Here is a 57,671-nt window from a genome sequence, read left to right as displayed (position 1 = left end):
CTTTCGATTGGTAAACAGCCATGACTCAGTGCCTTTACTGCTCCAATGTTTTACTCCGGCACATTCGGGGTGGGCACGCCTATTGGTTCTGCTCTCGTTGCCATGAAGAGATGCCTTCAGTAGGTTTACAGTCAGATCGCAGGCACTCACTTGAGCAACTGCTGCAACGACCTAACGGCATTCCTGCTCACTAGTTTAAGTGGCTCTGGCGGGAGTATCTAATCCCCTTGGGGATACTCCTGCCACAGCAAGGTATTACTGCGCAAACTGCAATAGTCGCCATTCCCCAAAATTAGATGGTCCAACAACGGGAGCCCCAGAAACTGAGCCCCGACTAGTAGCTGTCGAGTCAGAGCTAAATCCTCTTCACTGGGGTCAAGATTGCCTGAGGGATGGTTATGCGCAACGATGGCACGAGTTGCCCCTTGACGAATGACCTCTCGAAAAATATCGCGTGGATGAGCCAGCGTTTCTGTGGCCGTACCGATCGTAATCACCTGCGTTCCCAACAGCCGGTGTTTGACATCTAGCAGCAAAACGGCGAAGCGCTCTTGTTCCTGCCACATCAACTCGGCCCCTAGCGCCGCAGCGGCTACCGCTGGGTCGTCAACGACGGTTCGCTCCAAGGGTTTAGTTTGAAAAGCTCTTTTGCCCAGTTCTACAGCTGCCAGGATCGTTGTAGCTTTAGCGGGGCCGATACCTGGAATCTGCATTAGTTCTTGTGGAGAAACGTTGCGCAGAACAGCTAGAGGGTCGCGCTGATGTTGACCTAGCTCTTGCAGAATGTATTGCCCCAGCCCTACCGCCGAGAGTTTGCCCGGCCCTTGCCCCGTTCCCAAAAGTAGAGCTAGCAACTCTGCACTAGTTAGACTGGCAGTTCCCTGCGCTAACAAGCGTTCGCGGGGGCGTTCGCTTTCAGGCAAGTCGGTAATCCGCAGAGAGTAACTCATAGAAGCTAGGGAAAGACGGTAGCACAGGTAGACCAGTTACTAGTGTTCCCGTTGTTCTCCAGTTCGTTTGCCTCAATGCATTTGCTTCAAATCATTTTCCTCAATACTGTTACCCCAACTCGCTGGCTCGAAATCGGTTGCTCGAAATTAGCTGTCTGAAGTTGGTCGATCGTAATTAGTTTTCAGAGTTACACCGCCGTTGACCCTCTAGGCTTAATCTCCAGGGGCACTACAGTAGCCACGGAGCCGTACACAAGTGCAGAGTGGCAAGGGCAGCTTCCTGAGGACAAACAAAATTGGCACGAAACTGGCAGAAGGCAAGATGACAGGTATCCAGGGGTCCGAACTTCAAGCTCTTCGAGGCAGACGGCTACGCCGGGGATTGTTACTGATGCTGGCAACAGTTCTACTGGCAGGTTTAGGCATTCTAGTTTGGTTGGAAAGTATCCGTGAGATGCCCCAGGTGATGAATGGCCTGGGTGCGATGCTGGAGTCTAAACCTTGGTGGCTACAGAGCCTAGAACGCATTCTTTGGGCTCTGAGCTTACCTGCAGTTGTATTGCCCTTGCTGGTGTTCATCGTGATCAAGACCATGTACCAACCAAGGGTATGGTCACGCTGGCTCGTAGTGGGTGTGTTGCTGGTGCTCTTAGTTCGCTACGTAGGCTGGCGCTTCACTACGCTCAATCTCAGTAATTCTCTGAATGCCACTGTCAGCCTCAGCCTGCTGATCCTAGAGTTACTGGTGATTGCCAATGGCGGTTTGCAGTGGTTACTACTGCTGAGTACACGCGATCGTCGTCGCGAGGCTGACACCTGTGCTCTAGCTGTAGAAGAAGGGCTCTTCACACCCAGCGTTGATATTCTGATTCCCACCTATAACGAGCCGGAATTTATTCTGCGACGCACCATTATTGGTTGCCAGGCGCTTGACTACTCAAACCACCAGATTTATCTACTGGACGACACCAATCGCTCAGAGATACAAGCCTTGGCTAAGGAATTAGGCTGCGAGTACATGGCCCGTCTGGACCATCAACACGCTAAAGCAGGCAATCTCAACCATGCAATTGCCCAGACTGAGGGCGAGCTGATTGTCTGCTTTGATGCTGATTTCGTCCCGACCCGCAACTTCTTGACCCGGACTGTCGGTTTCTTTCAAGATCCAAAAGTGGCGTTGGTTCAGACACCTCAGAGCTTCTATTCAGCTGACCCCGTGGCGCGCAACTTGGGCTTAGAGGATATTCTGACTCCGGAGCAAGAGGTGTTCTACCGGCAAATTGAACCGGTACGCGATGGGACTGACAGTGTCGTGTGTGCAGGCACGTCTTTCGTCATGCGGCGGAGCGCCTTGGAGGCAGCTGGCGGTCAATTTGCCACTGAGTCGCTCAGCGAAGATTACTTCACAGCAGTCCGTCTGTCTTCTAAGGGCTATCGACTGGTCTACCTCGATGAAAAGCTGAGCGCGGGGGCTGCACCCGACGACATGGCTGCTTACGCCACCCAACGCCTCCGCTGGGCACAGGGAACACTTCAGGCATTCTTTATCCAAGACAATCCGCTGACAATGCCAGGTTTACGGCCTCTGCAACGGCTGGCTCATTTCTCAGGCATTTTTCACTGGTTCACCAGTCTGTCACGGATAGGCTTCTTGCTAGCTCCTCTGCTGTACTCGTTTCTGGGGGTAATTCCAGTGCGGGCCAGCTTTGAGGGCGTGCTGGATTATCTAGTGCCCTACTATTTGGTGAATCTCATGGCTTTCGGCTGGCTGAATGGACGTAGCCGTTCGCTAGTACTCTCAGATGTTTACGACCTAGTGCTGTCCTTTCCGCTATGCCTGACCATTTTTCAGACCCTGCTGAACCCGTTTGGCAAAGGCTTTAAGGTGACACCCAAGGGCACCCAGAGCGAACGGTTGAATTTTAACTTCAAGCTAGCCTCGCCTCTGTTGGTCCTCTTTGGCTTAACGGCAGTTAGCCTATGGGTTAATTTAGGCCAGTGCATGTTGCAGTGGCAGCTGTATGACACGGGTGATATCAAAGGGCTGGGATTAGGCTGGATTTGGAGCAGTTACAACCTACTTGCGCTAGGCGTGGCTCTGCTGGTAATGCTGGATGTTCCTAAACGCGATCGCTATGAGCGCTTCAACTTGCGCCGCACCGTGAAGTTCAGCTTGGGAAGCGAGGTTTTTTGGGGACACACCGAGAACCTATCGGAATCGGGGGCGCAAATCGTGCTTTCGCAAGCGGGATCTCGACCGGCAATCAAACAATGGATGCAACAGCAGCCAGAGCAACCAGTGACGCTGGAAATCATGGAAGAAGCCTTAACGCTGCAAGCTGTAGTTACGCGTTTAGATGCGATTCGGGAGGACTGGATGGACGACAGCGAATCGGACACCTACCCGATTATTTCGGTCCATTTTCTGCCACTGTCTGTCGTGCAACACCGCAAGCTAGTTGAATTCCTCTTCTGCCGTCCAGGGCAATGGCAACATCGCCACACTCCTGGTGAACTTCAGTCTCTATTTTTGCTATTGCGTAGCTTGCTCTTGCCCTATACACTGACCGGCCAACATCGCTGGCGACTCTCGGTGATGTCAGTGGCGAAAACCTAGGTCAATTTCTCAAGGAACACCCTTCCAAAAAACACCCTAAAAACAAAAAAGGGTGGGGGCTTTTTGAATACGCCCCCATCCCCTAGTGATTGAGTAAGCTTGCTTAAGCGAGTCTTAGCTGACCATTAGCTGGCGCTACTGACTGGTTACTACTTCTCAATCGGAGGAACTTGTGCCTTAGTCGTACCATGCAGACGCGGGTCGCCCAGGGGAGGATGGGGCTCCGGTCCCAGGGGTTCGGGCTTAGCGAGATACTCGAATTCGCCCTTGCCGTCCATAGACTTGCCTTTAGCCCAACGTCCCTCTGCGCTTTCCTCACCTTCAGAGAGGTTCCAGAACTGGTAGGCGGCCTCAGACTTCTCGAGTTCTTGTGGGAAGGAGCTGGGTACAGGGGTCGTTTCCAGACCGGAAGATTCCAAATCTTCAATAGCGGCTAGCCACTGGTTCTGGTGCATTGTGTCCCGAGCAATCATGTAGCTGAGCGTATCTTTCACGCCTGGGTCGTCTGACATTTCGTACATACGTACGGCTTGCAAACGGCCCTGCGATTCCGCGTGTAAGTTTGAGCGGAAATCGGCTAGCAAGTTACCACTAGCGATAATGTAACGACCGTTCCAGGGGTAGCCCACGCTATCGTTAGGAGTTGCGCCTAGGCCGGAAACAATCGCGTGCTGAGGATTCATGCTAGCAGCGATCACATCACGGGGATTGATGCCCCCCATAACGGCCCCCACAATTGGGTCCTTAGAACCATCTTCTTGCATTTTGATCGGAGCATTGTCCAGTAGGTGCGCGATCATAGTCGCCAACATCTCAACGTGGCCAATCTCTTCGGTACCAATGTCGAGCAGCATGTCTCGATACTTCGCAGGTCCTCGACAGTTCCATCCCTGGAATAGATACTGCATCATCACAGTCATTTCACCGAACGGGCCACCGATCAGTTCTTGAATTTTCTTGGCGTAGATGGGATCTGGCTGGTCTGGCTTAGTGAAATACTGTAAGCGCTTGTTGTGATAAAACATTTTGTTTCTTCGAGTTGACAGCTCTTCCCCTTTGGTAACAATCGAAATTCTGCCTTGAATCAGCCACAAGTACCACATGTCAACTACACCCAACGAGGGGTTAATCCATTAAGAAACGGAGTAACCTAGCCACACCGGTTGGCAGTATAAGAAAAGACCTGTAGACACTTAGGTTCGAGCTGCAAGAATGCGTGCACGGTAAGCAGATATACTGGGTTGCTCTCGTTTGAGTTTGAAGAAGATTCAGTTAAGGGAACAGGGTAATTTCTTGGCCTTAATTTCTTTGTCAAAAGAGCGATGCTGTGAGCACAAACTCTATGACCTGAAGGAGTGTATTCGTTTATATTTAAGCGAAAGCAAATTTAGCCGAGCATTAGAAGATCTCAAAATAAATGAAACAGATAAAAAAGCTGCAGTGACTCAATTAACGAGTCCCAACCAAACAGATCCAGCAGACCAACATACTCCCCGAAGCACAACTCGTGGCAGTGGTAACGAGGCTCCCACATGAGCACGCGAAGCTACAGTCCATCAGGCCAAGGATGCGCCGACTATGGACTAGGTTTCAATATGCACGTGGATGAACCTGGCCAAGCTGACCCCCCAGTTGATGCCCAGAGTCAAGAGTAGACGGTCGAGAATAGGAAATATCAACTCAGCCAGCTAGCCAAGTTGAAAGAACTATCGAAACATTTCACAGCGCCTATCTCAGTCTGTTAGAGGCAGGCGCTGTGTCATTTATGAGGATATGTCACCTATGAGAACCAACCCAGGACCGTTTGCAAGAGCAACCAAATATTGAGCAATGCAATGACAAGCGCAACGAGCCAAGCTAGAGCTTTTAGCCAAATTGGATTGACAAACTCACCCATCAATTCTTGGTCACTGGTAAACATAACCAGAGGAATGACCGCGAACGACAGTTGTAAACTCAGGATCACCTGACTAAAAACTAAGAGGCTACCAGTACTCTTTTCACCCCAGATTAAAATCACTACTAAAGCAGGAATAATAGCGACCAAGCGTGTAGTCAGACGCCGCAACCAGGCCGGCAGACGCAAATTGACAAAGCCTTCCATCACGATTTGACCCGCTAGAGTTGCGGTCAAGGTTGAGCTTTGTCCAGAGGCGAGCAAGGCTAAACCGAACAGTGTGCTAGCAACTCCCACACCGAGTAGGGGTGAGAGCAACTGGTAAGCCTCCTGAATATCTGCCACATCGCGATAGCCAGAGAAGTGAAAGGCTGCGGCAGAAACAATTAAAATCGCTGAGTTAATAAATAGAGCTAAAGAGAGCGCGACAGTTGAGTCTAGGGTGCCAAAATGAATTGCTTCCCAACGTTTTTGTTGAGTGGGCTGCCAAGCACGAGTTTGTACAATCGAAGAGTGCAAGTAGAGATTGTGAGGCATAACTGTTGCGCCCAGAATCCCCATTGCGATGTACAGCATTTCTGGATTCTGCAAAATCTCTTGCCTGGGAATATAGCCCGCTAAGACTGCTCCTAAATTGGGCCGCGAAAAAAACAATTGGGCTGCAAAGCAAACACCTATAGTCACGACCAACATCACAATTAGTGCTTCCACATAGCGGAAGCCCTTATTTTGTAGAAATAATAAAGCAATAACATCTAGGGCCGTAATACAAACACCTAGGACAAGCGGTAGACCAAACAGTAATTGCAGTGCAATCGCACTGCCTAATAGTTCTGCTAAATCACAGGCGGCAATTGCAATTTCACAGATTACCCATAGGAAAAAGCTAACCCGGGGGCTAAAGGCATCTCGGCAAGCTTGCGCGAGGTCACGCCCCGTTGCCACACCTAGCCGCACGCAGAGGGATTGCAATAAGACTGCCATCAAGTTCGACAGCAGAATGACCGACAGCAGGGTGTAGCCAAAACGGGAGCCTCCAGCGATATCTGTAGCCCAGTTGCCCGGATCCATATAGCCCACTGACACTAGATAGCCCGGTCCAGCGTAGGCCAGGAGCTTTCGCCAGAAGTTGTTGCCTGTAGGAACTGTGATGCTGCGGTAGACCTCAGGCAGGCTGGGCTCATAGGGCGGACGGGACATTTAAAGCTCCAAAACACGCTTTCATATTTCTTTCATAATTTAATCACGAGTAGTTATTTGCCACCTGCTGTTAGAGAGAATTTAAGTTTTGCTTATTTGTGGTTTTGACTGCGATGATTCGGCTGATTCGTTAGTAGCTGAGATTGGCTTTCAGTTGATAGCCCTTTGGAAAAATTGCGGCTCTGCGCATCACTGGCAAGTCAAGCAACTAACTCGCAGTCACTGAAGAGCCAAGCCTGAGAAGCGAGCAGCGTTGTCTTGTCAGCACTGAATGAAAGCGCTCTTGACTTTGGTTGGAGAGATATTTCGAGCAGCCTCAAACGGCCTGGCTCCGTTGTAGAGGCAGCACCTTACACCTCAGAGGGTGAGTTATGATAGCCAGTTGCGATCCTTAAAAAATTTTAGAGCGTAGGTCGGTTGTAATTATGGGCAAGCAACGGTGGCTGATCGCCCTGATCCTGGCCATTTTGATTGGGTCAGTGGCAATCATTGCACGGCTACCGATTCGGTTAGGGCTAGACCTTCAGGGTGGTTCTCAAATCACGCTTCAGGCCAGGACCACGCCGCAGGTGCCAAAACTCACCCCAGAAGTGATGGAGGGGGTGAAGTCGGTAATGGAGCAACGGGTTAACGGGCTTGGGGTCACTGAAGCGTCGATCCAGCTCAGTGGCAACGATCAATTGCTCGTCCAATTGCCGGGCGTCAAGGACCCAGATGAGGCTGAGCGGGTTTTGGGCGGTACAGCCCAGCTAGAATTCCGTCGCCAGAAACCTGGTACTGAAGCCGAGTTTCGAGCCTTAGCTCAAATTCGTGCCGAGCTTCAAGCTCAGCAGGAGAGCCTACGGGCCAGCAAGAACGAGACGGCAATTCAAGAGAACCGAGAAGCCCTTCAGAAGAACGGTGAGTCTTTCCTGAACCTATTCGAGTCGATTGGCCTGAGTGGTAAGAATTTGACCGGAGCTAGAGCAGTAGCACCGAGCCAAGGTCAGACTTGGAGCGTTGCGATTGAGTTCGACGCAGAAGGCGGTCAAAAATTTGCCCAACTCACCAAAGAGATTGCAGGCACAGGCCGCTCCATTGGCATTTTTCTAGACAACCAGCCGATCAGCTACCCCATCGTTGACGCTCAGTATGCCACTACTGGCATTAGCGGAGGACGAGCTGAGATCAACGGTCGCTTTACCACTGAAGAAGCCGCCGCTTTGTCGATTCAACTCCGGGCGGGGTCGCTGCCGGTGCCAGTTCAAGTAGTAGAAAACCGCACAGTCGGAGCAACGCTGGGAGCAGACAGTATTCGGGCCAGCCTCTGGGCAGGCATTGGCGGCCTGACCTTGGTGTTGATCTTTATGGTGGCCTATTACAAGCTGCCCGGCCTGATTGCCGACTTGGCTCTAGTGATTTACGCCCTGATGACCTTTGCCATCTTTGTGCTGCTGGGAGTCACACTCACACTACCGGGCATTGCTGGATTTATTCTCAGCATTGGTATGGCGGTAGACGCTAACGTGCTGATTTTTGAGCGCATGAAAGAGGAGCTACGAGCTGGCAAAACGCTCTATCGCTCAGTCGAAGCAGGATTTTCCCGCGCCTTTTCCAGCATTCTGGACGGTAACGTCACTACCTTGATTGCCTGTGCAGCCTTGTTCTGGCTCGGCGCAGGCTTAGTTAAAGGTTTCGCCCTGACGCTGGGTTTGGGCATCGGTGTGAGCATGTTCACAGCGCTCACCTGTAGCCGCACATTTCTGCTGACTGCACTGACCCTACCAGAACTACGCAAGCCTGAACTATTTGGAGTCCCTAAGGGCAAGCCAGCTAGCAGCACCGGAGGAGGAGCCGCATGAGCATTCAGGTCATCAAGAATCGAAATATTTGGTGGACTGTGTCTGCCATCCTGACCGTGCTGGGTTTGATTGCCAACATTGTCAGTTGGACCCAATTCGGTGCACCCCTACGTCCCGGTATTGACTTCACAGGCGGTACGCGCCTGCAACTAGAGCTTAAATGTGCTCAACCGGGTAACTGTGGTGACCCTATTGATATCACCAAAGTGCGTGAGGTCATGGAAGCTGAAGGCTATGGCAGCAGCATCATTCAGCTCACTGGTAGCGATAACCGAGGCGTATTGGTGCGTACCCCACCGCTTAGCTTAGAGAAGCGTCAGGAGGTTCAACAAAAGTTACAGCAAGCCGTTGGCGAATTTGACCCTGCTCAATCTCAGATTGAAGTAGTGGGTCCTTTGTTAGGCAGCCAATTGTTGACACAGGGATTGCTGGCTTTGATCCTGTCGTTTGCGGGCATCATCGTTTACCTGAGTCTGCGCTTTCAGTTTGACTACGCCTTTTTTGCCATCGTTGCGCTTTTGCACGATGTACTGATTACCACTGGCCTGTTTGCATTCCTGGGGCTCGTGTTCAGTAAGGAGGTCGATAGCTTATTTATCGTGGCGTTGCTCACGATTGTCGGTTTCTCCGTGAATGACACGGTCGTGATCTACGATCGCATCCGCGAGAACTTAACGCTGCCTAGTAGTACCAACAAGTCCTTTGGGCAAATTACAGATGAATCGGTGAACCAAACCCTGGCTCGCTCGATTAACACCTCGCTGGCTGCGACCTTACCCCTGATTGCCATCTATTTCCTGGGGGGGCCAACGCTCAAAGATTTTGCGCTGGCTTTGATCCTTGGCTTTCTATGTGGGGCTTACTCCAGCATCTTCATTGCCAGTACCCTGGTAGCTTGGTGGCGTGAACGACAAGATGGTACGCCCACAGCTTCGGTAGGCTCAGAGCCCAGTGACCAACCCGCTAGCTAGGCTTGGCCCCGGCTACCCTAGCAAGGGCAAATTGGGCAGGTAGAGTTATGGGCACTAAGTCCTGCCTGCCCCTAGTTGGCTTGTGATGGGAGCAGTACTGTTTCTGCTTCTGGAACCGTGATCAACAAGGGCGAATACCCCAAAGCTTGCAGCCGACTGGCGAGCGTATTAGCTCCAGCCGCCTCACGGAACTGGCCAGCCACAATTACAGACTGCTCCTGGAAAGTGTCGAGGTAGGCATCGGGTACTAGACCTTGGACCCGACGCAGATTAGCTCGTAATTCGCCTACCGTTTGGGTATCGGGTACCAGCACGGCTACTCGAAAACTAGCCGGTTGGCGACGAATGACCAGGGGGCTCAGACCGGACCGTGCTAAGCGAGAGGTCTGTTGCGAAGCGTTGCTCAAGTCTCGGTAAACGCCTGCGAAAATTACTGGTTGGCCTTGATAACTGCCCCGGTAGGCAGAACTATCCAGCCCCTGAGCTGTACGCAGAGCAGTATCGGAAGTCTGGGTGACAATCACCTGATAAACCGCACCGGCTGGAGTAGCGGGGGATAGCGTTGCAGGGGATTGGACCGGAGTAGGACTAGGCGATGGCGTAGGCCTAGCCTGAGGCTGGGCTAACGCAGACTGAATTGTTATCAACAAGACTAACCCTGGGGTTAAATTCAGCACCCTTTGGCGCAGCCAGTAGCCCCAGTGAGACCAGCGATTCATCATTGCACAGAGAAAAGTTGCACTAAATTGCACTAACTAAACTGCACTAAAAGCAGCAGGGAACGTATGTCTCAGCCTCTACGTCGGGAGTAACCAGTTCTGGGGGATTTCCTCAGTTCAGACTGACAGTATAGTCAAGAGCATACGCCTTTCAGGTCAGATCGCAGGAGAGTTTGCTGTGTCCCGAACATTCATTCGGTCCGGTACCGTCGTAGGACTGGTAGGAGGTTTGATCCTCGGCCTGTCAGGGGTGGGAGAAGCTCAGGCGCAGAATTCACAGCCTGCGCAAGCTCCCCGTCCGGCCCAAAACAATCAGCAGCGCCCAGCGCCGAACAACTCTCAGCAGCGCCCGGCACAGACGCCTCAACAGGCCGGACAACCTCTAAGCGAGACCCAGGTATTGCAGCGCTTTGAAGTGGTGCCGGTGTTTACCGTGACCGACAATAACGGCGCACCGATCACCGCATCCTCCCCGCAGGTCGCCAATGGCGCTCAGATTGCCACTTTCTTCTTGAGCTATCAGGATGCTCAGACGGCGCTGACCCAGATTCGTAGCAACAATCCGACCATCGGCAACCAGGCCAAGATTCAGCCGATTTCGATGAGTCGGGCATTGCAAATCATCCGTCAGCAAAATCAGCAAAATCCGCCCCAGCAGGGTCAGGCTAATGCTCAGCGCCCCGGCAACGCAGGTCAAGCCAATGCTCAGCGTCCTGCACGTAACCAAGGCAACGCTCAAGGAAATGCCCAACGGCCTGGTAACCAGGCTCAAGCAGGGCAACCCGATCTGGTCTTCCAGTTCTGGCCCCGTGAAGAAAACGTGCAATCGGCACTGACAATTCTGCGCACTGACGGTCAGCAAGTCGAACAGTTTCCTGGCGTGCCGCTGTTTTATCTAGTTGGAGGCCGCCAGAACAATCAGGGCTTGCTCACCCTTCAGCAAGACGGACGGGAAGTCATTCCCTTCTTCTTCGACCGGCAAGATGCGCAGGCCCTACTGGAGCGCCTGCGCCAGCAACAACCAGACCTGGCAACCGCTGCGGAAATAGAGGTCACCAGCTTGAGCCGCGTGATCGGTTCGATGCTAGACCGCAATGCTGCGGCAGAATCAAGCCGGATTTCCTTTGTGCCCTCCCGCCAGGCATTGGAATCAGTTCGTTCGCTGCAAGGGACGCCAGGGCAGGGCCAGGGACAATCGGGCCAGCGTCCGGCTCAACCTGCCCAAGGGGCAGGACAAGCTCGTCCTAACCAGGCTCAACCGGCCCGTCCTAACCAGGCCCAACCAGCTCGGCCTTCAGGTCAGCAGCCTGCTCAACAACCCACTCAGCCCCGTCCTGCTACGCCTTGAGCAGCCAAGCGCAGCCTCAGACTCAGGACTTCTGGCAATGGTATGACCAAGCCCAGCAGCAAGCTAGGGCATTGGGTATCCCCACTGCCGAGCTGGACTGGTTGCTTCGGGAACTAGCTGGCTTGGATCGGTTGAGCCTGAGGTTGCGACCCTCGCTCCAGCATCTGTCGTCGTCAGAGTTCGACCACCTCTGGCAGCGGCGTCTACAGGAGCGGATTCCTGTTCAGTATTTAGTTGGACGCGTGTCTTGGCGGGATTTTGAGCTACGAGTAACTCCAGCGGTGCTGATTCCACGACCAGAGACGGAGCTGCTTGTCGATTTAGCTGCCGCTCGCGCCCACAGCGGCGAAACCTGGGCTGATTTAGGCACCGGCAGTGGGGCGATTGCGCTCGGTCTCGCCCGCTTACAACTGGGGCTAAAGCTGGTTGCCACAGATATTAGTGAGGTTGCTCTCGCTATAGCCCAAGAGAACGCCAAACGACTAGGCTCTACGGTGGAACAGCAGGTGCAGTTCTACCAGGGCAATTGGTTTGAGCCTTTGAGCAGGTTGAACAAGCCTTTAGACGGCATGATGTCGAATCCTCCCTACATTCCCGCTGCCGAAGTTCTGCAACTGGAACCGGAAGTACGTCAGCACGAACCTCATCTAGCGCTTGACGGCGGACCCGATGGCTTATCTGCCTTCAGGCAGCTCGTACAGGAGGCACCGTCATATTTGCGACCGGGTGGGCATTGGCTAGTGGAAGTGATGGCAGATCAAGCGGCCAGTGTTGCCCAGCAGTTAGCGGCCAGTAGGTGTTACACAGACATTCAGACTTACCCGGACTTGGCAGGCATTGAGCGTTTTGTGGGGGCTGTGTGCTGTCATTCGCGGTGGGAGGCTCATTGATGCGACGAGAGATTGCCTGTACTGCTGGCTGGATCTGGATCCTGTTGGCAAGTTGCACGCCTAGAGGGGAACTCACCAGCACAACCACTTGTGACGCAGCAACGGCTTTGGCGACCTATACCTGGCGAGTGGAGTACTACACCGACCGTAACAGCGGTAAACAGAACGCCTCTCGAACAGAAGATTTCGCCCGTATCAGCCTGTTGAACCGCAATGCGGAACGACCGCAGGGTGCTGTTACAGGCCCTGATGACGAGGGAGTTTGGTGGCCCGAACTACCACCCCGCCCTTCTGCCGAGGTTATGGATCAGGAGCTCCGAGCTCAGGAGCAACATGAGCCTCCCAGCTTACAGCGCAGTGTAGATTACCGGCTGAGCTGTACCGATGGAGAACTCAGCACTGATGCTCGGACTTATCGTCAAGCTGCCAAATCCCTGCGAGCCGCAGAAACCGTTCAAGCTCGTTATAGTCTGGATCGGATTCTAGCTTTAGAGTCACCTGCAGCTGGAGATATCGCTGGAACGAGCCCTGATGACACCAATCAAGGCAACGATGACGGCAACAATACTGGGCCAGATAATTCTGGGCCCAATAACGATAACAGCCGCACGAATTCATCCCGAAGCCGTGCCGATGCCCCAAATGCTCAGCCAAGCACTCTCTATGTTGATATCTCGAACGGCAGCGATCAGGGAGATGGCACAGAGCAACAGCCTTTAAAAACAATTACTCAGGCGCTCGGTCAGGCCAAGGCAGGAACGACGATCCAGCTTGCACCAGGTACCTACAGCCCCGACACCGGTGAGATGTTTCCCCTACAGCTCAAATCCGGCGTGACTTTGCGTGGGGATGAGGCGTTTCGAGGCAAGGGCTTTGTGATCACGGGTGGCGGTCGATTCTTAAGTCCCACCTGGGCTAGGCAAAATATCACCGTGCTAGCCGTTGAGGGGTCCAAGCTTCTGGGAGTTACCCTAAGCAACCCTAATACACGAGGTTCAGCAGTCTGGGTGGAAACAGGCTCGCCAGTCTTGGAACGCAATACCTTCACCGGTAGCCACCGCGAAGGGGTGTTTGTCTCTGGCAACGCGACCCCAACCTTGAAGTCCAACACCTTTGAAGACAATGGTGGCAATGGGGTCTCCTTTACCCGTGATAGCGGCGGCTTAATGACAGGTAATCTGGTGCGCAATACAGGTTTTGGGGTTGCGATTGGTGATCAAGCCGCTCCCAAGCTGATCAACAATCAGATTTTGAAAAACCGGGATGGCGTTGTGATTTCTGGGGAAGCTCAGCCGAGCTTGAGTCAGAATACAGTCGCTGACAACGAGCGGGATGGCATTGTTGTCACCAATAGTGCTCAGCCACAGCTGCAACAAAATCGGCTGAGTCAAAACGGTCAGTACGACCTCAACAACAATACCGGCACTGCTCTAAGCATGGACGGTACTGAATTGAGTGGACTCAAGGTGCAAGGTCCCGTCAATTAAAGCTCGTAAACTGAGAGAACGCGATCAGGAAGAAAGGATATGGCCCGCAGTGACAAACGGGATCAACGCAACGCTGCCGGGGAGCGCGTTGTCTACAGCGAATCCAATCACTATCAAAACGAGGCAGCCCAAGCCAGACCGACACCCGAACTACCCCCCAATCAACAAAACCTGCGTATTGAAGCCAGCCGTAAGGGGCGAGGTGGCAAAACAGTGACGCTAGTGACAGGCTTCGTTAGCAAACCAGAAACACTAGAAAAACTGCTCAAACAACTAAAAGCTCAATGTGGAACAGGGGGCACGCTTAAGCAAAGTGAGAAAGGGCCTGAGCTAGAAATCCAGGGCGACCACCGGCCAAAAGTCTTGCAATTTCTAACTGCTCAAGGCTACAAAGCTAAGCTATCAGGCGGTTGAGCCCGTCAAATCAACCTGTTAGATTAACCCGTTCAAGCAAGTTGGGCTTAAATGGGCAAATAAACGGGCAAATAAATAGGTAAAAGCTGGAGACAAATAAACTCAGTCTCTTTGAAGCTTCGGAATGGCAGAACGCCGCAAGACCTTGCTGCCAAAATCCAACTCCAAGATCCTCTTTCAGCTTTGACTTAATTTCTGTCTCTAGTCAGAGGCGTCATCTTAATATTTTCTTTACTATCACCACACTTATTGGTTTTTCACCTCTGAGGGTTGAGTGTTTGAACAGCTGAGTTCATTCGCTAACTTTCAGGATCAGTAAAGGAGATTCAAGTATGCGGATTGCCCAGATTGCGCCTCTATGGGAGCGTGTCCCTCCCCCAGGTTATGGAGGTGTCGAGCTTGTGGTAGGCCTGCTAACTGATGAACTAGTGCGTCGTGGCCATGAAGTTACCCTCTTCGCCTCGGGGGATTCAGCCACCCGTGCCCAACTTTGTTCGGTCCATCCCCGCGCCTTACGCTTGGATCCTGAAGTAAAGGAATACAGCGTTTACGAGATGATGCAGTTGTCGCGGGCCTATGGACAAGCGAGTGAATTCGATGTGATTCACAGCCATGTTGGCTATGCCGCAATGCAGCTCGCGGAGTTTGTAAACACGCCTACTGTGCATACTTTGCACGGTGTTTTTACACCCGATGGCGAACGCTTATTCAAGCAATTCTCACACCAAGCTTTTCTGACTATTAGCGAGGCACAGCGAGAGCCACGCCTAGGTCTGAACTACATTAGTACGGTTTATAACGGCATTGATCCTGATGCTTATCCATTCCGAGCTGCGCCCCAAAACCCACCTTACCTAGCTTTTGTTGGACGCATTTCGCCTGAGAAAGGTCCTCACCTAGCCATTCAGGTAGCTAGAGAAGCAGGCTTACCCTTACTAATGGCAGGCAAGGTGGATGCAGTCGATCGCGATTACTATCACGATGTCATTCACCCCTTAATTGACGGCAAGCAAATTACTTATTTGGGTGAAGTCACGCATCAAGAAAAAGCCGAGTTGCTGGGCGGTGCTTTGGCAACCCTATTCACGATTACCTGGCGCGAACCATTCGGCCTAGTCATGGTGGAATCAATGGCCTGCGGCACACCCGTATTGGCAATGCGTATGGGTTCCGCTCCAGAGGTTATTGCTCATGGCAAAACAGGCTTCTTGGTGAACGACCCGCAGGAAATGGTGGACCTGATTGAGCCGACCAGCCGCCTAAGCCGAAGCACTTGTAGAGAGCATGTCTTGTCTCGCTTCTGTGTTCGCAGCATGGTAGATGGCTACGAGGCGGCCTATCGTCAGGTGATCGCTGAACGGGCAGAGCGGAATGGCAAGCTGAGCAGCCCACCCGTTACGCAGAGCTGACATCAGCGCTTAGCCCCTGTCTTAATTTCCCGCTAAATCCAGGTAGATTGGTGGGGTTGGCTCTACTGCCGTCCCACCCTTGGCTGAAACACTACTCAATGCCTATGCGCCCCTGCTCCTGTGGATGGGGCTAGGGCTTTTGCTGCTTCGCCTGCTGCCAGCTCAACTTCCTCGCCTGCTAGGCCGTGGCCTGTATTGGGTGGGCGTACCTCTGCAAATCTTAGCGTTGGCCCGTCAGACCGACTTCTCAGGCAGCATCTGGTTACCACCATTAATTACGGTTGGAGTGCTGTTGCTGGGTTTGGGCTTGGTGTTACTGGGCTTACAGATGGTTGGCCGTCTGGCCCCCAAATGGTTATCTCCCCCAACTCCAAATCGGTTGGAGCATCAAGACCTGACCTTGAGCCTAAACCCGCTCCAGCTAGACTCCCCTCAAACTGAACCGAGTGCAGCTGCAAGGCGGGGCAGCTTAGTCCTATCTTCAATTCTGGGCAATACCGGCTTTGTTGGCTTGGGCATCGCGCCTTCGCTGGTTGCTGACCCTTATTTAGGCTGGCTGGTGCTCTATAGCGTGACTCACAACGTCATCGGCAGCTATGGTATGGGCGTGTTTATCTCCAGCTACTTTGGTCGGCCTCGGACCGGTGGTCATTGGTGGTGGCAACTACGGGATGTGCTGACTGTCCCTTCGCTGTGGGCGTTTACATTTGGCTGGCTTAGCCGCACCTGGATTTTTCCTGAAATCATTGAGTCTGGTCTGCATGCCTCGGTCGGGCTGATCATCCCCGCTGCTTTTTTGCTGACTGGCATGCGCTTGAGCCAACTACCTGGACTCAAAGGCTTGCGCATCGCCCTCTTGCCAGCAATGTTTAAGGTGGTTGTGCTACCAGGACTGACCGGTTTAGCTCTACGAGTTTGGGGGTTGCCGATGGAAGTTTGTCTAGCGCTAGTCCTGATGTCGGGGATGCCAACCGCTTTTGCTAGCTTGATTTTGGCTGAAGAATACAACCTGGACCGGGAGCTAACGGCGGGTAGCATTGCCCTGAGCACTGCTGGTGTTTTAGTGATGATTCCCGTCTGGTTAAGCCTATTTCGCTAAATTTCGCTCATCCTAACTCAGTCAAGGATTTCTTATAAGCCAGTTTATAAGTTGGCTTAAGTCAATCCCGTGGATTCAGCTTTTGCAATTCCCCAGTGACATAGGTGCCGATCGGTCCCCAAATCACATAGGGCACCAGGAGTAAAGCCGCTACTCCCGAAATCCGCCAGACCAGCAGGGTCAGCAACCAAACCAGCACGGTCGCGGCTCCGCCGACGATTAAACCGCCCTGCAGACTTTTGAGGCCAACCACAACTGGGTTGAAGCTAATCGTCAGGGCCGCGACCAGGAAGTAAAGCGCCATGAGCAGCATTTTCTCGGTTAAGTTCCGATCCTGCTCCCAAACGAGCATGGCGGAGATCGCGCCGCAGACAAAAATCAGGGTCCAAATAAAGGGAATCAAAGGCTCAAAAACTAGCCAGCGTGGGCGGCGCAGCTGCATAAACCAGCGGAAGTGATCTTTGGGGATTAGCAGGGAACTCACGCCACCACCACCAATCAGAATCGCTGCGGTTATACCGCCAATCACCCATCGGTCAATCACACTGCCTCCTGGCTTCCCTTCTGATGAAAGGCAGTGTAGGAGGTCGTATTCCTGCAAAGCATCAACCTAAAGCGCGAATTAGGCCGGTTTGCTAATATTCACCAGCCTAGGTCTCGCTCAGCTCGTTTTCTGAATGCTGACGCTAAGTTTCTGAAGCGATTCTGCAATCGGCAAGGCAAAACCCAGACCCTCAACACCACGACCTGCGACTTTTTCCGTGACAATACCAATCACAGCACCTTGTTTATTGAGCAAAGGACCGCCACTATTGCCGGGATTAATCGCAACATCGGTTTGAATCAAATCGCGCTGCTCAAGGGTGCGAATGCCACTGACGATACCTCGGGTCACCGTATTAGAAAACGCGAGAGGATGGCCAATGGCAACCACATCTTCTCCCACCTTGACTGACGTTTCAGTGCAGATAGGCAAGCTTCTAAGATTGCTGGCCTCACCCTTTAGCTTGAGCAAAGCAACATCGGTGCGCGGATCGACTGCAACCACTTGGGCACTTTGCGTAGAGCCGTCGTAAAGATCGACCTGAACTGAAAAGGATGAACCAACCACATGGTGATTGGTGAGCAGTAAGCCGGAGGAATCAATAAAAAAGCCGCTGCCTCTGACCTCTGGGGTGCGAATTCCCACAATCGATGGAATTGAACGGCCCGCAATTTGCTCAATAGTCAGTGCTGTATCAGCACAGGTAGAAGGCCTAATATTGTAGGCAACGTTCACTTCTGAACTCACTGTTTGCCACTGTTCTGACGCTTGTTTCAGAGCTGTTTCTAGGGCTGCCTCCGCTAAGAAAGCTTTGAAACTATTGCGAACTGCTTCGTAGGTAGCGGCCGGATTATCAACGCCAGAAACCTTAGCTTTACCGACTGTTTCTCGATTGGCAATTACTCGATTGGTTTCACGGTCGAGCACTTCCCAACGAATGGTTCTCTGGTCTTCCGTATTGCTAGCAAACCAGGAGCTATACGAGTTGAACTGAACGTCAGTGATCGTGCCACCTAATAGAAAACGGGCCGGGATATCATCGGTTGAAACTTGGTCGGCAAACACAGAATGACCGTGGGCGCCGGCCACAGCATAACCGGCTTGAACCAACTCATCTTCTAGCTCACGCCGGAACGCGGCTTCCAACGACTCGTCCAGGCGTCCGGCAGCGGTGTAGCGCTCATTTAAGCCTCGAAATAACCCCTGATAGTGGCCCCCGACCACTATTCCAGGTAATAGCCCAGAGCGAATCCGCGTAACGCTGATTTTGGTACTGGGAGCACGAACCGCAATCGCAGTCGAACTAAACGTCTCCCCATAGGCAGCCAGCGGAGCCAGCAGTAGGAACACTAAGGCAACCAACACACTCCAAATCTTCAGTTTGTTCTCATCAGGCATAGGGGAGTCGCCAAGCTTTCAAGGTTGTCAGAATCTATTCAGAATTCCCCTGGTGCAGAAGTAGCGCACAGCACAAAGACAGCTCACCCAGGGAGATCCCTCCGCAGCAAAATGATTTCATTGCGCAGAACTTGTGCCTGTTCCGAGTCGCCAAGCTGCTCAGCCAAACGCAACGCCTGGGCAAAGGCAGTCAGAGCTGCGGGCAGGTTGTTCAAAGCGCGTTGAGTTGCACCAATGTTAGACAAGATGCCAACCTGGTCAGTCAAATTATTGCGGCTGCGCGCCTGTGCTAGGGCCTGCTGGTAATAATCCAGGGCTTCGGTGTAATTTCCCAGACCCATGTAGGCAAGGCCAATGCAATTGAGGCAGGTGCCGACCTGATCGAGATCGCCCAAGGCCCGCCCAATCGCCAGACCTTGCTGAAAATAGCGCAAGGCTTCATTGAGCTGATTAGTTTCTTTGTAGATGAAGCCCAGGTTGTTTAGCAGCGTTCCTTCCCAGGCCCGGTCTTTTAACTGGCGGGCGAGCTGAAGCGCTTGCTGATATGTATTGATCGCTTGAGCATACTGTCCTAACAGGGCATAAGTCTGCGCAGTACTGGTAAGGATGGCACCGCGTAGCAGGGGGTTGTTCAGATTGGCGGCAAGGTTTAACGCCTGCTGGTGAACGGTGAGCGCTTCTTGATAGCGCTCCATCTCCAGGTAAGTCCGTCCTAGAAGAAATTGTGCCGCTGCCTCTAGCTGAGGGTCCCCCTGCTGCCCCAGTTGACGAATCGCCTGATTGAGCAGTGCCTCAGCCTGAACGGGTTGCCCCTGTTGCAGTTGGACCACAGCCTGATCTACCAAGTCAGCAGCAGGCGAAGCGGCCTGAGGCACGGCGCCGACGGAGAGTTCCAGACCCACTAGAATCGCCAAGGGGAAGCCCAGCCGGACCATCCAGCGGTGCATAGATTAAGTTCTCCTAAACCCCAGCTCAGGGGAAAGTTCTATGCTGATCCACAGCATCCGCCCATCCAGATCCGGCAAAACTGGCAAGAGATATTCGGTGCAACCCTGTTGTCTTTGTTACAGCAGTGCCCTGTGGACCAGTCTGTGAGCCAGTCCACGGGCCAGTCTGCGAACCAATCTATGAGCCAGTGGAGGCAGCCTCAGGGCAGTTCTACCGAGGTCGGCTTCGAGATGTGGGGCAAACCCCAGCCCAATTTCTCGCGAAGTACTCGGAAGAACTCAGGTTTTTGGAGTCGGATAAAGCAGGCAGGATAAGGAGACTGCGCAATCTCAATCCGGTCATTCGGCAGCACATAACAGCCACCGTTACCATCAACTACCATAACTAGCCGATGTCGGTTAGCCGGGTAAATCTTCACCGTCTCGGTATTGGCAAAGACCAACGAACGCGAGGCCAGCGAGTGTGGACAGATGGGCACTAACTGCATGACCGGAATACCCGGAGTGATCACAGGCCCCCCTGCCGAGAGTGCATAGGCCGTAGAGCCGGTGGGTGTCGAGATAATGACGCCATCAGCAGCAATATCAACCGGGGCATGGGAGCCAATTGCCACCTCAAAGTGGCACATACTGGTCAACGGCTCCCGGTGCAGCACCATCTCATTGAGCGACAGTGCCTCCCAGAGCAGTGTGTCATCGCGGTACAGACGCACTGACATCATCGTGCGTTGCTCGACGATGTAACGGTTTTCGAGGACTTCTTTGATCGCCTCCTGCAAGTGCGGTAGATAGGTTTCGGTCAAGAAACCCATGTGGCCAGTGTTGATCGCCAGCACCGGCAGCTTGCAGGGAGCGACCTGGCGGAAGGCGGACAGCACAGTACCGTCGCCACCTAGCGCGATCGCGAAGGCTAAGCCGTCATCGAAGCCTGGGGGCACAAGGCTTTCGATCGGCGTGTGGCAAACTGGGCTCTCCGGTCGAGCGTAGCCCAAGATGCCACCCCACCCAGTGGTCGTCCGAACCTCCCAGCCCAAATCTGAGAGCCAGGTGATTAGCTCCTGCGTGGCGCGCTCGGCGCTCGGCTTGGAGTCGTTGTAGATGATGCCTGCCTTCGGCACATTGCAAACCCTATAGGAGGGAAGATCAGGGTATTGAGAAACATAACATTGATTAAGGTCCGAGCGGGCAGAAGCGATAGGAAGCCCAAACTGAGTAGCGAAGAAACTGCCTAGTCAAAAATCTTGATGAGCACCGACTCGGGGGTAACGCTCGGTACTACACTGAAAATGCGTGCCTTGCGGCCCCAGATCCTGACCTCTCCGCAACGGATAAAGCTCGCTCACCCGAATAACCCTAAGGAACTATGGCTGTAGCAACCCAATCCCTTGAACAGCTTTGCATCAATACCATTCGGTTCTTAGCTGTCGATGCAGTAGAGAAAGCAAACTCCGGTCACCCGGGATTGCCGATGGGTGCTGCACCCATGGCCTTTGTCCTCTGGGATAAGTTCCTAAAGTTCAACCCTCACAATCCAAAATGGTCTGACCGCGACCGCTTTGTCTTATCGGCAGGCCACGGTTCGATGCTTCAGTATGCGCTGCTGCACTTGGCAGGCTACGACCTAAGCCTGGACGACCTCAAGCAATTCCGGCAGTGGAAGTCCAAGACACCCGGTCACCCAGAAAACTTTGAAACGCTTGGGGTCGAAGTCACCACAGGTCCCTTGGGCCAAGGTGTGGGCAATGGCGTGGGCCTTGCCATTGCGGAAGCTCATCTCGCGGCCCGCTTCAACAAGCCTGGCCATAGCATTGTCGATCACTACACCTATGTCATCCTGGGCGATGGCTGCAACATGGAAGGTGTGGCGTCGGAAGCAGCTTCGCTGGCTGGGCACTTAAAGCTCGGCAAGCTGATCATGCTCTACGACGACAACCATATTTCAATCGATGGCAGCACCGATCTGGCCTTCACCGAAGATGTAGGCAAGCGCTACGAAGCCTACGGTTGGCATGTGAGTCGGGTTGCAGATGGCAACGAAGATCTAGCGGGCATCCAGAAGGCAATCGACGAAGCCAAGTCGATCACTGATAAGCCCTCGTTGGTCATTGTTACGACCACGATTGGTTACGGTGCCCCTAACAAAGCTGGTACGTCTGGGATCCACGGTTCGCCTCTGGGCAAGACCGAAGTGCCCGCTGCCAAGCAAAATCTGGGCTGGCCCGAAGAGCCCACTTTTTATGTGCCTGAAGATGTCAAGAACTACTTCGGCAAAGCAGTCGAGCGTGGCGCCAATGCAGAAGCTGAGTGGCAAAAGCGGTTTGACGCTTATGCGGCTGAATATCCAGAACTAGCTGCTGAGTACAAGCGCGTTCTAGCAGGTGAGCTGCCCTCAGGTTGGGAAGAAGCCCTCAAGCCGGTGACTGAGAAGGCGGATGCTACGCGTAACCTCTCTGGCTTCTGCCTCAACGCTTTGGCTCCCGCGGTGCCTGAACTGTTAGGCGGCTCGGCAGACTTGGCCCACTCCAACATGACCTACCTCAAGGGCATTGAGGACTTCCAGCCTGGCAGCTACGACGGTCGCAACTTCCGCTACGGTGTGCGCGAGCACGGTATGGGCGCGGTGCTCAATGGCATGGCGCTGCATGGCGGCACGATTCCTTACGGTGCTACCTTCCTGGTGTTCAGCGATTACATGCGGGCGGCAATCCGCCTGTCGGCTCTGTCTCAGGTCCGCGTGCTCTACATCATGACCCATGACTCGATTGGTCAGGGTGAAGATGGTCCGACGCACCAACCGATCGAGCACATCGCTTCACTGCGGGCGATTCCGAACCTGGTAGTGCTTCGTCCTGCCGACGCTAATGAAGTCGTCGGAGCCTACCACGTGGCTCTGACCAATCCTAAGCGCCCGACTCTCTTGGCTCTCACCCGTCAAAAGGTAGCCAACATTGCAGGAACCTCGGTGGAAAACACCCTCAAGGGTGGCTACATCGTGGTGGACGAGGCCAATCCCGAGCTGATTCTGATCGCGACTGGCTCTGAGCTGGAGATCACCGTTAAGGCTGCCGAAGCACTCAAGGGCGAAGGCAAGAAAGTCCGTGTGGTTTCACTGCCCTCATGGGAACTGTTTGAAGATCAACCCAAGGAGTACCGTGACTCGGTGCTACCTCCCAACGTCAAGAAGCGGGTTTCGGTGGAAGCGGCCTCTAGCTTCGGTTGGGCCAAGTACACAGGTGATGAAGGGGCAAACGTCAGCATCGACACCTTCGGCGCTTCGGCTCCCGGCTCTATCTGCATGGAGAAGTTCGGCTTCACCGTTGATAACGTGGTTGCCACTGCTAAGAAAGTGCTTGGCTAGGTTCTAGTCTCAAGGCAAAATTCGAAGCCCCCACCTGGGGGCTTTTTGCTGCGCTCATATTTCGTTTTGTGATCTAGCAGTCATTCCAGAAGGTTTCTGGTAGTAATGATGGGTATCCGAAGGATGCTCGATACCGTATAGCCAGTGATAGTCATGCTAGATCTATCGACCAAGAGTAGGCAGCCTGTATCGAAACCTGTATCAAAGCAACTGCAACTGCTAGTCATTATCTTGTTAATCTTGGGTATCTTCTTCCGATTTGTGCATCTCGATCGGAAAGTTTACTGGATTGACGAGAACTTTACCTCCTTAAGAATTGCTGGTTATACGGAACCAGAAGTTATCCAAGAATTACGCGACAAGCGCGAGGTTAGCACCGAAGATTTATTGAAGTATCAACGTCTTAATCCTGAAAAAGGAATGGTTGATACGCTGAGAGGACTAGCAATTGAAGAACCTCAGCATACACCACTTTATTTCGTGCTGATTCGGCTGTGGACACAGTGGTTTGGCAATTCCGTAACGGCAACCAGAAGCCTGTCAGCGCTGATTAGCTTACTGGCTTTTCCCTGCATTTATTGGCTGTGTCGAGAATTGTTTGACTCCCCAGCAGTGGCATGGGTAGCTGTGGGCCTGTTAGCCATTTCGCCTTTCCATGTACTATACGCTCAGGAAGCTCGCCCCTACAGTTTGTGGACAGTCACAACTTTACTGTCTAGTGTTGCCTTACTACGAGCAATACGACTTCAAACTAAACTCAGCTGGGGAATGTATGCAATAGCGATGGCCTTAGGGCTTTATTCGTTTCTCTTTTCAGTACTGGTTAGCTTGAGCCACGGGATCTATGTATTGGCTCTAGAAGGTTTTCGTTTAACTAAAACGGTGACCGCTTATATTCTTGCATCATTGGTGGGAGCCTTAGCATTTCTTCCCTGGGTTTTGGTGGCTTTCTCCAACCGCTCTAGCATCAAGGGAATGACATCTTGGGCCTATACACCAGCCAGTCTAGAGGCGATGGTTAAATCTTGGATGCTTAGCCTTAGCCGTATCTTCTTCGACTGGGATCGGGGCTGGTGTTTCCCTGTAGATAGCCGCCATTGTCGCTATCTTCTAAACTTTCGTGATCCTCTGCTTTATTTGATTGTTCCAATCGTAATTTTAGTTAGCTATTCAATCTACTTTCTCTGCCGCGGAGCGCCCAAACGAGCCTGGTTATTTATTTTGGCCCTAATAGGAGTTACAGCGTTAGCTTTAATCCTGCCAGATTTGGTTTCAGGGGGACAGCGCTCGGGCATGACTCGGTATTTCATTCCTTGCCTGCTAGGCATCGAGTTGGCTGTTGCCTACTGCATTGCTACGCAAATCAAGCTCAGTTCTGGCAAGAGGTGGCAGCAGAAGTCGTGGCAGATCGGCCTGGTTGTTCTATTCTCGGTTGGCGTTTTGTCTTGTGCAGTGAGTTCTCCAGCAGAGACCTGGTGGACCAAAATTCACAACTATGACACCTACTCAATCAGTCGCATTATTAACAAGGTTGATCGCCCCCTTGTAATTTTTCGAGCGACAGCCAAAGCAGGCACCCTCGGAAACTATATGATGCCTCTTGCCCATTTGCTTAAGCCGGACGTACAGTTTCAATTGCTGTTTGAGCCCAACGAAGCTCCTCAAATTCCTGCTGGCTTCAATGAGATATTCCTCTTCAAGCCTTCTGAGGAGTTACGACAGAGGCTCGAAGCAGCACAAGGCTTTAGATCAGAGCTTATCTACGAGCACGCCACTGATCTAAAACCTGGTTTTAATATGCCTGACCGACCACTCTGGAAATTGGTAAGGGAGCGAGGATAGCGTCTGGCAAACAATGACCCAATGAGGCGATCAAGCTTCTCTGGTTGTGGGCTCTGAAGGCATGGCAGGTTCTTCAAGTTGACGACTTGGCCCGCGTTTACCGAGGCTGAGCATCGCTCTTAAAGACTGGCGTAGGCGTGACCGCTGTCCTGCCTCCAATACTGACATACGTTTCAAAGTATTTTTGAGGGGATGCTTGATCAGATCGATGGTTTGTTTGATCAGATAGAAATGAAATACTGAAGCTTGTATTGCAGCAAAATTTCTGCCTTTGCAGAATAGGGCGGCTCTGCCGTTTTCTATCTTGTCTTCAAGGGCCTTGATGAGCTTTTTGTCAGCATTGAAGTCTTTGGCGAGCTGCAAAAACACTTCGGCATGAGGCAGATCATGGGCCTCGTTGATTTGCACAATTCTTGTCCAGTTACTAGGCAGCCTGTCTGGAAAGGTTGTTGCTTTGTCTAAATCTCCAGAAATCACTAAAGGCAGCATCGTTCTCACACATTTCGGACAGGTGCCGCAATTATTCATCCCGCCTGCGTTGTTGGTACACACCCTTAGATGTTTCATAGCTAGAGGCGCTTTGGCCAAGGAGTAGATAATTTTCTCAGACCTTTGTGCCTCTGAACCGTCATGCACGACGTTCGTTTTTTCGGTTGACCACAGATGGTCAAGCAACGGACTAGTGCCCCAAGGGAAAATATTCTTATAGAAATCCGTTGATGGAATTAGAACTGACTCCAAACCGGCGGACAAGGAAAGGGCAACTGAAGCTAAACCGGCACCATGATAATGAGGCCCCCAAGATAGCCGAAAATGATCACGGATATTGGTCTCACCGACAATACAATCTGTTCCTGTTTGATTAGCGACATCCGTGACTCTTGAAATCACCTCCTGCTCTTGGCCATGCTTATATACATGCAAAGGTCGCTCTAGACCTTTCATATAGATTAAATGAGAAAGAGCAGGGCCAGAATTATTTTTAGCATTTACATGCTTTAGCAAAGTGTAGAAAGAGTCTACGCCTAGGGAGAAAAATGAGCCCACTTTCTGACTAGAGTTCTTTTCTAGTTTCGTGAGTGACTCGGCATGAACTAGAACTTTCTTGAGGTGGGAGGGATACCACTGATGAAATATGTTTTGTATGATTTCTAAATTCCGAAAGAGTTTCTCGGAGATTGACCCTGCAATTTCTAGATTTTCACCCTTGCTCATTGCTGGTAGCAGCAAAGCAGGAACAAAAGCATCAGCGCTTTCATTTACGAAGTTTGCAAATCTTTCAGGATATTCGAAATAAAGTTCTATTTCTTGTTCAGAAGATTCTAGCTTTACGGTGCCAGCCAGCCTGACTTTGTCAGCAACAATTACTTTTTTGACATGAAGTAGCTTCATGAAATTCTTTCCAACTCTCAACTCACATTGTTCTAATAGATAATAGAGATTGGCAGAATTATTTGAATAAAGCTTAGGTCAAGATTTGGCTGTACCCATGAAGTTTGTAGCTCCGGAGCAGCTAGTTTTTTGGGTTGTGAGAATAGGATTGCAGGCTAGCCGTGATAGTGATATATTTCTTCCTGCTCAATGTCCAACCGCCATGTGTCCAGCAACACTCATCTAGTTAAAGATCAATTGCAAATAGAACCTGGCACCGCTACGGTTCAACTTGATTTAGTATGGACTATGACTCAATTGCACTGCTCCCAACACATCACAACACGGAAGGTTTTGCGTGGCCGAAGAACTGACAGGTAGAGATGAAAATCTATGCTACTTAGAGTTCTGCTTGAAAGTTTTAGGTTCGACCAAAGGTTTTTTGAGTGCTGCTTAGCAATTTTTTACAGCCACTTAGAGTGATACTAGGTTCCAATACTCTCGCAGAGTTGGCAATCCTCAAGGGTGACGTTGGGATTCGTTCTCAAGTAATCGCGTAACCAACTACAACCTCGGCACCATAGAGCATCAATGTCTGAGTTCCAAGAGCCTAAGTTCCATAAAATTATTGTGGAATCACTACTAGCTGAAGCTAATGTTCTACCGTCCGGGCTAAAGGTGACACTGGTAACTCCGGAGCTGTGTCCTTTAAATGTTTGAAGTAATTTGCCATCACATCCCCACAGTTTGACGGTTTTGTCACTGCTGGCAGAAGCAATGATTTTACCATCTGGGCTGAAAGCGACACTTGAGACCCTAGCAGTGTGGCCTTGAAGTTTATACAACAGAATTCCATCACAGCTCCATAGCCTTATAGTCTTATCCTCACTAGCTGAAGCGATAGTTTGTCCATCCGGGCTAAAACTCACACTATTCACCCAATCATCGTGACCTTGAAGTGTAAGTAACAGAGAACCGTCGTGATTCCAGAGCTTAATGGTTTTATCATCACCACATGAAACAATGGCCTTACTGTCTGGACTAAAACTAACATACCTAACTCTATCTTCATGACCATAAAGAGTCTGCGATAAAACACCATCGCAGTTCCAGAGCTTTATAGTTTTATCTAAACTAGCAGAAGCAATAGTTTGACCATCCGGACTAAAACTCACGCTACTGACCCAATCACTGTGCCCTCGTAGGGTGTTCAATAAAATACCGTCCCGGCTCCAGAGCCGAATAGTCTGATCTATACTAGCGGAGGCAATAGTTTTACTGTCTGGGCTAAAACTGACACTGTTGATCCAACCACCGTGCCCTCTTAAAGTAGCGAGTGAGACGCCATTAAAGCTCCAGAGCTTCACGGTCTTATCAAAACTAGATGAGGCAAGTACCTGACCATCATTGCTAAAACCTACACTCCAAACTCCAGCGCTGTGCCCTTGAAGGGTTTTAAGAAAATCAACATTTAGGCTCCAGAGTTTAATGGTTTTATCGCCGCTAGCGGAGGCGATAGTCTTGCCATCTGGACTAAAAACAGCCCAACTGACTCCATCTGTATGTCCTTGAAGGGTGTGTAAGAGAGTGCCATCGAGGCTCCAGATCTTGATGGTTTTGTCAAAACTAGCAGAAGCAATGGTTTGACCATCTGGACTAAAACTCACGCCCCAGATTCCAGCATTATGCCCCTGAATAGTACGTAGTAGAGCGCCATCAAGGCTCCAGATCTTGATAGTTTTGTCCGAGCTGGCAGAGACAATAGTTCGACCATCCGGACTGAAACAGACAGCCATAAGCTCAAGTTCGTGGGCTGGAATAGTACGCAGCAAAGTACCATCAAGGCTCCAAAGTCTCACAGTTGTATCAGCACTAGCGGAGGCGATAGTCTTGCCATCTGGACTAAAAACAGCCCAACTGACTCCATCTGTATGTCCTTGGAGGGTGCGTATTAAAGTGCCATCAAGACTCCAGAGTTTGATAGTCTTATCTAAACTAGCAGAAGCAATAGTTAGGCCATCCGGGCTGAAACTTACGCTAAAAACACCGGCATCATGTCCTTGAAGGGTGCGTATTAAAGTGCCATCAAGGCCCCAGAGTTTGATAGTCTTATCTAAACTAGCAGAAGCAATAGTTAGGCCATCCGGGCTGAAACTTACGCTAAAAACACCGGCATCATGTCCTTGAAGGGTGCGTATTAAAGTGCCATCAAGGCCCCAGAGTTTGATAGTCTTATCACCACTAGCAGAGGCAACGATCTGACCGGTGGGGCTGAATTTTACATTATTAATCCAGTTAGTATGCGCCTCTAGACGATTTCTCTCTTGGATTTCATTGACCACTTGTTGTAGTACATCCAACACCTTTGCTCGAATGATGGAATGTACGTCCGTCTCCTTGAGTTGCTTATAGGCCTTTATACTAGATAGCAATGCCCCAAGCTGATCATGAGATAATAGTAGAGCCTGAGCTAGTGAACACAACACTTCAAGCTCGGCAGCTTCTGCTCGCTTTCGTTGTCTCTGCTCTTGATACAAGGACTGCTCTAACTGTTTCAATGTGTGATTGAGCTGTTCCTCAGTGAACTGCTGTTTCTCTTTTATTGCTGATAGTTCATATAGAAGTCCTGCCTCTTGTCGTTGACAAATCAAAGACACCAGATAATCATGAGCTAACTGATAACAGTCATCAGAAAGGCCAGGCACCTGAAATACTAAGCCCGATTTTACTAAAATTTTCAGGATGAGATCTAATTGCTCAGCAACTGGTGGTAGGTCTGCTTCTAACTCAGCCCGTGTTTTAAGAGGTCGGGTTCCTCGTTCATTCGTCAGCAAATACAGAACTAGCTCAGCTGCCTGTTGATTCTCAGGCCCACAATCCTCAATTACTCCTGCTAAATAGCTCTTGACCAATTCCTCTTTCGAGCCACACTCTTGGTACCGAGCCAGCGTGGTGATGTCCTTAACTTGGAGCTGCACTCCCACTAATTGCAACTCGATTGGCCGTACCTCTCCTAACTCTTTAGCGAGATCTGTCACAAGCGTTTGAATAAGTACAGGCTCTAGTCGAAATCCTGCTCGCTCTGTAAGGCTTTTTATGACCTGCTCTGCATCAACAGGTGTGAAGTTGCCCAGGTAGTAGCGATTGCTCCGGCTCAGCACATCGTTATTGATAATTCCCAGCTCAGTAAAGCGTTCAAATTCTAGTAGGTGATGTAGATAATCTTCCCGTAGACACAGAACCACTTTTACGTAAAGCAAATTTAGACAATCACCTAGAAACTCAAAAAAAGTTTGCCTTGCCTCCTGATCCTGATTAATAAAAAAGAACTCCTCAAACTGATCGAAAATCAGAACTATTAACAATTTTCGGCTCTCGTTTTTACGCAGTTGCTCCAGAATCTGAATAGTTGACTCAGGAACCAAGTCGAGAGTAACGCCTTTATATTGGAGGGTCTCCCCCAAGGCCTTGGCTAATGCTCTAACCCAATCAGTATAGGCTCGAAGCAGAACTGGTGAGGCAGCAGCAATACTCACTTCTCTCTGCTCCAACGCAGGAATCAATCCAGCCTCGATTACAGAGCTTTTACCTACTCCCGATGGGCCATGAATAACTGTTAACTTGCAGTCGTCTCGGCTAATTCGCTCAATCAGGCGGTCTACGTCCTGCTGTCGGCCAAGAGCTGAGATTTCCTTAGGTGCTATCTCTTGACCTTTAACCTGATTCAACAACGAACGGGCCTGTCGTTGGGGCTGAAGACGCCCCGCTCCTACAAATGCTTGCAAACCATACTGCTGCTCAATCGAGCGCTGCTCCCTCTTGATCTCGAAGGCTTCTAGGTAATGTTTCTGAGCAAAGTAAAGTTGTCGCAATTCGTCCAGGATTTGCAAATAATACTGAGGGTCATACTGGAGGTCGCTCTCAGCTCTAGCCACTTCTAGGTTCTGCCTTGCCTCCTGGACCTGACCCAGATGCTTTTGCGCCTGTGCCAGCAGCAGCAAGTAAAGTCCTCGATGATAATGCTTCACCCAGTTCAAGCTGGGCTCCTGCGTCTTAGGTGCAACACTGCACTTAGTACTTGCCAAAGTATCAAGTGCAATTTCCGCGTTTTGCTTAGCTTTATACCAGTCTTTCCGATCCAAAGCCACCGCTGACAGAAGCCCATAATCGAAGGCAAGTCTCAATGGATCAGAATAAGTTCGATGTAGGGCTAGAGCCTTGTGAGCGAGTATTTCTAAGTCATCCCATTGGTTAAGTTTTTGCAGCACTTCTCCAAGAGCTGGAATGAATCGTGCCACTAAATCTAGCCGTTGGACTTGTTGAAATTTCTCCAGGCAGTCTTGCAGGTAATCCCTAGCACATTGGAGATCCCGGTCAGTTTTAGACTGCCTCTGAATTGCCCTCAAACGCCAGCATAAGCCTAAATGGAGTAGCAAACAGCCCTGACGTTCTAGATCGTTACTCTGCTGCCAAAAGCTTAGGCTATTCTGATAATGATCCAGAGCTGAGTCTACTTGGTCCTTGGCATGATCATCTCGCCCTAGAAAAAATTCCAGACTGGCCTCCAAACTTGGTTCTGGCGTCAGCCCATAGCTCTTCAAGTCAGCTAGAGCTAGCTCCAGTTCCCAACGATGGTCATTGCCCTTTCCAAGTCTCAGGATTAAATCGTCTACAATCCCCCCTAACGATTGATTTAGGACTGTTACAAACAGCTCATCTACTCTCTGTTTCAAAGAGTGAATCAACTCTTCTGGCTCCCATTCAAAGCGCAGAGGTACCCCTCCCCAATTGTTGAAATCGGTCGCTAGTCTTGCCAGCTTGCTCAGCACCTGATCATCTACCCAAAGCACAAGAGGAAATTTAAAATTGGTACGAAACTCCTCTCGAACTAAATTAGTTGAAGTCAGTAAATCATCTAGAGCTCTCACTGACTCCAGACCAGAAACCATCAAAGCTGGAGGCTGGCTCTGATCGAATTTAGCTTTAAGACTGGTGTATAGAGTCTTCGCTGAATCTGGCACTACAAATTCAGGAATAGGAGCAGGCAGTATAGTCTGCAACTGCTGTATTAGTTGCGACCGTAGACAAGCATAATTACATCGGACCAGAATCAACGAAAAACGTCGCCCCCAAAGCCTACTAATTGTCCGGGCTAAAGTTGCTAGGGCTTGCTCGTTACGTTGGGCAATTTCTTTAGCAGTAGCCTTTGTCTCACGTCCTTTAGAGTTTGCCATTCTTGGAGCCTCTCACATCTACCAAGCTCGGTACTTGTCCGTCTCTGCTAATGCCGGGTTGACACCAAACCAGCGTCCCTCCTCTCCCGGATACTCAAATACAAACAGACTGCGCAGCAAAATCTCGTGTCCTTGCTCCCCGCTGACTGTCTGCTGCTGCACCACGCGCTTCAGCATCTCCCACTCCGATTCTGTGATCGCCATTGCTAACGCATCTCGATGTTCACGGACTACTCGCTCTAGACAGCTACGGGATAGCGGTGGATCTTCCTCTTGTAAACACCGGTATAGCAACCCCATTAGCGTACGCACATGACCCCCACTTACACAGCAGAGGCGATCTAGCGTTGCGGCTTCATGAAAAATCTGGTGGATTTCCCCCAGCCGCTGAGCTGAAGTTGCCTCTGGAAAAGCTCTAGCTAAAACCATCTGATGCAGTAGCCTCATGCCCTCCTCAACAGTTTTGCCACTACGTTCCTGTACCGGCACCATTGGCAAAACTTTAGGAGCTACACCACCTCCCAACCGATTCGTCAGCATCTGTGCTTCATTTGAGAAAATCAGAGCTAATGGAATTGTATAAACCACATGGCAGTTCAGCTTTCGCAACTGTTCCCCCCGGTCTACAAACAGATACTCTGGCTGCAAGCGCCCTGAATGTTTGGGTCGAGGATCCACCCGGTCTAGGTTGTCGATAATGACCACTAACCCCGTGTGGCCTCGCTCCTTCAGCTCCAAAGTTGCCACGCCCAGCAGCTCTTTGTTGATGGCGTCCAAAATACCGTTGGTGCGGGGTTCCAACAATTGTCGTAGACGACTGCGCAATTGTGGGCTATCTTTCGTCTCAGCAGTAAGTTTGCCGAGCCCGAACGGCAAAGAGAACTCTCCCTCCCACTTAAAATCAACAGGGGTTTGCAAAAAGTCGGCAATCTCGTTGAACAGATTCACGAAGTATCTTGGCTTGAGCCGGATACCAACGGTCTCTAAGTTTGATGCGACCTGACGAGCAATCGCTAATAAGATGTCAGTCACATCTACATCGGCCATATCCAGATCCTGTGTGGACTCAAAGTAGACCACATAGAATCCTTGGTCCTTCAACTCTGCTTCCAATCGACGCAACTCAGTAGACTTACCACAGCCGATATGCCCAGTGAAAAGCTGGCAGGTTGGACGGTCCGGCGATAGGCGGGTGATGGTTCGCTTCAGCGCATCAATTATCTTGCCGCCCCGCACTGAGGCAAAGTCAATGTAGTACTGTCGGTCCTCTGATTTACCGACTGCTAGGGTCCGGCTAGGATCGCAGGCATCAAAAAATCTTTGCAGGTTAATCTCCATGTCTAGCCTATGTTAGCGTCTGGGATCGGCATGCCTGCCTGCCATCCTACGCCATCAACTCTGATTTGCAGACAAACGTCCCTGTCTTGCGTTGGTCGTTCTGATCAAGATGGAACTCAGGGTAAGTTCCGTCACTATGTCTGATTTTGATTCTCACGAACCAGATTCAAGAACTAGCGTACAGGCTTCAATGCTTATCTAGGAAGCTACAACCCCTCCATCGCAATCCTCTCCATCTATTTAAACCAGTTTATTTAAATAACAAATCACTAAGTTGGCATCCATACATCCACTGGTATCTCCACCATTTCTCTAACCTACCCAAGCTTAAAAACAGTCCTACCAGCTTGAGGCCTGAGCGTTGAATACACCAGACTCAATGGCTGGATGCAACACTATTCTTACACACACATTAATTCTGTAGCCCTGTGCATTCGCAATGTCACTGCGGAAACTACTGAATGCAGCTCGACACATTGACAATGCAGGGGCGATCATTGTCAATGCCAGCTCATCTGCTAATGATATGATTGCGGTAATTACGGAGTGCAGCTTGATCCATTAACAGTGGAACGTTCTCCTATCTAGTAGCACCTGGCATCAATGATTGAGTAGAAGACCACTGCCTAGACTGTTCTAATAAAACTGGGAGCAGACATGTGTTGTTCTCACTGATTGGGGGCACTTTAACAGAGTCGTCTAATTCTCAAGCATTCATCATGTTTCCACAAAATACCAACCGTCGTCTGTCTCCTCAGCTTATCAGCCTAGACATTGATGCACTTAACGGTCTTGGTGCTATCCCAATATATACAACGACCCGAGCTGAGGCAACGGCAGAAGCATTGCAGGCAGCTTATCAGGCAATGATTACCCAACAGCAAGCGGAAACCGAAAAGCAGGCGATGTATCGAGCATCTGCGGATGCTGCTCGTCTAGCTGAATGGAACTTCCATAATGCTGTGTTAGCCATGAAAGAAGTGGTGCGGGGACAGTTCGGTTCAGATAGCGATCAGGCCCAAGCCGTGGGTTTGAAGAAGAAGTCTGACCGCAAGCGCCCTATTCGTTCAAAAGCGGTCAGTGCTTAAGTAAAGCACAAGCTGTTGAACTGAGAAAAGGGGAATGCAGAGTTACTCGACCTTTTCCCCTTTTTCTTGCCTCTAGGACTTTCCTTACGTTTTTGCCAGCCTCTCCGCCAGCGTTGCCATGAGTTTAGAACTGTATGACACCGATGAATTTAGACAAGCTCACAAGGAGGCGCTGGTCTTCATCAGATCACAGAAGGACGATGGCTAAATGATGAGCCGTTGTATTGCTCTAGTTATACTCCTTCCATAAAAACTAGTGTCTGGAGGCTTCTGTCTCGTAGCATTTAAGAATTAGTGGCGCAAGCACATCTAAATCGTCGATAGAGGAGATTATTACCTTGGATACTGCGTCGCCTAGTGAAGCTGACACTTCTTGGACTTCAGCATCTGGAGCTAAAGATTTGACTTCATCTAAAGACAAGCGAGTAATAAAGCTCTTTTTCTTAGGTGACAGATAAAATCTCAAGAACCACCAGCTAGATTTTCCGACATTGACACCAAAGTAAGAAACAACATCCTTATGTTTAACTTCTAGGTTATACGCCTTAGAAGTTAGAGCAACTGCTTTAACCTTCTCAAAGGCTTCAAGTTCCTCTGCCGTTGTCTCTACTTGCGGGCCATCCGATGTTGGCTCTATTTCCTCTTCTGCTATCTCTTCTAGCATTGCATGATGAGCAGGCTTGTCTAACTCGACAGGGTGAGCTATCTCCTGGCTAATCGAGCGAGTCATCATTGCTACCAGGCTACTTTGGATTGACTTTTTGATGATAGGCTCGAATTTTCCGAGAACTTTAGTAGTAATTCGACCTTCAATACCAAGCTCGCCAAGAAGAAAACGCATAAATGATTCCGAGGGAGAGCGCAGCTGATTCCCCACAAGTTCTGTCATGCTCTCGACATAAACCATCTCCTCAGCTTGCCTGCCGATAGTCTCAGCGTCAAAGTTGTCGTGGTGAAAAAGCTTTAAGCTTTCAATATCTTTTGAGCTGTAGTTCAGTATATTAAAACCAAAGAACGGCTCTTTATCCATAATATTTTTGTCACGCAAGTCGGTGAAGAAACGATATTCAACACCATTGGTGACGATAGCAACCTTTGTTGCAGGAAGACCGTTAAAATAGCGGCTTAGTTGTCCATCATGCGCCTCAGCCTTTTGCCCACGGGCTTTGGCTTCCACTAACATGACGACAGTGCCACTAATAGACAAGGCGTAATCTACCTTTTCAAATTGCCCTGCTTTTTTAACAGCAAAATCTGCAATATATTCAGGCATAACCTCCGTAGGATCATACACGTCGTAGCCTAAAGTACTTAGAAAAGGGATGATGAGTGCCATCTTGGTACTCTCTTCACCAACAACTTGTTCTGAACGCTTGTGGACTTGTTCAGAAAGCTTTGCAACGTCCTCGGTGAATCCCATATTGCTCTCCGTGCATAACTGGCCAAACACAAGAGTACCCACATGATTACTAATTCGACAGGTGGGTCAACAAGTGGATGGGTAACGCTGATGTGTAAAAACGTATAGGTTTGCACCGAAAGCTTGACATAACACTCAAAGGAGAAAGTTTTATGTGAGACATCTTGACCTGCACGGGCAGGTGCGGTATCTTCATCCCAATTCGGTGATATAACGCCACCTGGAAGTCGTATGGCCTTCCAGGTGACTAACTCCCAAACTGAACCAGCCAGTCTGGAAGCTGAGTTATTTTAGCTCCAGGTCTCGCTACAACGGCACGGGGGGCTTTGCTCGAAGGACGGGGACGATTCACTATCGTCCCCCTAAATCCCATCCCAAAAATTAGCCAAACCATGAGCAAAATTCGCCTTGCCCTCTGGGATTACATTTCCCGTGAGGTTTGTTTGCCTGCGCCGCCCAAAATGATCTTGTTAGTGATTGCCAACTACACCGAGTCGCGTAGCCGTCGCGCCAACATTCCCATGTCTCTACTGGTGCGAGACTCCGGCCTAGAAGAACTCACCATCCGCCAAATGATGCTCAATCTCGAAGCCAGCCAACGTTTAGAAAAGCTAGAGGTGCCAACCGCAATAGGCCGTCCTCCACAGTTTCTCTATAACCTTTCGGCTGGCCTCATTCAGGCAGCTTTGCGGCAGCAAGTTGGCAAGCCAAATGTTTAACTAGCATCGGAGATCGCGTAAAAAGCTCCTAAGACTCAACCATCGCGTAGGGCTTCAGGGTTCGCCAACTCTGCCAAACCAACGAACAGGCAGTGGGCAACATCAGGGCACCAATCATCAGGCCCATCACGCTGTCCGCCCACTGCCAATCCAACGTCCAAACCAGCACTGCTGCCACCAAGACCCCCAATGAAGTCAGAGCGTCCATCAGAATATGCAGAAACACACTGCGCAAGCCCAAACTGTCATGGCTGTGGGGATGCAACAGCACCAGATTCAGCAGACACACCAGCAGACCCAAGCCAGCCAGCACCAACGTCGGCAAACTGGCAATAGGCTCAGCAGGCAAGTAGCCTGTCAGTTTCGCCAACGCGCCTAAACCAATAGCCAGAGATAGTCCCAGCAAGACCACTCCACTCAGCAGCGCAATGCGGTTCTCTAGCAGAAGAGAGCCTGAACTGTGATGCTGACTGCTCCTATGCAACCACAACACCAACATCACTGTGCCAACGGACAGCGCATCCGTCGCTAGATGCCCAGCATCCGCCATCAGCGACAGACTGTGAGCAAACCAGCCTCCCACCAGTTCAGTCAGGCTAAACCCGGCAACCAGCAACAGAGTGAGCCAGAGCTGAGGACGAGGTTTAGACAGAGAAGCGTGATCGTGGTGGCAACCGGAGGAGCAGGAAGTCATACAGATTTTGCAGCCGAGTCCAATAAGTAGCCAGGATTTGGCTTGAGCCTCAAGCGAGAGTAGCGACTCTCCCCAGTCCTGCCGTAGCGAACTTAGCACAGATTGCGCAAGCTGTTTCTGTCGCTGAATACTCCACACCTAGCCATGAATGAGCTAGTGTTCAACCCTTTTTGCAGAACTGAACCAACCTCTGGCCTGCCTTCGTAAGTGAACCTGGAAACGCTGAGCCTAGATTTCTAAAACCTTTCTGGCGAGTACACAGCAACGCTTAAGTTGCAATGGTTTGGGTTGATGTTGCCTGTTCAAGACCAGTTTGGGATGGAAAACTAAAAGTAATTGTTGGCGTGGGTTTGCGCAAATCCTTTTTTTTAACCCTTCATTAAAGACTTTAAAACCTGAGGCTTACCTCAAGAACTATCAGTTCTAATACACAACCGGCATCATCTGCCTACGAGTAATGCATAACGTCTGGTTTGACTTAAGAGGAGCACTGTGGTGATGCCTAAACATCCATTGCTGGGCTGGGCTATGGGCTGGCCTATGTACTGGACTGCGGGCCTGAGCCGATTCTATTGGCTTAGCCGCTATCTGTTAGCCGACTTTCGCTGCAATTGCCTCTATCATCTCCCTCAATCACCAAGGCCCAAGTTGCCTGGTCTCTTCTAATGCTTTCTACTGAACCCATGTGCCTTCTAAGCCATCTCCGCCGTCACGGACAGTCGGTTTGGCTCGACGGGTTTGAACGCGGCTCGATTATCAGGGGCCGGTTGCCGCAGCTTGTTGCCCAGCACGATCTGCAAGGGCTACTTCTAAACTTCACCGGCTTAGAGCAAGGCCTTGACAGTCCTCATTACGATCAGGACTTTCGAGCCATGGAGCGCCATCCTGACTTGGATGTGCGTGCGCTCTACGAATACATCGTGATTCGAGATGCGCAAATGGCAGCTGATTTGCTCAAGGTCGTCCACGATCAGACCCATCGCTACGATGGCTACGTCAACCTGGATTTGTCTCCTGAGTGCATGTTCGATGCCCAAAGGACTCTCAGTGAGGCCCAGCGATTGTGGCAGACCGTAGGCTGGTCTAACTTAATGCTCAAAATTCCAGCCACGCCAGCCACGCTCTCAGTTCTGGAGTTACTGGTTGGCCAAGGCATGAATGTTAATGTGACGCTGCTATTTTCGCCGCAGGTCTATGAGCAGGTTGCCCAGGCTTATCTAAGGGGATTGGAGTTATTCGCCATGCAGGGCGGTGACCTTAGCAAGGTCGCTAGTGTTGTCAGTTTCTCGGTGGGTCGTCTAGATGAAAGCGTTGACACCCTGCTGAGAACTCGACTCGATCAGGCTAGCGAGCCCCAAGAGCAGGAGCTGCTGTCGAGTCTGTTGGGTCAGGTCGCAACAGCTCAGGCTAAGGTCATTTATCAGCGCTATCAGGCCCTGCATCAGAGTGCCCGTTGGCAGAATCTGGCTACTTTGGGTGGCCAACCCCAGCGTTTACTTTGGGCTGACATTGGCCTTGATAACAATCAAGCTCGCCGGTGGTTTTACCTGGAATCCCTCCTAGGTTCAGGCACAGTAGTTACTCTATCTGCCGCTGCTATCCATGAAGGTTGCAACGGTGAGCAATTCGAAGCTGGCCTAAACACCAATTTAGAAATTGCGCAACAAACTTTAGCGCAAGTAGAGCAGTTGGGGCTTTCGCTAGAGGCGATTGCTGATCAATTGCTCTTGCAGGGGATACAGCAATCAACTACAGCCTTTGAGCAATTGTTGAGAACAGTAGAGCAAAAGCGGCAACTGCGCCGCCTTCAATAAGCATGAGACAAAAAGCATGAGACAAACAAGCATGAAGCGAGTCGTGAGCTCAGGCAACAGGGGAAGATGGTCCTTTGGGCAACCCGTTCACGATCAAATTGCTTAAAACGGCTGCTTCTCGTGGGGGTATGGCCGTAAAGCGAACGTAAAAACCGTTGTCATCAGTTGATTGACAAATAACTTTGGCGTAGATATTGCCGACTTCCTCACCATCTAATCCAAGCAGCAAGTTGATTTTGAGATCGCTCAAAGTATGAATGCTCTGAGCCGAGTTGATTTTGGCCCCTCGAATTGACAACTCAGTTACGTAGGCGTTGACTACAGCTCCTAAGAGCCGTTTTTCTTCGAGAACCGTGTATTGGATGGGAAACTTCTGCGGTAAGGTGCAGAGCGTCTCTGTCAAGGAGGGCAGAAAAAGGTTGTATTTGCCACCAATGCCACCCAAGTCATAGACCGTAATTGGCCCAGTTGAGCCTTTAGGTTCGACCTGCATCGATTGATTGATGGTTAAGAGTGGCGCGATCTCTTGGAAGGTAAATTCTGAGAGCAGAATTTGACCGCCAACCGTATAGGCCTCAATGCGAGCTGTGAGATTCACACAACTGCCTACGACCGCATATTTAGCTCGCTTTTGCGAGCCGATATTACCTACCACGACTTCGCCAGTATTGATGCCAATGCCCATTTCTACTTTGGGCAGCTTCAATTTTTCATTCTGAGTATTCACTTTGTCGATCGCTAATTGCATTGCAACCGCACAAGCAACCGCTCTAGCAGCATCATCTTCACGCTGGGTCGGCGCACCAAAAATGACTAAAATTCCATCGCCAATGATCTCGTCGATAATGCCGTTGTAATGCATGATCACATCCACCATGCTCTCCAAATAGATGTTGAGCATGGCGACGACCTGCTCCGGCGGCAAGCGTTCTGCCAGAGAGGAAAAGCCCCTCAAGTCAGACATCAGAATCGTGACCTTTTTGCGTTCACCACCAAGGCTCCAGCCTTCAGGAGCTTCTAGTAGGGTAGCAACGACTTCGTCTGACAAATAGCGGCCAAAAGTTTTGCGAACTTCAGCAGCAGTTCTTGCCATTAAGCCAATGGCAATGGTTGCCGAGCCGACCAAAGCAATTGCTGGCGGTATCACCGGCAACCACCAACCCTGCAAAAAAGCTAAATAGCCACCCCCCAACAGACTACCCTCTGCAATCAAAATACCAACTGCTGTTTTGGCTAGTTGCAGGGATGTGCTTCTGTTTCTAGCTAAACGCCATTGCCAACTTAGAGCGGCGCCAAAAATCGACCAGCCCAAAATCCAAAGCCACTCCAAAGGCTCATGCCAAGTTCTCATCAAGGGTCGCTGGCCTAAGGCAGAATTGACCAACTGACTGGCTAGATTGGCATGGACCTCCACACCGTCCATCATCCGAGGAGAACCGGTCAAGGGGCTGGTATAAGACGTTTGCGCAACATCCCTAAGGCTCTCTGCAACCGTGCCCACTAAAACGATGCGACCTCGAAATAGATTGGGTGGGACTCGATCCTCCAGGACATCGCTCATTGAGACTGTGCGAAAACTCCGGCGCGGCCCGCGCAAATTGAGCAAAATTTGATAGCCTTCAGCACTCGTGCGAACATAACCGCCATCATCGGCAGCAAAGGGCACAAACACAGCTTCACCCAACTGTAAATGCTGTGGATTTGTCGCTGCTGGACGTGGCCTGACATTTTTTGTTTCTAGATAAATCTGGGCCAATCTCAGGCCCAAACCAGTGGCAATGGTTTGATCTTTTTTAGTCAGATACAGCAAGCCCCGACGCACTTTGCCATCAGCATCAACTACCATATCGGCAGCGCTGACTTGACCGCGCTCTGCCAACTCTCGCGGCGCTGCAACTGCTGTGACTTCTCGACGAGTCCCGCCAACAACTTTCTCAACGCCAATTAAATTTGGCGTTGAGGCGAACACTTTTACTAACTTCTGATGCCCTGGATTAACCGGCAAATCTCGGTAGAGATCTAAACCAATCACACTCGGTTTTTGTTGCTTCAGTTTTTCCAGCAGCTGAGCTAGCACCTCATCGGAAACAGGCCAATGCCTGATTTTTTGTAGGTCAGCCTCATCGATTCCTACAATCACAATCTGAGGATCAGGCAGTTCCGGAGGACGCCAGCGGAAGAATTGGTCGAAGGCAGCCAATTCCCAAAACTGGAGCCAGCCGGTTAGGCGTAGCGCAATTAGCAGCCCTGCCATACTGGGAGCCACAACCCAGACTCCCCGCCATCGCCAGGCTTTCTGTCTTAGCTTTGCCCACATTGGCGTTGTCGTGAAGTTCTAGAATCTTAGAGCTAATTTCCCAGCAGAATAGACAGCGCCCGATAAGCCCAATAATAGGGCTGGCTGTACTGGCGGTTTGGAGCAATGCCAGTAGAACACGGCACCGGGCCTCAGCCTTCGTGTCTGGCTAGGCCAATATCTGATAGGACCAGCCATCAGGGCTGCCGCTGACTGATCATTATCATTCACCAACTGCAGGGTTGCAAGGGCACTGCCAATGCCTGAGGATGCGGAGACAGCACAGCCTCAACAATCTTGGTTAGGAGCCGGATTTCTGGATGTCATCGCCTCAACAGCTGCGGCCTTCTAAAGCTGCCTTCTAAAAGCGGAGACCCTCTTAGTTCTAAATAAGAAAGTTTATTGGGGAGTGCCCGCAATACCAATACCAGAGCTGACGAAGGCCAAAGCTAAACTGGTTGAGTCTGTACAGGTGTCTACTGACTTGTACAGAGGCCGAAGAATTCAGCGCTCTGAGCAAGCTTCGACACTAAGTGTCGAAGCTTGCTCACTTTGGGCCAACACTTCGGGCTGATTGAACAAGCATGCATAAGAAGTGTTTGAGGCTTTCAGAGATAGGCATAAACAAATCCTATAAAGCAACCAACATCCGAAGCATTTGCTAGAAGGGACTCCAGTTGAGCGAGAAGTAAAGCCCCTGTTCTTGCAGCGTTCGGTTTGGCGAATCTACTGAGATCAAAGGAATTCCCCAGTCAAAGCGAGCGGTCAGGCGATCGCCCATCTGCCAGCGCAGGCCTAGACCGACCGAGACCAGTGTTTGCTGCTCTGGATTGGGTTGACCGGAGAGGTTCCAACCTGTCCCCACATCCACAAACGGCGCCACCTGCAAAAGACCTTCAATCTCTGGTACCCGTAGCACGGGCAACCGCACTTCCGCTGAAGCAAATAGGCCATTATCGGTCAGCAACTCATCTTGGCGATAGCCCCGCACGCTGTCCTGGCCCCCAAGGCCAAACTGCTCCAAGGGCACCAGCGTCCGACCTGCGAATTGTAAGTCGCCGCGCAGTAAAAGTAGCGTATCTGGTGCCAGCAGGCGCACCCACTGCCCCTGCCCACGCCAGGAAAAGAAACGGCTGTCAGGCGGGTCTGGCCGGATCGTTGCATCCAGCACATCCAAGCCAAGACTAAACTGCGAACGAAACGCCAACACATACCGGCTACTACGCTGGGTCCACTCCTGAAAGAAGCGCAAGGCCGAAACCCGTGTGCGTCCCTTCTCGTCGGCCCCCGGCGAGATCGGGAAGGGACCAATGTCATTCAGCGAAACTTCAGTGGCAGTCTCCTGCCGCGAGGCTGTGATGCCCAGTGCAACTTCCTCAGTCGGAGTCTGCAGAATTGGATGGCGCAGGCTGAACTCGTAGACGTCAAAACGGGAAATTATCCCCAGCGCATTGAAAGGCTCCTCGATCACATCGTTGTCGCCATGGCTGTAGCGCAGGCTGAAAGTTGTGTTGCGAGGGCTAAGGGGCAGCGTGTAGCTAACATCCACCGCATCGCTGCCTTCAGTCAGCGTGTAAGCAGCACTGATCCTGTCCCCCAAGCCCAGTAGATTGCCTTCATCAAACTGAACGCGGCCTCGGAGCGTGCCCACACTCGGTGAGCGGCCATTATCCACCCCGAATTGAGTATTGAACGAGTCGGCCTCGCTCACCCGAACTTCTAGTAAGTTGTTGCCTGGGCGCGTACTGGCAGATAATTCCGCTGATAGGTTGGCAATTAGGGGGTCCAGTTGCAAGACCTGCAAGGCCTCAAGCAAGCGGTTGCGGTTGAGGGGAGCTTTAGCAGCGAGAGCCAGGCGGCTGCGGACATAGTTTGGGTTCAGGCGGGTCGTACCACTGACGGTGATTGATTCAACGCTGCCCTCAATCACCTGTATGGTCACCACACCATCGCGGATCATTTGCTCCGCCGGAATGTAAGCGCCAGAGGTGATGTAGCCTTGGTCAATGTAAAACTGGGTGATTGCAGAGCGGGCTTGCAGCAACTCCGAAAATGCAATGGGGCGATTGGTAAAGGGAGCAGTGATCGCAGCCAACTGCTCAGCACTGAAGACGGTACTGCCAACCACGCGAATCTCACGAACCACAATCCTCTCGGGCACAGGACCAGAAGGTGGCTCAGACAATTCCGGTGCACCAGGCTGGAGCGGCAGTAGTTCGGCAGGTGGGGGTAGGGGTTCAGGCGGGGGTGGCTCGGGCAAAGCCGGAGCCGGAGCCGGAAAAACGTCCTGAGGTCGAGGCAGATTGAATTGACGAGGACGTTCCTGAGGTTGGGGCAGATCCAATTGAGGAGGACGTTGCGCGTATGCGGGTTCGGACAGCAGAGACCCAGCTAGAGCGCCGACACTAATCAAGAGCCAAGACCGAGCTAGGCTGCAGGCACGGGGGCAGTGCATGACAGGTTATCAACCTCCTCTGAAGTCCACTAGAGCCCACGCTTGGGTGGCAACAGCGCAGGTAAAACCCAATTAAACACGGGTTGGGTCCCCTCCTCCGCACTGAGGAGCCAAAAGGCTCGCTAAAGTCAGGTATTCAAGACAAATTCAGTGCCCCTGCTAGGCACACCTACTAGTCCTAATACCAATTTTCTAAATGAGCGCTACTAATCAAACCCCACCGCCTATGGCACCTCCCCTTGCTAAGGGGAGGTCGGGAGGGGTCAATGTATAGCGCTTAAAAAGTGAGTTGGTATAACAGTTTGGTTTGCTGATCCTTCAATCTGCTTTCGTACCAACTTTGGTATCAACGCGGCCCTGAGAGGAGCGGCGCGTCCGTTAAGATTCCTAAGTTGGCAGCCTGCAAAAGCCTATTCCAGGCTGCCGCCAAGCTTGAGTCTTGTGGGCTGGTACGTCGCAGCTCCGCCAAGATGGCTAGCGCATCACTCCAAAAACCGGCCTGGGCATAGCGGTCTGAGCGTTCCTTGGGAGCAGCCTGTCTCAGTTCACCCAACCAAGCCGGACTAGGCACCACCCGTCGCACCCAGGCACTCACAAAAACATCCTCCAGCCGATTTTCGGGTTGGCAAATCAGCGAGAAGTACCACCGGTAATCTTTGTTAACTTCTAAACTTGGGCTGTTGGCAGGCAAGCTGAAACTCATGACACCAGGCTGGCTGGGCAGGGAAAGTATGGTCCGGTAAACTTCATCGCCACTGTCATCTTTCAGCACGAACTCTGCCGTTTGAGCCTGGGTGGAAGGCACATACAGGAAGAAGCTGGGACGGGCCAAGGTAGTTAGGCCAGGTCTATCAGCCGCAACCAAGGCAGTTAAAGGCTTATCGCCGCTCACGCAGGAGCTACGAGTTGCGCCTCCCGATGTGCTCGGTGGTGCACCACGGTCGGGAGGATAGTAAGTTTGAGCCACCTGCCAGGACTGTTTCTCTGAAGCTAGCTCCGTCCCCCTAGGTAACAAGGTGGGAGAACTAGCCATCAGCACTAAGTTGAGAGAAGCGATAAGAGTGTTAAACATTGTTCTCTATTAATCATTTCTTGCAAAAGGTAATTAATCCAGGTTGTGACCCACCCATTGCCCTACGCAAGTAGCGCAATCGCAGTTTATACCAGCTAAGCAGCTAGGTCAGTTTCAGTTTGCTAGCCATAGCTTCTTGGTCTCAAGCCTGTTGACCCTAAGTGTCTCTGGGTATTTCTCGACTACGTCGAGAGCCCCAGCCTTGTCGATCGAGTTCGCCTGGAGACCCGCCAAGTCCTAATATTTTGACAAGTAACTATTTAACTTTCCACGGCCCCCAGAGTCTTTAAGGCTGCCTTCTGCAGTGCTGTTAGACCCGTGACACCAGTAATATTCATGCCAGTGTAGGGCCGCTCAGGATTGAGCACTTTCAGGCACTGCCCCGTCTGAGAGTTCCAAAGCTTGAGCGCTCCATTGTGGCTGCCACTAACCAGTAAGCTGCCAAGCATTGGTTCTGTAGATCTGTTGCTGGCTCCGTCTCTGGTTCCAGAACTAGAATCTTCGCCCTTTACTTTTGCACCCTTTCGAGACACTTGCAGCTTGGCAGGTTGGAAAGCAATGGACGAGCGGACTGGATTGTTCAGCCTCTCTAACACGCTGAGGCACTGGCCACTGCTGACCTCCCAGAGGCGAATCGTTTGGTCCAAGCTGATGCTCGCCAGCTGTCGGCCTTCTGAGTCAAAGGCGATAGACCAGACTGTATTTTCATGCCCATGAAAAACTTGCAGGCATTGGCCACTGCTCACGTCCCACAGACGAATCGTCTGGTCGCCACTGCTACTAGCTAGGGTGCGACCATCGGGGCTAAAACGAACGGCCTGAACTCGACTGGCATGTCCCTGCAAAGTGCTCAGGCATTGGCCACTGCTCACGTCCCACAGACGAATCGTTTGATCCTCACTGCCGCTTGCTAATAGCTGGTCGTTGGGACTGAAGGCAACCGACCAAACCCAATTGCTGTGCCCCCTCAAGATGCTGAGACACTCGCCACTACTCACGTCCCATAAACGTAGGGTTTGATCGTCGCCACCACTGACGAGCAAGTGCCCATCCGGGCTGAAGCGGACCGACTGGATCCAACCTGAGTGCCCGTCCAGAGTGTGGAGGCAGCGCCCACTGCTCACGTCCCACAGGCGAATCGTTTGGTCGGCGCTGCTGCTGGCTAGTAGATGTCCCTCTGGATGAAAAGCGACGCATAGCACCCAGCCGTTGTGTCCCTCCAGGGTTTTTAGGCACTGCCCGGTGCCAACTTCCCAGAGCCGCACCGTCTGATCAGTGCTGCCGCTAGCCAGTCTGTCGCCTTCGGGATGAAACACAACCGAGTAGACAGAATTGGTATAGCCTCGGAGCGTTCTTAGACAGCGACCGCTGTCGAAATCCCAGAGCCTTGCCGTCTGGTCACTGCTGCCGCTGGCGAGGGTGCTGCCATCGACATTGAAAGCCACTGAAAAGACAGGATCGGTGTGCCCACGCAGGGTGCTGAAACATTCCCCCGTGCTGACCTCCCAGAGCTTAATCGCCTGGTCATCACTGGAACTGGCGAGGATATGTCCCTCGGCGTGGAAGGCAACAGAGCGTACCCGATCAGTATGCCCCTCCAGAGTGCCCAGGCATTGCCCTGTTGTGACTTCCCATAAGCGGATCGTGTCGTCGGCACTGCCACTAGCTAAGGTCGAGCCATCTGGACTGAATGTGACTGACCAAATTCGGTCAGTATGTCCTTCCAGAGTGTTGAGACAACGGCCACTACTGACCTCCCAGAGCTTCACTGAGGGCTCATCACTGCCGCTAGCCAGCGTCTGGCCATCGGGGCTGAAGGCAACTGAGAGCACCCGACCTGTATGGCCTTGGAGGGTACGCAGACAACGGCCACTGCTGACTTGCCACAGGCTCACCGAGCATTCGTCGCTGCCACTAGCTAGCGTCCGACCATCGGGGCTAAAGGCTACAGACCACACTGAACTCTGGTGCCCATGCAGGGTTTGCAGACATTGACCACTGCTGACGTCCCAAAGCCTCACGGTTTGGTCTTCGCCACAACTAGCCAGTAGCCGCCCATCGGGGCTAAAGGCTACAGACCACACCCAACCTGTGTGTTCGCCAAAGGTTGACAGTGGCTTGCCCGTTGCTACTTGCCAGACCCGGACGCCACCCTCAGCATCTCCCGTTGCTAACAGTTCGCCGTCTGGGCTGAAGGCAATCCCAAAAACAGCACCGAGAGTCCCTTTAAAAATAGATTTGCCTAGATCCGCATGCGCGAAATTGACTTGAGGCAAATTGACGCCCTGCAACGAGGCTTGCCAAACTGTGAGGTTTGAGAAGTCATAGCCCCTCAAGTCTGTGCCCAACGCCACTAGCAGATTGAGAACGTTACCCCCAACGTAGCCAGGTTGTAGAGGAGCCTGCTCCCGCTGCTGCACTAGCAATTCCTTCAGCCGTCCCTCAATTCCTCGGTGGCTGCCCAAGGCCATAAGCAGGCACTCCATCACAGGCTCAACGATCAATCGCCCTTGCATCTCGCGCACATAGTCTTTGGCCTGGGCTTTAATCAGAGCGTGAGTCCGTAAAAGCTCTAGATTCTGGGTTGTAATCTCATGGCAAATCGACTTGACTAGCCGCTCGGTGACATATTCCATCACCACGGGTTGAAGATTGAATCGGGCCGCACTCTGCTCAATTAGGGAGCGCCTTAGCAGCGAGTTCACGGCACCGAGCAGTTCTCGTCTTGAGGTTGCGCTGACCACATCCTCGCTGAGTTCTGCGACAGAGATAGGCTCCCGATTTATAGCGAACCAGTACATCACCTCCTGCTCCACTTCTGACAAGCGGTTAAACTGCCGCTCCAGCAGGTCCCGGATATCCTCAACCACCAAGACGCCTTGCTCTGCGTACTCCAGTAGCCCCGCAATTCTGCCGTCAAAGAGTTCGTGGGTTGCGGCGGCCACCAGCTTCAGCGCTAGTGGGTTGCCGCCATAGTGCTCAATCAGCTTGTTCCACTCGGCCTCTGAACCGGTAAATTGCCCCTTGTTCCGGAACAGCTCTCGTCCATCAGCGGGCTTGAGGCCAGCTAATTGCAACGACCGCACTGGTAACCGCTCGCCTTCAAGCAGGGCGATCTCGCGGGGCTTTTCTCGGCTGGTCAGCAGCACACAACTTTGGTGAGGCACCTCACCCACTCGCTTCAGCAGTTGCCCGTAGCCCTCATAACCCTCTTGCCATTGCCCTGCTTGCCTGCCACTGCCCAGAATCGTTTCGGCGTTATCCAGAATCAGCAAACAGCGAGAGGAACGCAGGCAATCCATCAGCTTGGTCACCCTGCCATCTAAGGTTTCGGGTAGGAGGGTGTCCTCTCCCTGCACCCGCATCAGAAATTGCAGCACGCTTCCCAAGAGCTCTTCTAGGGGAGGGGCGTTCTGCAACGAGCGCCAAACCACTGCCTCGAACTCTGGCTGAATTTGCAGGGCCAGTTTCACAACCAGGCTGCTTTTGCCAATGCCGCCAATGCCAAGCAGGGCTAGCAAGCGGCAGTGTTCCTCCAAAATCCATTGACGCAGCTGGATTAGTTCTTCGCTTCGGCCATAGAAGACAGACACATCCGCTGCCTCTGCCCAGTCTTGCTGGGGGTTACTTTGTCGAGCGGCCAGTTCTTCAAAGGGTGGGACAGGACGGGCACAGTCACCCTTATCCAGCTCCAGGCCAAAGGCCCGTAGAAAATACTCCAGTGATTGCTTATCAACCCCTTCCTCGCGCTTGAGGATACGGGAGACAGTGTGTAGCGAGAGTCCTGTGCGCTCCCCCAGTTGCTCAAGCGTGAAGTGCTGGCTCCAGTTGTGCTCCGCCTCAGCTTCTTGTTTAGCCTGCTGCAACTTGTGCCACCCCTGAGAAGTGAGGATGACACCACGACTGCGCTTAGGCTTAGACAGAGGCTTGAAGGTCATAAGAACACCAGCAAATTGACATGTTGGGAGCCAATTGAGGTGGAAAGGCTAAATTGGACCTTGGCTGCTCCTAATCTTACAATCTAAAATAAAAACTGGGACCGTAAACGTGTCCATCCTCACATTTAGAAACAACCTGAGCAGGATTAAGCTCAGGATTAAGTTGCTACCTCACTGGCCTTTCTTGCCTTTCCCAACATCAGCTGAGGTGGAATGCTAGAGACAGTTATGCAACAGCTGGCTCAGCTAATGGCAGGCGGGTCGGCAAGCAGTCCTAGTGTCGAAGAGAAAGCGTGAACTCCAAGATACAAAAGACATACAGTAGATAGCTTTGGTGGATTCCAACAGAAGCTTGTTGAGGTCACTCAACAACTTCAGAGGGGAACAAGTGTAAGCACTTTATTCGAGACAGACCATGTACCACACTAATTACCAGCATTGGCTGCAAAATCGCCCTTCACAGTTCCAAGGTAATCAAAGGGCTCTTGCTACGCTTTTGATCAATTTAGAAGAAACCGAAGAAGAGATTGAAGTCTTACAGAATCTGCATGCGGATTTATTATCTAGAATTGCTGAAATGCAACAAAGAATTCTTATTGAACAAGGCTGCTTTGCCAGCAGAGCCTTTAAGGTCTGATCACTGCTTAATGGGTTTAACAAAGCCTGTTAGCAAACTAGATTCTAGGCTCAGACGGAGTTCCCTGAGCCAGGTTTCTTGATTCATTAGATTCAAGGAGGACACCATGCATCCAGAAACAGGTGCCCCGCCAAGCGAGAGTGTTTGGCCGATCTGGTTGATGGCTCGAAGGCTGCTGCGCTTGGCTAAAGAGGTACTGAATAGCAGCTCTTCTGAGCTGCACATTCAACAGCAGTTGAATCAGTTTCAGCAGACTTACTGGTCTGTCTCGGATCCAGCAACGGGCTTTCAAGGTTCCTCTGGTTCAGAGGCCGAAATCGTTGCCTGGATTGAGAAACGCTACACCCACTCATCCCGCAGCCCACTCTCTAAACCAAGCCTGACCTCTAGCCTGCACAAATTAGTCATAACCAGTGGTCTATTACGCTCAGTCTGACCCTGATGGTGGAGTTTTTTCTACTCTATTGATAACTCCAAAGTTAGATGTAGAGCCGAGCTACTTCAGTAGACTGAGGGGTAATTGAGATCACTTATAACAACCATGCAAACTGAAGAAACAACCAATTCCAACTCAGTTGAATCCGCGCCTCAGCAGCACAGCAAGCCGAGTGCCGCAAGTGCCTCATTTCAATATCTAGCCAGCGTTTCTCTAGGTGTGATTGTCCTTCTCCTACTGGCTTTCGCTTACTATCGTGGCGTAGTTGGCCTGTAAGGGTTTGTTCAGCCAACCTACCCACTTGCCCAAGAACGCCTCCACCAACCCCTCAAGGTTTCGTTGAGGGGTTTTCCCTGGTCTCTTGAGTCCTGGCCTCTCGACTAAGGAGACCAGGGAAATTTGACACACTATCATCTAAAGCAAGATAGAAGCCTGGCTTGGCATTAGAATAGGCTACCGACAGACTAGTTGCTGATGGGATCAGGAACTAGCCAATAGACTGCTGAAGCTGGTTCGCCCTCAGCAACCCAACCTTGAGTTCGTCCCGTATTAACTTTCCACCAGACATAGTTACCTGCACAGGCAGGCCCTTCTAAAACCCTAAAGGTATTACCAGGCGCTAAAACGCCCACAACTCGGCCTTGGACACCTGGTTGTTGCCGAAGATTGAGATTGCCAACATGAACAGAACTCCCACTCTGGCCAACCTGTAAGCGCGGTGGCAAATAACCGGCTGAAGTTCCTCGTGAGCAGCTATTGGCGTTGTTGATGATTTGCATTTGGGTAATCAGCGTTTGCCGTCGGCTTCTACCACAGGGCTCAGTACTTTGGCAATCATTAACTGAAACTGTCCCGTAGGTCAGATTGACCCGTTTGTTTAAATAAGCGCTTTGATTAGCGCAGAGTTCAAACGTTGCCCCTACACTTTGATACGTCTGCCCACTGTCATCGACTAGCGTGACGTAACACATGAGGTCGCCATTCACCATGCGCTGCACAGTGGCAACTCTGGGACGGACAGCGGATCTAGATCTAGTTTGAGCAGTAGAAGGATTGGCAAGCAGGCCAACTGCTAGGACAGCTAATAACGAAACCGACGAAGTCAAAGCAGACCAGCAAAGCAACCTTTTCTTTGTTTCCTTTTGCTCGTTCCTGGAAGTTTGCTTAAAACTCATTTTTGATTTTTATACTCAGGCGATTAAGGGTTTTTTAGAGGCAGTGATGATATTTTATACATTATCCACCCATCACTTAGATATCAAAAAATAGGGGACATCAAAAAATAGGGCATTTGACTCTTCCAGTCATAGTTGGATGAGCCAACATACCATCAGGCAGGGCAAGATTAGCAGTCAGCCCTCAATAAGCTTGATTAAAGGGCTGAGCGAACAACACCCCCCTCGGCGCGCAGAGCTGCCCCGTTCGTAGCTGAGGACAAGGGGCTGGCAATAAAAGCGACCAATGCAGCTACTTCCTCGGGGGAAGCAAAGCGTTGGATTAAGGAAGAGGGCCTAGTAGTTTGGAAAAATTCTTTCTCAACTTGGGATTGATCCACTCCTTGAGACGTCGCTAAATCCTGCACAAAGCTGGCAACCCCCTCAGATTTGGTAGGGCCTGGTAAGACTGAATTGACCGTAACATTGCTGCCTACCGTTAACTCTGCCAGGCCACGAGACAGTGCTACTTGGGCTGTTTTGGTGACCCCATAGTGGATCATCTCAGAAGGAATATTTACTCCTGATTCACTGGAGATGAAGATGATCCGCCCCCAGTTTTTCTCCAGCATACGAGGGAGATAACGCCGGGACAGACGCACCCCGCTTAGAAAGTTGATTTCGATAATTTTGTTCCAGTCTTCGTCAGAGATTTCTGCAAACGGCTTGGCCTCGTAAATGCCTAAGTTGTTAATGAGAATATCAACTTCTGGCACTTGCTGGAACAGTTCTTCAGCACCAGATTGAGTTGAGAGGTCTGCCGCTACCCCCTGAACATTGCTGTTGGCGTTAACGCTTTTGATTTGCTCTACTGCAGCTGCAACCCGTTCCTTTGTCCTGCCATTGACGAAAACTGAGGCTCCTTCTTGTGCTAGGGCTGCAGCGATTGCCAAACCAATCCCAGCAGTGGAGCCACTGACTAAAGCGGTTTTGTTGGTGAGCTTGAGATCCATTTTTAATACCTGCCTACAAAAACTATTTACACAATTTGCATCAACAGTAGCCCAACGCCCAAACCATGCTCATTATGCTATTGGGCCTAAAATAGGGAGCTTGCTTTGATGAGGCCCTGTCGATTACCGCATCAGGCGCTGGACCAAGACCAAGATATAGCACCTACTGGATTAAGCGCAGGTAAGAGTGACAATCTAAACGATAGCTGATGACAGGAGCACATTGAGCCCAATTGAGAGCACAATCTGAAAACGCTGAGCCCCATCCCCATCGCTGATCCTTTAGGAAAAGAGGCTAGAGGGTGTAGAGCACAGCAGTTTCAGAGGGGGCAATATTCAGGCTGTCAGGAACTGGCCTCAAGAAGCTTCTCCAAGCCAAGCTCTGAGTTGACAATCTCCACAGCAACAACAGTATGTGGACTTGTGAAAGTAAGCCGCGCTTCTGGCTCCTGACAAGCAATCATCGTCTTCACATGTTCGCCTTCATCATCCCGAATGTTGACAAACACATCGTAGAGATTGTCTACTTTGGGACGACGAAATTCAGCCCGGTGCTCGGTTTGAACTTCCTCAAACATGTAGAGATCCCCATCTCGATAATAGTCAATTGCAATTTGAGGAGCCGGTTGAGTTCTCAGTTCCTCTCCATGTGCTTCGAGGTGAGCCTCATAAGTATGATAGGCGTGCTCCTCAATCAGCTCCATCATGTAGTAGGCGTATCGAGGTAAAAGTATGTAGATTGGTACAACCAACCAGTAGTATGCTACCGCCAAGTGTTGCGCCAAAAAGCGGTCAACCCAATAACGGCTCCCACCTAGTGATTCCATAATCAGCAAGTGATGCAATTCGTTCCAGGTTTCAGCAAAGTGAATTTTCAACAAATCTGCTTTGCGCCAGTAACCCAGAGTTTCGTAAAGATGGAGAACAGATAGATAGGCAAAGTAAGGAACACGGGCGATAGTTTCCAGAACATAGAAACGCTGGTAGGGGCGCTTCTGATACAAGACATCAGTGACAAATACCAGAACACCGACGACGAATCGAATCACAGCTTTCATCGGGAAACCTCGTGAGATCAAGAATAAAAAGATGCTGATGAATAAAGACTGATAAATAGGGGCTAATACGGGTTACGAATCAGGGATATAAAGCTAATGTCATACCTTCTGGGCAACTGGGCATTTATTTACTACCTTCCAGCAACACTACTACTTTCCAGCAACATATTGAGATAGGTTACAACCACCGAAATGACTCCAATCAGCATCATGGCATTGCTGCAGTAAGTTTCCTGCCATAGTTTGCATTTCTCCTCATCAGGCTGTGTGAGCTTGATGATTACACGCGACTTTTGACTGCTAGTTACTGCCCTTCTTCAGGTGTTACAGTAAGCGGCAAGTTAGCTGGAACTAAGGTGTTCCTAGGTGTAGTTGTAACGGTTGCCTATAACAGCTGCCTGTAACAGTTTCAGGGTTAGCAGAAAACATGCTCATCCCCCATTATTTGCTCGTCAAAATTCGGGCTAACTCAACCAGAGCTTGCCAGGTCTCATGACCAACCACGCCATCCACAGACTTCAAACGGCGTCTTTCTTGAAAATCTTCTACCGCATTTTCGGTGCGCAGGCCAAATTCACCATCAATGACGCCGCTATAAAAGCCGCCACCCTTCAAGACTTGCTGCACTCTCACCACCAGATTGCCCTGACTGCCTCGGGCTAAGCGAGGCTTCTGAACCAGGGAACGGGTCCGCAGCACATGCCAGGTCTGCAAACCCGCAACGCCGTCTTGAGCAAGAAGGTAGCGATACTGGACAACTCTGAGGGCACCTTCAGTGCTGAGGCCGAAAATCCCATCCGCCACAATTTGCTGCCGCTCACCTAATTCATAGTTCAAGAGCGCTTGCAATTCCCTAACTTTTGGCCCCGCAGAACCAATTTGAAGGATTGGATCGCTGATTATTCTGGCGGTATTGACCATCAGATACGCTCCTTTAAAAGAATAAATTTGATCTGAGATTGATTTGATCGCCATCAAGTCTAAGCGCAGGTGTTGCATTCCCAAGGCAACCAGTTAACAAGCCAAGTATCTAGCCTGATTCCAGTTGCGAACAGGCAAGATAAACCCAGCGAGCGATAAGTTAAGGAGCAGCCCAATTGGACAGGCTGCGACCAAAACGGCGATAGCGAGCCGTTCATACAACTGGTGGGTTTGCTGGGTCCCAACAGCAGTGACTTCTAAGTCCAGTCAATCAGGCCACGATTTCAAGTTGAATTTAGTCGAACTCATTGCCTTACAAATAGAGAAAACTTCGCACTAATAAAGATGGAGCTGTTTAGCGAATGGTTGCCAGTCCCAAAGCAAAGTCACCCTCAAGCGCGTCCATGTGGGCTCCCCTCCGCGAGCCTTTGTTCCGTGCCCTATGGATCGCTCGCTTCTTTAGCCTCCTATCTGGGCACCTGGATGCAGAACGTGGGTGGCGTGTGGCTAATGACTTCCTTAACCTCATCGTCACTCTTGGTGTCTCTCATGCAGACTGCCACTACTTTGCCAGTATTTCTAGTGGGGCTGCCAGCTGGAGCCCTAGCTGACATTGTCGATCGTCGTCGCTTGCTCCTGCTGACTCAGGGGTTAATGCTAGCGGCAGCTATGGCCTTAAGTATTTGTACTCTTCTGGGCATTGCCAATCCCTGGCTGCTGCTGGGGCTCACTTTCCTCTTGGGATTGGGAGCAGCGATGACGGGTCCGGCCTGGCAAGCGATCACTCCCGAACTTGTAGGTCGGTCCCAGTTGTCGCAGGCAATTGCGCTAAACAGCATAGGCTTCAGCCTGTCACGGGCTGTGGGACCAGCCATAGGCGGTTTGGTGGTAGCAGCAGCTGGTCCAGGAGCTGTGTTTTTGCTGAATGCCCTTTCTTTTGTAGGGGTGATGGTGGTGCTCTACACTTGGCGTCGCCCTCGCACTCACAGCCTGTTACCCCCTGAGCACATTGGCGAAGCCATTGAGGCTGGGCTGCGCTACACCCACTATGCCCCTAGTCTTCAGGCAGTGCTGGTACATGTGGGCGCATTCATTGCTTGTGGTAGTGCGCTGTGGGCATTACTGCCGCTGATTGCCCGCCAAGAGCTGGGGCTGGAAGCTCTGGGGTACGGCGTTTTGTTAGGGTGTCTGGGCGTAGGCGCGGTCGTGGGCGGAGTTCTGCTGCCAACGTTTCAGCGCTGGCTGTCGATGGATCGCCTTGCAATCGCCATGACCCTGGTCTTTGCTCTGGCAACCTTGGCACTGGCCTATATCCGCAGTTTGCCTTGGCTCTATCTAGCGTTGACTGTTGGTGGCCTAGCCTGGCCAGTACTACTGTCGAGCTTGACCGTTAGTGTCCAAACGGTAGTGCCAGCCTGGGTGCAAGCGCGAGCTCTGGCAGTTTACGGACTGGTGTTTCAGGGTGGGCTTGCCCTGGGCAGTGCTCTGTGGGGCATCGTCGCCGAGCGAACCGGCAGCCCTACAGCCTTAATGTATGCAGCAGTGGGATTAGTGGTCGGAGGCTTGGCGACCACCCGTTGGCACTTGAATGCCAACCAAGACCTGGATCTGAGCCCATCTTTGCACTGGTCTGAGCCAACTACCGTAATGGAGCTAGCGCCAGAGGATGGCCCTGTGTTGATCACAGTTGAGTATCAGATTGAGCCGGAGCACTCCCAAGAGTTTGTGCAAGCGATGCAACAAGTCGGGCTTTCACGCCGCCGAGACGGGGCAATTCGCTGGGGACTATATCGCGATCCTGCCAATCCCAGCCGTCACGTCGAAACTTTTGTCGTGAAGTCTTGGGCAGAACACCTACGTCAGCACGAACGAGTCACAGTTGCCGATCGATTAGCAGAGGAGCAGGCTCGTGCGTTCCATATCGGGAAGGAGAGTCCTATCGTGCTTCATCTGATCTATGCTCATCCTAAGCAGGACTTGCAGTCGTGAGTAGTTTAAAGAAACTAAGAAAACAGGACTTCTCTACTTTGAGGGTTTAGCTAGCGACAACCAAGGCTGAGCTTTATTAGGATTAAGACCAGCAGGGAAAACAAAAACTTCTGCTCCTGATAGTCGAGTTCTATTGCTTAGCTCAATACCTAGTTTCAAAGTGCCATTGACAATTGGCAACCATTGACCCTTATCACTGTAGGAGTAAACGGTTACTGAATTCATCTTGGCTTCTGCTGATGGCAATAGATTAGCAAAAGCTTGTTTGCTCGTTCCGTTTACTAATTTCAAAGCTGAGCCCGGTACAGCCAGTAAGGGGGGTACTGGATAGGCGAAGAAACGTTTTCGGAGCTTTAAGGTCATCAACAGCACTCAGTGGAAATCAGTAGGGCAGTAGTCAAAATTTATGCTTACCTCTGAGCCTACCATTGTTGACAGCTGGTTTTTGAAGCGTAGGGACTACGGTGATTTCCGTGTCTGCTACTGTATTATTCATCACCTAATACTGTAACAAAACAATACGCCAATTGGCGCTTGAAAGCCGAAAACTCGAAGCTTACGGTGATTCTGACGCAATTAAGCGGAAGCTGCTGGCTAGTACTCAGGGATACTGGTGGAAGAGATAGACCTGCTGAAAAATGAAATTCAAGCCATTCAAGAGAGAATTAAGGAACTGAAGACAAAGCAACAAGTTATCGTTCAAGAATCCTGGTCACCCGAGGCCGAAGTAGCAGAACCTGATGAAGCCTCAGAAGATAGCTTCTTTAATGCTTTAAACCAATTTGCTCAGCGCGAAGCTACACGCTCAGCAATAGAGTCTCTCGAGTCTTGTCTACAGCAAAAACAGACGAAGCTAACTCGAGCTCTTAAATACTCGTTGGTCAAGCACTCAGAGCAGATAAAAGCGTTGAAAGACTACCTAAAACTGAAGCAAGTTGAGCTAGCTGAGGAGCCTGTTCTAACTCGGAGAAAGATTTTAGAACGGTACCTAGCAGAGGGCTTCAAACGGGCGCAGTTATTAGAGTTCTATCTGAGAAAAAATCAGAAACAGCTCTTAAATTGCCAAGCTCCGATTGATGTGAAGCTGGATGATTATCAGCAGTGGCGATAGAGTTAGACAGGCGGAAGTCTGGTATCCTAAAACTTAGCTTCCACAGGCCAGAGCACGTTGTTGTAAGCTGAGCCTAAATCAAGCGCTGAATATTCGCGTATCTGATACTGGGTTTTCCCTCACACATAAATACAAAAAGGCTCTTCTCTTAACTCTAACCAGTGCTAAAACTGGGGGAAGCTGGGGGTAACCCTTTAGCTGATTCAGTTATCAACACTACTAACTGAGCTTAGTGCTAGGAAGTAATGGAAGATATTAACCTGGTGACGAGGGAAATTCAGGCTATTGAGGAGATGATCAAGGAATTAAGGACAAAGCAGACGTCGAGGCGTCAGAAGCCTCTAGTTTCTATCGGTCGTTCAACAGCCTCAGGGACAGCACAGAGGGCAGCCTACCTTAAGTCACTGCAATCTACTCAAAGTGAGTTTAACAGTATAGCGATGGAATTGCTGGAGTCTTGCCTGCGACAAAAGCGGACAAAGCTGATTCAGTCCCTCAAACACTCTTTAACGGAACATTCTAAGCAATTAGAAGCGGTACAAGACTACTTGAGCTTAAAGCAAGCTGAACTCGCTGAGGCACAAAACGATATTCAAAAGCAGGCTCTAGAGAGTTATATTGCCGAGGGATTTAAACGAATAAAGTTACTAAAATCGGATTTAAAAAAGCATCAAGCGCAACTTGCTGACCTGCAAGCCATAGCCGATATAGAAGCGATCTATCAGCGAGCAGCAGCGATTTTCCTGAGCTTCGAACAGTCTCAAAGTGAAGTTTAGATAGAGCTGTCCGTATTTAGGCTCCACTGCTAGTAATGGCCAAATCTACCGACTCAAGCATTCGGTTCTATCTTTAGGGGGAGCGACATTAGATATAGCCCTACGCACGCACGTTAGGACGCTATTCTAGAGAGAGAAGCATTGAGATACACCCATGCCTGCGCCTTACAGTTATGACCTACGCACCAAAGCGATCGAAGCCGTTA

The 57,671-nt window shown here is 51.0% G+C and carries 42 protein-coding genes; 20 read left to right on the top strand and 22 right to left on the bottom strand.

Annotated elements, in window-relative coordinates; translation table 11 throughout:
* Positions 1-218: 218 nt before the first annotated feature.
* Positions 219-950: a RadC family protein gene (radC, locus tag H6F94_RS04950; protein ID WP_190801129.1), complete on the bottom strand. Its 732-nt coding sequence runs from the start codon at positions 948-950 to the stop codon at positions 219-221.
* Between the two features lie 322 nt (positions 951-1,272).
* On the opposite strand from radC, the gene H6F94_RS04945 reads away from it, so the two are divergent.
* Positions 1,273-3,567: a glycosyltransferase gene (locus tag H6F94_RS04945; RefSeq protein ID WP_190801128.1), complete on the top strand. Its 2,295-nt coding sequence runs from the start codon at positions 1,273-1,275 to the stop codon at positions 3,565-3,567.
* 149 nt (positions 3,568-3,716) lie between these two features.
* Here the strand turns inward: H6F94_RS04945 and H6F94_RS04940 are convergent, their stop codons facing one another.
* On the bottom strand, positions 3,717-4,592 hold the full coding sequence (locus H6F94_RS04940) for a manganese catalase (RefSeq protein WP_190801127.1): 876 nt from the start codon (positions 4,590-4,592) through the stop codon (positions 3,717-3,719).
* Positions 4,593-5,347: 755 nt separating this feature from the next.
* Complete coding sequence (locus H6F94_RS04935; RefSeq protein ID WP_190801126.1) at positions 5,348-6,664, bottom strand: Nramp family divalent metal transporter; 1,317 nt, start codon at positions 6,662-6,664, stop codon at positions 5,348-5,350.
* 425 nt (positions 6,665-7,089) lie between these two features.
* Here H6F94_RS04935 and secD point away from each other — a divergent pair, with 425 nt between their 5' ends.
* Both secD and secF read left to right on the top strand, forming a co-directional pair.
* Entirely contained in the window at positions 7,090-8,505 is a 1,416-nt protein-coding gene (gene secD / locus H6F94_RS04930) for a protein translocase subunit SecD (RefSeq protein ID WP_190801125.1), read from the top strand.
* Positions 8,502-9,476 (top strand): protein translocase subunit SecF, encoded by a 975-nt coding sequence (gene secF, locus H6F94_RS04925; protein WP_190801124.1) that lies wholly within the window; start codon positions 8,502-8,504, stop codon positions 9,474-9,476. Before secD ends, secF begins: the two co-directional genes overlap by 4 nt.
* 71 nt (positions 9,477-9,547) lie before the next feature.
* Here secF and H6F94_RS04920 read toward each other — a convergent pair whose 3' ends face one another.
* Positions 9,548-10,198, bottom strand: a complete 651-nt coding sequence (locus tag H6F94_RS04920) for a hypothetical protein (protein WP_190801123.1) — start codon at positions 10,196-10,198, stop codon at positions 9,548-9,550.
* 175 nt (positions 10,199-10,373) lie between these two features.
* Here H6F94_RS04920 and H6F94_RS04915 point away from each other — a divergent pair, with 175 nt between their 5' ends.
* The 6 genes from H6F94_RS04915 (at position 10,374) to H6F94_RS04890 (ending at position 16,842) form a co-directional block, all read left to right on the top strand.
* A complete protein-coding gene (locus tag H6F94_RS04915; protein WP_190801122.1) occupies positions 10,374-11,543 on the top strand; it encodes a Tic22 family protein in 1,170 nt (389 codons plus the stop codon).
* Positions 11,540-12,433 carry a peptide chain release factor N(5)-glutamine methyltransferase gene (gene prmC / locus H6F94_RS04910; protein WP_190801121.1) on the top strand — a complete coding sequence of 298 codons (894 nt, stop codon included), beginning with the start codon at positions 11,540-11,542 and terminating at the stop codon, positions 12,431-12,433. Before H6F94_RS04915 ends, prmC begins: the two co-directional genes overlap by 4 nt.
* The gene (locus H6F94_RS04905; RefSeq protein WP_190801120.1) at positions 12,433-13,920 is read left to right on the top strand and encodes a DUF1565 domain-containing protein; all 1,488 of its coding nucleotides are present in this window, start codon (positions 12,433-12,435) and stop codon (positions 13,918-13,920) included. Before prmC ends, H6F94_RS04905 begins: the two co-directional genes overlap by 1 nt.
* 39 nt (positions 13,921-13,959) lie before the next feature.
* Positions 13,960-14,334, top strand: a complete 375-nt coding sequence (locus H6F94_RS04900) for a translation initiation factor (RefSeq protein WP_190801119.1) — start codon at positions 13,960-13,962, stop codon at positions 14,332-14,334.
* Positions 14,335-14,666: 332 nt separating this feature from the next.
* Positions 14,667-15,743 (top strand): glycosyltransferase family 4 protein, encoded by a 1,077-nt coding sequence (locus H6F94_RS04895; protein WP_190801118.1) that lies wholly within the window; start codon positions 14,667-14,669, stop codon positions 15,741-15,743.
* A gap of 79 nt (positions 15,744-15,822) precedes the next feature.
* A complete protein-coding gene (locus H6F94_RS04890) occupies positions 15,823-16,842 on the top strand; it encodes an AEC family transporter (protein WP_190801117.1) in 1,020 nt (339 codons plus the stop codon).
* A gap of 61 nt (positions 16,843-16,903) precedes the next feature.
* On the opposite strand, the gene H6F94_RS04885 is transcribed toward H6F94_RS04890, so the two are convergent.
* From H6F94_RS04885 to H6F94_RS04870, 4 genes are all read right to left on the bottom strand, one after another.
* On the bottom strand, positions 16,904-17,386 hold the full coding sequence (locus tag H6F94_RS04885; protein WP_190801116.1) for a TspO/MBR family protein: 483 nt from the start codon (positions 17,384-17,386) through the stop codon (positions 16,904-16,906).
* Between the two features lie 117 nt (positions 17,387-17,503).
* On the bottom strand, positions 17,504-18,784 hold the full coding sequence (locus H6F94_RS04880) for a S1C family serine protease (protein ID WP_190801115.1): 1,281 nt from the start codon (positions 18,782-18,784) through the stop codon (positions 17,504-17,506).
* An 83-nt stretch (positions 18,785-18,867) separates the two neighbouring features.
* Complete coding sequence (locus tag H6F94_RS04875) at positions 18,868-19,731, bottom strand: tetratricopeptide repeat protein (RefSeq protein WP_190801114.1); 864 nt, start codon at positions 19,729-19,731, stop codon at positions 18,868-18,870.
* 200 nt (positions 19,732-19,931) lie between these two features.
* Positions 19,932-20,849, bottom strand: a complete 918-nt coding sequence (locus H6F94_RS04870; protein ID WP_190801113.1) for an NAD(+) kinase — start codon at positions 20,847-20,849, stop codon at positions 19,932-19,934.
* Positions 20,850-21,094: 245 nt separating this feature from the next.
* Here H6F94_RS04870 and tkt point away from each other — a divergent pair, with 245 nt between their 5' ends.
* Positions 21,095-23,089 carry a transketolase gene (gene tkt / locus H6F94_RS04865; RefSeq protein ID WP_190801112.1) on the top strand — a complete coding sequence of 665 codons (1,995 nt, stop codon included), beginning with the start codon at positions 21,095-21,097 and terminating at the stop codon, positions 23,087-23,089.
* A 153-nt stretch (positions 23,090-23,242) separates the two neighbouring features.
* Positions 23,243-24,931 (top strand): glycosyltransferase family 39 protein, encoded by a 1,689-nt coding sequence (locus H6F94_RS04860; protein WP_190801111.1) that lies wholly within the window; start codon positions 23,243-23,245, stop codon positions 24,929-24,931.
* 30 nt (positions 24,932-24,961) lie between these two features.
* Here the strand turns inward: H6F94_RS04860 and H6F94_RS04855 are convergent, their stop codons facing one another.
* The 3 genes from H6F94_RS04855 to H6F94_RS04845 all read right to left on the bottom strand — a co-directional run bounded on the left by H6F94_RS04855 (position 24,962) and on the right by H6F94_RS04845 (position 32,874).
* A complete protein-coding gene (locus H6F94_RS04855) occupies positions 24,962-26,323 on the bottom strand; it encodes a hypothetical protein (RefSeq protein ID WP_190801110.1) in 1,362 nt (453 codons plus the stop codon).
* 464 nt (positions 26,324-26,787) lie between these two features.
* Positions 26,788-31,536 carry an nSTAND1 domain-containing NTPase gene (locus tag H6F94_RS04850; RefSeq protein ID WP_190801109.1) on the bottom strand — a complete coding sequence of 1,583 codons (4,749 nt, stop codon included), beginning with the start codon at positions 31,534-31,536 and terminating at the stop codon, positions 26,788-26,790.
* Between the two features lie 18 nt (positions 31,537-31,554).
* Positions 31,555-32,874, bottom strand: a complete 1,320-nt coding sequence (locus H6F94_RS04845; RefSeq protein WP_190801108.1) for an ATP-binding protein — start codon at positions 32,872-32,874, stop codon at positions 31,555-31,557.
* A 439-nt stretch (positions 32,875-33,313) separates the two neighbouring features.
* Here H6F94_RS04845 and H6F94_RS32830 point away from each other — a divergent pair, with 439 nt between their 5' ends.
* Positions 33,314-33,439, top strand: a complete 126-nt coding sequence (locus tag H6F94_RS32830; protein ID WP_277877992.1) for a hypothetical protein — start codon at positions 33,314-33,316, stop codon at positions 33,437-33,439.
* A 154-nt stretch (positions 33,440-33,593) separates the two neighbouring features.
* Positions 33,594-33,962 carry a hypothetical protein gene (locus tag H6F94_RS04840; protein ID WP_190801107.1) on the top strand — a complete coding sequence of 123 codons (369 nt, stop codon included), beginning with the start codon at positions 33,594-33,596 and terminating at the stop codon, positions 33,960-33,962.
* 253 nt (positions 33,963-34,215) lie between these two features.
* Here H6F94_RS04840 and H6F94_RS04835 read toward each other — a convergent pair whose 3' ends face one another.
* Positions 34,216-35,382 (bottom strand): type I restriction endonuclease, encoded by a 1,167-nt coding sequence (locus tag H6F94_RS04835; protein ID WP_190801106.1) that lies wholly within the window; start codon positions 35,380-35,382, stop codon positions 34,216-34,218.
* Positions 35,383-35,774: 392 nt separating this feature from the next.
* Here H6F94_RS04835 and H6F94_RS04830 point away from each other — a divergent pair, with 392 nt between their 5' ends.
* Complete coding sequence (locus H6F94_RS04830; RefSeq protein WP_190801105.1) at positions 35,775-36,101, top strand: hypothetical protein; 327 nt, start codon at positions 35,775-35,777, stop codon at positions 36,099-36,101.
* A 28-nt stretch (positions 36,102-36,129) separates the two neighbouring features.
* Here H6F94_RS04830 and H6F94_RS04825 read toward each other — a convergent pair whose 3' ends face one another.
* The gene (locus H6F94_RS04825) at positions 36,130-36,795 is read right to left on the bottom strand and encodes a cation diffusion facilitator family transporter (RefSeq protein WP_190801104.1); all 666 of its coding nucleotides are present in this window, start codon (positions 36,793-36,795) and stop codon (positions 36,130-36,132) included.
* Between the two features lie 665 nt (positions 36,796-37,460).
* On the opposite strand from H6F94_RS04825, the gene H6F94_RS04820 reads away from it, so the two are divergent.
* Positions 37,461-38,609, top strand: coding sequence for a transaldolase family protein (locus H6F94_RS04820; RefSeq protein WP_190801103.1), 1,149 nt, complete (start codon positions 37,461-37,463; stop codon positions 38,607-38,609).
* Positions 38,610-38,658: 49 nt separating this feature from the next.
* Here the strand turns inward: H6F94_RS04820 and H6F94_RS04815 are convergent, their stop codons facing one another.
* From H6F94_RS04815 to H6F94_RS04800, 4 genes are all read right to left on the bottom strand, one after another.
* On the bottom strand, positions 38,659-40,926 hold the full coding sequence (locus H6F94_RS04815; RefSeq protein WP_190801102.1) for a CHASE2 domain-containing protein: 2,268 nt from the start codon (positions 40,924-40,926) through the stop codon (positions 38,659-38,661).
* A 640-nt stretch (positions 40,927-41,566) separates the two neighbouring features.
* Complete coding sequence (locus H6F94_RS04810) at positions 41,567-43,360, bottom strand: ShlB/FhaC/HecB family hemolysin secretion/activation protein (protein ID WP_190801101.1); 1,794 nt, start codon at positions 43,358-43,360, stop codon at positions 41,567-41,569.
* Between the two features lie 346 nt (positions 43,361-43,706).
* Complete coding sequence (locus H6F94_RS04805; RefSeq protein WP_190801100.1) at positions 43,707-44,432, bottom strand: DUF928 domain-containing protein; 726 nt, start codon at positions 44,430-44,432, stop codon at positions 43,707-43,709.
* A 260-nt stretch (positions 44,433-44,692) separates the two neighbouring features.
* On the bottom strand, positions 44,693-48,370 hold the full coding sequence (locus tag H6F94_RS04800; protein WP_190801099.1) for a WD40 domain-containing protein: 3,678 nt from the start codon (positions 48,368-48,370) through the stop codon (positions 44,693-44,695).
* Positions 48,371-48,785: 415 nt separating this feature from the next.
* On the opposite strand from H6F94_RS04800, the gene H6F94_RS04795 reads away from it, so the two are divergent.
* From H6F94_RS04795 to H6F94_RS04785, 3 genes are all read left to right on the top strand, one after another.
* The gene (locus H6F94_RS04795) at positions 48,786-49,007 is read left to right on the top strand and encodes a hypothetical protein (RefSeq protein WP_190801098.1); all 222 of its coding nucleotides are present in this window, start codon (positions 48,786-48,788) and stop codon (positions 49,005-49,007) included.
* 106 nt (positions 49,008-49,113) lie between these two features.
* Positions 49,114-49,443: a hypothetical protein gene (locus H6F94_RS04790; RefSeq protein WP_190801097.1), complete on the top strand. Its 330-nt coding sequence runs from the start codon at positions 49,114-49,116 to the stop codon at positions 49,441-49,443.
* Between the two features lie 105 nt (positions 49,444-49,548).
* The gene (locus H6F94_RS04785; RefSeq protein WP_190801096.1) at positions 49,549-49,719 is read left to right on the top strand and encodes a hypothetical protein; all 171 of its coding nucleotides are present in this window, start codon (positions 49,549-49,551) and stop codon (positions 49,717-49,719) included.
* A gap of 188 nt (positions 49,720-49,907) precedes the next feature.
* Here the strand turns inward: H6F94_RS04785 and H6F94_RS04780 are convergent, their stop codons facing one another.
* The 4 genes from H6F94_RS04780 to H6F94_RS04765 all read right to left on the bottom strand — a co-directional run bounded on the left by H6F94_RS04780 (position 49,908) and on the right by H6F94_RS04765 (position 53,589).
* A complete protein-coding gene (locus H6F94_RS04780; RefSeq protein WP_190801095.1) occupies positions 49,908-50,549 on the bottom strand; it encodes an SH3 domain-containing protein in 642 nt (213 codons plus the stop codon).
* Positions 50,550-50,815: 266 nt separating this feature from the next.
* On the bottom strand, positions 50,816-51,610 hold the full coding sequence (locus tag H6F94_RS04775; RefSeq protein ID WP_190801094.1) for an SDR family NAD(P)-dependent oxidoreductase: 795 nt from the start codon (positions 51,608-51,610) through the stop codon (positions 50,816-50,818).
* A gap of 344 nt (positions 51,611-51,954) precedes the next feature.
* Positions 51,955-52,668, bottom strand: coding sequence for an alternative oxidase (locus tag H6F94_RS04770; RefSeq protein WP_199320217.1), 714 nt, complete (start codon positions 52,666-52,668; stop codon positions 51,955-51,957).
* A gap of 441 nt (positions 52,669-53,109) precedes the next feature.
* Positions 53,110-53,589, bottom strand: a complete 480-nt coding sequence (locus tag H6F94_RS04765; RefSeq protein WP_190801093.1) for a peptidoglycan-binding domain-containing protein — start codon at positions 53,587-53,589, stop codon at positions 53,110-53,112.
* A 345-nt stretch (positions 53,590-53,934) separates the two neighbouring features.
* Between H6F94_RS04765 and H6F94_RS04760 the strand changes: the two genes are divergently transcribed.
* Positions 53,935-55,578, top strand: a complete 1,644-nt coding sequence (locus tag H6F94_RS04760; protein WP_277877991.1) for an MFS transporter — start codon at positions 53,935-53,937, stop codon at positions 55,576-55,578.
* A 33-nt stretch (positions 55,579-55,611) separates the two neighbouring features.
* Here the strand turns inward: H6F94_RS04760 and H6F94_RS04755 are convergent, their stop codons facing one another.
* On the bottom strand, positions 55,612-55,941 hold the full coding sequence (locus H6F94_RS04755) for a hypothetical protein (RefSeq protein ID WP_190801092.1): 330 nt from the start codon (positions 55,939-55,941) through the stop codon (positions 55,612-55,614).
* A gap of 993 nt (positions 55,942-56,934) precedes the next feature.
* Here H6F94_RS04755 and H6F94_RS04750 point away from each other — a divergent pair.
* Positions 56,935-57,465: a hypothetical protein gene (locus tag H6F94_RS04750; protein WP_190801091.1), complete on the top strand. Its 531-nt coding sequence runs from the start codon at positions 56,935-56,937 to the stop codon at positions 57,463-57,465.
* Positions 57,466-57,671: the final 206 nt, after the last annotated feature.

The organism is Leptolyngbya sp. FACHB-261, from assembly GCF_014696065.1.
Lineage (GTDB): Bacteria > Cyanobacteriota > Cyanobacteriia > FACHB-261 > FACHB-261 > FACHB-261.
Note: the sequence above shows the minus strand (reverse complement) of the source record. Positions and strands in the feature narration are given on the sequence as shown.

Excerpts from the sequence above, each read along its gene's own strand:
- H6F94_RS04935 (WP_190801126.1), bottom strand. The coding sequence starts at position 6,664 with ATGTCCCGTCCGCCCTATGAGCCCAGCCTGCCTGAGGTCTACCGCAGC.
- H6F94_RS04905 (WP_190801120.1), top strand. The coding sequence starts at position 12,433 with ATGCGACGAGAGATTGCCTGTACTGCTGGCTGGATCTGGATCCTGTTG.
- H6F94_RS04830 (WP_190801105.1), top strand. The coding sequence starts at position 35,775 with ATGAGCAAAATTCGCCTTGCCCTCTGGGATTACATTTCCCGTGAGGTT.
- H6F94_RS04800 (WP_190801099.1), bottom strand. The coding sequence starts at position 48,370 with ATGACCTTCAAGCCTCTGTCTAAGCCTAAGCGCAGTCGTGGTGTCATC.
- H6F94_RS04815 (WP_190801102.1), bottom strand. The coding sequence starts at position 40,926 with ATGTGGGCAAAGCTAAGACAGAAAGCCTGGCGATGGCGGGGAGTCTGG.
- H6F94_RS04770 (WP_199320217.1), bottom strand. The coding sequence starts at position 52,668 with ATGAAAGCTGTGATTCGATTCGTCGTCGGTGTTCTGGTATTTGTCACT.
- H6F94_RS04860 (WP_190801111.1), top strand. The coding sequence starts at position 23,243 with ATGCTAGATCTATCGACCAAGAGTAGGCAGCCTGTATCGAAACCTGTA.
- secF (WP_190801124.1), top strand. The coding sequence starts at position 8,502 with ATGAGCATTCAGGTCATCAAGAATCGAAATATTTGGTGGACTGTGTCT.
- H6F94_RS04805 (WP_190801100.1), bottom strand. The coding sequence starts at position 44,432 with ATGTTTAACACTCTTATCGCTTCTCTCAACTTAGTGCTGATGGCTAGT.
- secD (WP_190801125.1), top strand. The coding sequence starts at position 7,090 with ATGGGCAAGCAACGGTGGCTGATCGCCCTGATCCTGGCCATTTTGATT.
- H6F94_RS04790 (WP_190801097.1), top strand. The coding sequence starts at position 49,114 with ATGCATCCAGAAACAGGTGCCCCGCCAAGCGAGAGTGTTTGGCCGATC.
- H6F94_RS04945 (WP_190801128.1), top strand. The coding sequence starts at position 1,273 with ATGACAGGTATCCAGGGGTCCGAACTTCAAGCTCTTCGAGGCAGACGG.
- H6F94_RS04940 (WP_190801127.1), bottom strand. The coding sequence starts at position 4,592 with ATGTTTTATCACAACAAGCGCTTACAGTATTTCACTAAGCCAGACCAG.
- H6F94_RS04825 (WP_190801104.1), bottom strand. The coding sequence starts at position 36,795 with ATGACTTCCTGCTCCTCCGGTTGCCACCACGATCACGCTTCTCTGTCT.
- tkt (WP_190801112.1), top strand. The coding sequence starts at position 21,095 with ATGGCTGTAGCAACCCAATCCCTTGAACAGCTTTGCATCAATACCATT.
- H6F94_RS04850 (WP_190801109.1), bottom strand. The coding sequence starts at position 31,536 with ATGGCAAACTCTAAAGGACGTGAGACAAAGGCTACTGCTAAAGAAATT.
- H6F94_RS04900 (WP_190801119.1), top strand. The coding sequence starts at position 13,960 with ATGGCCCGCAGTGACAAACGGGATCAACGCAACGCTGCCGGGGAGCGC.
- H6F94_RS04810 (WP_190801101.1), bottom strand. The coding sequence starts at position 43,360 with ATGCACTGCCCCCGTGCCTGCAGCCTAGCTCGGTCTTGGCTCTTGATT.
- H6F94_RS04755 (WP_190801092.1), bottom strand. The coding sequence starts at position 55,941 with ATGACCTTAAAGCTCCGAAAACGTTTCTTCGCCTATCCAGTACCCCCC.
- radC (WP_190801129.1), bottom strand. The coding sequence starts at position 950 with ATGAGTTACTCTCTGCGGATTACCGACTTGCCTGAAAGCGAACGCCCC.
- H6F94_RS04775 (WP_190801094.1), bottom strand. The coding sequence starts at position 51,610 with ATGGATCTCAAGCTCACCAACAAAACCGCTTTAGTCAGTGGCTCCACT.
- H6F94_RS04795 (WP_190801098.1), top strand. The coding sequence starts at position 48,786 with ATGTACCACACTAATTACCAGCATTGGCTGCAAAATCGCCCTTCACAG.
- H6F94_RS04895 (WP_190801118.1), top strand. The coding sequence starts at position 14,667 with ATGCGGATTGCCCAGATTGCGCCTCTATGGGAGCGTGTCCCTCCCCCA.
- H6F94_RS04835 (WP_190801106.1), bottom strand. The coding sequence starts at position 35,382 with ATGGGATTCACCGAGGACGTTGCAAAGCTTTCTGAACAAGTCCACAAG.
- H6F94_RS04765 (WP_190801093.1), bottom strand. The coding sequence starts at position 53,589 with ATGGTCAATACCGCCAGAATAATCAGCGATCCAATCCTTCAAATTGGT.
- H6F94_RS04750 (WP_190801091.1), top strand. The coding sequence starts at position 56,935 with ATGGAAGATATTAACCTGGTGACGAGGGAAATTCAGGCTATTGAGGAG.
- H6F94_RS04920 (WP_190801123.1), bottom strand. The coding sequence starts at position 10,198 with ATGATGAATCGCTGGTCTCACTGGGGCTACTGGCTGCGCCAAAGGGTG.
- H6F94_RS04785 (WP_190801096.1), top strand. The coding sequence starts at position 49,549 with ATGCAAACTGAAGAAACAACCAATTCCAACTCAGTTGAATCCGCGCCT.
- H6F94_RS04840 (WP_190801107.1), top strand. The coding sequence starts at position 33,594 with ATGTTTCCACAAAATACCAACCGTCGTCTGTCTCCTCAGCTTATCAGC.
- H6F94_RS04855 (WP_190801110.1), bottom strand. The coding sequence starts at position 26,323 with ATGAAGCTACTTCATGTCAAAAAAGTAATTGTTGCTGACAAAGTCAGG.
- H6F94_RS32830 (WP_277877992.1), top strand. The coding sequence starts at position 33,314 with ATGTCACTGCGGAAACTACTGAATGCAGCTCGACACATTGACAATGCA.
- H6F94_RS04875 (WP_190801114.1), bottom strand. The coding sequence starts at position 19,731 with ATGCACCGCTGGATGGTCCGGCTGGGCTTCCCCTTGGCGATTCTAGTG.
- H6F94_RS04760 (WP_277877991.1), top strand. The coding sequence starts at position 53,935 with ATGGAGCTGTTTAGCGAATGGTTGCCAGTCCCAAAGCAAAGTCACCCT.
- H6F94_RS04820 (WP_190801103.1), top strand. The coding sequence starts at position 37,461 with ATGCTTTCTACTGAACCCATGTGCCTTCTAAGCCATCTCCGCCGTCAC.
- H6F94_RS04845 (WP_190801108.1), bottom strand. The coding sequence starts at position 32,874 with ATGGAGATTAACCTGCAAAGATTTTTTGATGCCTGCGATCCTAGCCGG.
- H6F94_RS04880 (WP_190801115.1), bottom strand. The coding sequence starts at position 18,784 with ATGCCTGATGAGAACAAACTGAAGATTTGGAGTGTGTTGGTTGCCTTA.